This window comes from uncultured Campylobacter sp. (assembly GCF_905372745.1).
In the GTDB taxonomy this organism is placed as follows: Bacteria; Campylobacterota; Campylobacteria; order Campylobacterales; family Campylobacteraceae; genus Campylobacter_A.
Genome location: NZ_CAJPQR010000005.1, coordinates 1 through 54,671, shown reverse-complemented (window position 1 = coordinate 54,671; position 54,671 = coordinate 1). Strand labels below are relative to the sequence as shown.

The window sequence follows — 54,671 nt, the reverse complement described above, 5'->3', positions numbered from 1 at the left end:
AAGTACTTGGCCTTTAGCAGCGGCTTTGTAACCGACGCCGTTTATCTCAAGCTGGCGAACAAAACCTTTTGTGATGCCGATGACGATATTGTTTGCAAGCGCTCTATAAGTGCCCCAGTAGGCTCTATCTTGTCTCTCGTCGCTCTTTGGAGAAAATACTATGTGAGCATCCTCGACTTTAACGTCTACGTGCCCCTTTGTGTCAAGCTCTTTTAAATGAGCGCCTTTTTTAAATTTAAGGACGTTGCCTTCTACGCTGACTTCTACTCCGCTTGGAATAGCTATCGGCTGTTTTCCTATACGTGACATTTTTTTCCTTTTTTACTTGTCTAGGGTATGTCTACTTTTACGAATGGATACCGCAATACCATAAAAATAGAAATGAATCGAAGCGATAAAAACCGCTTCAAACACTTTAATTTTCTCGTCAAATTTGACTTGTTTTTTGGAGTTACTTTCCAAAATTTAACGTCAAATTTGACATCGTCGTTTTTAAATTTAGCTTTGGCAAATTCGGGCAAATTTGCAAGCCGAGCTAAATTCGGGAAGCTTTTTAAATTTGAGCTTCCGTTTTTAAATTTTATAAATTTGACGGCGAAAGTTGTTCGTAAATCTTATAAACTACGAAAAGATGCCTAGTCAAATTTCATTTCAACGCAATCCGAAACGCCGCCTCGTCGCAAACACGACAAGGCTACCGAATTAGACTACATTTTAATGATATCGAATTGACATCTTGCTACAAAAACAAGCCCATCAATTCAAACTTTATTTCAAAGTAATCTAAAACGCTACCCCGTCGTAAATACGACAAGTCTACCAAACTAGATTACATTTTCTAGGATGCAACAACGATGCCCCCGCCGGAAATCCGGGAAGCTTATCGTTTAAGCTTCACTTCTATGATGCGAAAACGATGCACCACATCGTTTTCGTTCATTACCACACAGAGCAGAGGATTTCGCCGCCTACGCCAGCTTTGTGAGCGTCTTCGTTGCTTAAAACGCCCTTGCTAGTGCTAACGATGATCGTTCCGTAGCCGTTTTTAAATCTCTTGATCTCGTCTTTTCCCTTATAAACGCGGCGGCCCGGGCTTGATACGCGCTTAAGCTCATTAATCACGCTTCTGCCGTGCTCGTCGTATTTCAAAACTACGTTTATAAATTTCTTTTTATCTTCTTCTACGACGTTGTAGCTCTCGATATAGCCTTTAGCCGCAAGGATAGATAAAGTAGCCTCGACGACGTTTGAATGAAGAAGCTTTGTAGTTTCAAGTCTTCTCATTGCGGCGTTTCTAATGCGAGTTAGTCCGTCTGAAATTAAGTCGTTTAACATTTCTCTTCCTTACCAGCTTGCTTTTTTTAGACCCGGGATTAGTCCCTCGTTAGCCATTTTTCTTAGGCATACGCGGCAAATTCCAAAATCTTTATAAACCGAATGCGGACGTCCGCAAATTTGGCATCTCGTATAGCCGCGAACCGCAAATTTAGGCTTTCTGGCAGCCTTTGCTATCATTGATTTTTTCGCCATATTACTTTCCTTTCGCAAACGGCAAACCAAATAGCTCAAGCAATTTGAATGCCTCTTTGTCGCTGTTTGTCGTCGTGACTATAACTATATTCATACCGTGAGTGCGTAAAATCTTATCGTACTCGACCTCTGGGAACATTAGCTGCTCGTTAAGGCCGAAGTTGTAGTTTCCGCGTCCGTCAAAACCGTCTTTTGGAAGACCTCTAAAGTCCTTAACTCTCGGTAGCGCGATAGAGATTAGTTTGTCTAAAAACGCAAACATATTCTCTTTTCTAAGCGTTACTTTTACGCCGACGGGAAATCCCTCGCGCACTTTAAAGCCCGCAACCGATTTTTTAGCGTCGGTAACAACGGCTTTTTGTCCGGCGATTAGCGAAATAGTATCGGCGATGTTTTGAAGTTGCTTTTGATCTTTAGCAGATTCGCCAGCGCCTACGCTTATCACGATCTTTTCGATCGCAGGGATTAGCATAGGATTTTTGATGTCGAATTCTTTAGCCAAAGCAGGCTTTACGACCTCGTTATATTTAGCTTTTAATCTATTCATTTTCAGCCCTCAACTTTTGCAACGTTTGAGATATCAATAGGCATCTCTTTATTGATAAAGCCGCCGTTTGGGGTCTTTTCGCTAGGTTTTATAGCTTTTTTAGCTACCTTGCAACCCTCGACGATGACTTGTCCTTTTTTGGCTAGGACGGATAAAATTTTACCTGTTTTACCTTTGTCGTCGCCTGCGATGATCTTAACGGTATCGCCTTTTTTTACTTTAAATTTAACGTTAGCCATTATAACACCTCCGGAGCAAGCGAAACGATTTTCATAAAGTTAGCGTATCTAACCTCACGGCCGACCGGTCCAAAGATACGAGTACCGATAGGCTCGCGTTTGTTATCCAAGATGACGGCTGCGTTTTCGTCGAAGCGGATTAGCGAGCCGTTATCTCTTTGAACCTCTTTTTTAGTTCTAACGACGACTGCTTTTACCACTTGACCTTTTTTGATCTTACCGTTTGGAAGCGCCTTTTTGACCGAGCAGATGATAACGTCGCCAAGCGTCGCGTATCTTCTCTTGCTGCCGCCCAAAACTTTAATGCACATTAGCTCTTTCGCACCGCTATTATCGGCGACCGTAAGCCTCGTAAAAGATTGTATCATTACTCAACCCCCGTCGCTAAAATAGTCTTTAAGCGGAAAGATTTTCTCGCGCTTAGCGGTCTGCATTCGATAGCTACGACCGTATCGCCCGCTTTTGTTTCGTTCTTTTCGTCGTGAATCATATATTTTTTAAAGCGTTTTACGAATTTGTGGTATCTTGGGTGCATAACGCGTCTCTCAACCAAAATCGTAGCCGTCTTATCGCCGGCCTTTTGTAAAACGACACCTTGAATTTCTCTTTTTAATGCCATTTCTCACCCCTTACTTTGAAGCGCTAATTGCAGTGTTGATTTGCGCTATTTCCTTGCGGACGGCGCTAATCTCGTTAGGGTTGCTTAGCTGCATAGTTTTTAGCTTTTGTCTTAACGTAAATAAAAGCACCTTTTTCTCTTTCAATAACGCGTTAAGTTCTGCAACGCTTTTGTCTTTAATATCAGTATATTTCATTTTCACTCTCTCGCGTTACGATTTTAGTCTTAAACGGAAGTTTGTGGATCGCTAGAGTTAGAGCTTCGCGCGCTAGTTCCTCATCTACGCCCGCCATTTCGACTATTATACGACCCGGTTTTATGTTCATAACCCACTCTTCGACTCCGGCTTTACCTTTACCCATACGAGTTTGTAGAGGTTTTTTGGTTAGCGGTTTATCTGGGAAAACTCTGATCCAAGTTTTAGCCTGGCGTTTTACGTGGCGGGTTAGAGCCACACGAGCCGCTTCGATCTGGCGCGAATTTACGCGGCCCGCTTCTACGGCTTTTATTCCGATCTCGCCCATAGCAAGATCAGCGCCGCGAGTAGCTTTACCGCGGTTTCTGCCTTTCATCTGTTTGCGAAATTTAGTTCGTTTTGGCATCAACATGATTATTTACCTCTTCTTGCTCTGCGCGGTTTTTTATCGGCTTTTTCTTCTTCGTTCTTTTCAGATTGAACACCTTTTTGAAGAACCTCGCCTTTAAATATCCACACTTTTATACCTATGTTTCCATAGGTCGTATGCGCTTCGGCAACGCCGTAATCGATCTTAGCTCTTAGAGTGTGAAGCGGAACGCGACCCTCTAAGTACCACTCGGTTCTAGCGATCTCAGCGCCGCCAAGACGTCCTGCAACTGAAATTTTGATACCTTTAGCGCCTGATTTTTGAGCGCCTTGGATAACTTTTTTCATCGCGCGTCTAAACGCAACGCGTTTTTCAAGCTGCATTGCTACGTTTTCCGCAGCTAGCTGAGCCGAAGCTTGAGCTTTTCTTTCTTCTTTGATATTTACGTTTACTTCTTTGTTGATCAGCTTTTGGATATCCTCTTTAAGCTTCTCTACGTCAGAGCCCTTTTTGCCGATAATAATACCGGGGCGAGCTGCTACGACGGTTACGCGAATTTTCTTAGCGGTTCTCTCGATCAAAATTTGAGAAACGCCCGCGTAGTAAAGTTTCTTTTTCAAGAAAGCGCGAATTTTGTAGTCTTCGCCGATATTTTCAGCCAAAGTTCCTTTAGCAGGAAACCATCTTGACTCCCAGTTGCGGTTTATTCCTAGTCTTAGACCTATCGGATTTACTTTCTGACCCATATTACGCTTCCTTCTTTTCAGGTTTAGATACTTCTACTAAGATATGAGAAGTCGGTTTGCGGATTCTGCTTGCGCTTCCTCTCGCTCGCGGTCTAAATCTTTTTAATACTGGGCCCGCATCCACACGGCAGCTTGTTACGACAACCTCTTCAGGCTCGAATCCGCCATTGGCTACCGCAGAGCTGATAGCCGTAGCGATAAATTTGGCGCCGCGGTTTGGCATAAAGCTAAGGCTGGCTAACGCAAATTCTGCGTTCATGCCTTGTACTTCTCTTGCGATTAGTCTGGCTTTAGTCGGAGATAGTCTTACGAATTTAATAATTGTTTTGCTCATCTTATCCCCTTACTTACCGATTTTCTTTTGCACTGAGCCTTTGTGACCCTTAAATGTGCGCGTAGGAGCAAATTCGCCTAGTTTATATCCGATGTGGTTTTCCGTAACGTATACTGGAATGAAGCTCTTGCCGTTATGAACGTTAAACGTTAGGCCTATCATTTCAGGCACTATCGTGCTGCGTCTAGACCATGTTTTTATCGGCTTGTTGTCATTAGCTTTTTTAGCGGCAACGACTTTTTTCATTACATGCTCATCGACAAAAGGTCCTTTTTTGAGTGATCTTGCCATCTCTATTTACCTTTCCTTCTTGAAATTATAAGCTTATCGCTAGCCTTTTTGCGGCGAGTCTTAGCACCTTTGGTCGGTTTACCCCATGGAGTAACAGGATGACGGCCTGAGTTTTTCTTGCCCTCACCACCGCCGTGCGGGTGGTCTACTGGGTTCATCGCTGAACCGCGAGTTTGAGGACGGATACCTCTGTGGCGATTACGTCCGGCTTTACCGATAGTTACGTTCGCCCAATCTTCGTTACCTACTACGCCAATACTAGCCATGCACTCTGCAAGCACTTGTCTCATCTCGCCGCTTGGCAAGCGAAGCATTACGTATTTTTCCTCTTTACCCATTAGCTGAGCATAGCCGCCGGCTGAACGAGCCATCTGGGCGCCCTTGCCCGGTTTTAGCTCCACGTTGTGTACGATAGTACCAACCGGGATGTTTCTTAGTTTCATCGCGTTGCCAGGTTTTATGTCTAGACCTGCCTCGGCCGCTGCTACTACATCACCAACATTTAGTCCGTTTGGTCTGATGATGTAGCGTTTTTCGCCGTCTTTATAAGCGATAAGCGCGATGCGGCAGTTTCTGTTTGGATCGTACTCAATAGCTTCGACCTTGCCTTCGATACCGAATTTGCGACGTTTAAAGTCTATGATTCTATAAAGTTTCTTCGCTCCGCCTTCTTTATGTCTAGAAGTTATTCTTCCGTTATTATTTCTACCGCCGCTTACAGGGATCTTTACAAGCAAGCTTCTCACGCTAGGTTTAGCAGTGATGTCCTCGCTTGATAAGCCCGTCATAAATCTGCGGCTAGGTGTATAAGGTTTATAGGTTTTTATCGCCATCTTACGCCTCCGTGTTTTCTAGGCTTGAGCCTTCAGGCAACTGAACGTAAAATTTCTTTATCTCGCTTCGTTGTCCTTCTCTTCCTTTGAAACGCTTAACTTTTCCGTCGATTCTAAGCGAATTTACGCGAAGCGGCGTTACTCCAAAATACTCTTTCAAAATTTCTTTCAGCCTATTTTTAGTCATCTTAGGCGAAGTTTGTATGACGACCACGCCTTGTTCTTGAAGACCGAGAGTTTTTTCCGTATATAAAATCGTTTTGATATCAGTTATATCTGCCATTTCAGCCCTCTTTTATTATAGATTCAAGTGCGGCCTTCTCGATAACGACGGCACCGTAAGTCGCCACTAAGTAAGCGTTTATCTCGCTCGCATCGATTAGATAGCAGTTTGATAAATTTCTAAACGCCAATAGCGTGTTGTCGTCAAGCAGATCTTTCACGACCAAAGCGTCTCTCAAATTTAACGCGCTGATTATTTTAGCCGCGTCTTTAGTCTTGCCGCTTGCGATCTCTATGCTATCTACCGCGAAAATTTTACCCGCGTTAGCTTTTTCGTTTAGCGCGAACTCAAGCGCCAATCTTTTTTGCTTTTTGTTGATCTTTTGGAAATAGTTTCGCTCGTTGCTCGGACCAAACGCCACTGCGCCGCCTACCCAGACGTTAGTTCTGGTTGAGCCCGCTCTAGCGCCGCCGCGACCTTTTTGTCTCCACGGTTTTTTACCGCCGCCGCTTACGAAAGCTCTGGTTTTGGTGTGAGCCGAATTTGAACGCATACCGGACAAATAAGACTTAACGTAAAGATATAGGTTGTGCGGGTTAATCTCAGCGTAATTAGCCGGTAGATCAAGCTCGCTAGCTTTTTCAAATTTTTCGTTTAATACGCAAACTTTACTCATTTTACTATCCTTATTCTGCCCATTGCGCCGTTATAGCCAGCGACGCTGCCTTTTAAAACCAAAATTCCGTTTTCGGCGTCAAAGCTTACGATCTCGTTTTTAACGGTAACTTTTTCGTTTCCGGTGTGTCCGGCCATTTTCATACCAGGCTGAACGCGTCCCGGCCACTCGCGGTTACCGATAGAGCCGTGTCTTTTGTGGAAGCGAGAACCGTGGCTTTTTGGACCGCCCGCAAACCCGTGTCTTTTTACGACGCCTTGATAGCCTTTACCTTTTGAGCTGAAGCTAACTTTTAAAATTTTAGCCGAGCTAAGCGGACTAATATCAAGATCGCCCGCCTCTTTATTGGCGACTTGTAGAGTTGCGAATTTATTAAATTCCGCCGTTAGGCTATATTTTTTTTGCTGACCCTCTATGGCTTTATTTTTTGCTTTACCTTTAGCATAAGCTACTATAGCGCAGCCGCATTCGCTCACTTCGCAAACTTTAGCGTTTACGACCTTTAGAAGCGTAACGGGAATGCTTGGGTTGTTTACCGTTCTGCTCATGCCTATTTTTTCTACGATATATTCCATCTTTCACCTCGCCTTTATTTGCCCATCGCGCGGACTTCAACGTTAACCTCAGGGGCTAAGTCAAGCTTTGTTAGCGAGTCGACGGTATCGGGCGTAGCCGCTACGATATCTAGCATTCTAGTGTGAATTCTCATTTCAAACTGCTCGCGTGAGTCTTTGTTGATGTGTGGTGATTTTAAGACCGTGTAGCGTTTGATCTTCGTAGGCATCGGCACCGGACCTCTGACGTCGGCGCCCGTTCGTTTGACAGCTTCTACTATGGCTGCAACTGTGCGGTCGAGAACTCTATGGTCATAAGCTTTAAGCTTAAGCCTGATTCTTTCCATTTTTCTTTCCTTTGAATAGAACTTGTCGCAAACATACGACACTTCTTACTTGTGTAAGAGACTCGGATTTTATCCAAATGGCTTTTTAAAGTCAATATTTTGAGCGAATTTAGTAAAATTTAATAGATTTATTTCCTTTTTATAAGGAAGTTTTTGCAAATTTGGCTGAAAATTTGAAGCAAAATATTTAAATTTGATTTGGGATAAATTTGAACGGGTTTATTTGGGCGCAAATTTGGTTCGGATAAAATTTGCCCGCATTTTTATCATTCAAATTTAACGCATTTTCTTTTAAATTTGAGTAATTTTTGATCGTTTTTTGACGTCAAATTTTAATTATCTTCCTCATTATAAGGAAACTTCGCTATAATTTTCCAAATTTTAAAGGCTAAAAATGCAAATTCTAAACGCGCTATACCAAAGCCCGCCAAAAAACATCAAATTTATAAATAGAAAATTTGAGATCACCGCACCCAAAACGCTGATAAAAGGCGGCGTAGGAAGTGGCAAAACCTCGCTGATCGCGGGCTTTTTAGCCGCATTTGAGAGCAAAGAGTTTTTGTACGTAAATTTAGGCGACCTTCGTATAGATGCGGATGATATTTTGTCAAATTTGCCCGAGTTTTTATGCCAAAATCCGCAGATAAAAATCCTAGCGATCGATGATTTCGAGCAGAGATTTCAGGATAAATTTGAGCCGATTTTAGAGCTAAAATTGCAAAATTTTATCGTTGCCTCTCGGTTTAAAGACGCAAATTTAAGCGGCTTTAACGAGCTAAATTTGGATTTTTTAGACTATGAGGAGTTTATCGCCTTTTTTTCAAAAAAGATCGATCCCGAGACGCTTTTTAGCCACTTTTTGCTTCACGGTAGGAGCCCCGAGTCGGCCTTTTGCGATGCCGAAAACGTCGCGGCAAATCTACAAACCGCGCTAAAATCCTCGCTATCAGCCACGCAGCTAGCAGTGTTAAAAGAGTGCGCGAAAGCTCAGGCGCAAAACGTGAGCGTCTTTGAGATTTTTAGCACGTTAAAATCCGCCCGCAAAATCTCGAAAGATAGCGTTTACGGCGCGCTTAGCGAACTGGAAAACATGAGCGCGGTTAGCCTAGTGGAAAAATTTAACGAACCAAACGCCGCAAAGAGGCTTTATTTTAACGACTTTGCGTTGAAAAGCGCGCTAAGCCTAAAAAAGGACTTCGCTAAAAACTTTAACAACACGGTTTTTTGCGAGCTAGCTAAATTTAACGAGCAGATTTTTTACACCAAAGAGCTTGATTTTTTCCTGCCTAAAAGGAAACTTGCTATCATTTGCTCTCCGTTTAGCGATGCGGATTTGGTCTTTTTAAAATTTAAAAAACTGCACGCAAATTTAAAAAATTTAGGTATAAATAGGCTACAAGCAATCAGCGTGGCAAACTCGGGCGAGACGAGTGTAGAGGGCATAAAATGCGAAGTCGCGCCGTTTTCGCGCTGGGCGCTAGGCATATAAAAGGAGCGGTTATGAGAGCGGTTGCGGCGATATTTTTGGTCTACGTTTTGGCACTAGGCTACGAGATCAGGCACGAAAACGAGGGTAAAATTTATAAATTTGCAGGCGAGGCGGACGGGAGCAAATTTGAGCTCTACATCAGCGAACTTGAGGCCGAGTTTGAAAATTTTAGCGACAAGGGCGTCATTTCACCGCCTAAATTTCAAGGGCACGCCTTTTTCGAGGGCGCCAGATACGACTTTAGTAAGGGCAGCATCGAAAAATCGGGCGCCGATATAACGGCCGTAAACGCGGTCACCGAGTGGCTAAATCTAAGCGTGAAAGCAGATAACGGCGAACTAGCGGGCAAACTGGCGATCAGAGGCAAAGCGCGAAAGGCCGTGATAAAGCAGGTCGCGAGCTATGATTTTACGGCGCTTGGGCTGCAAGAGGTAGGGCGAGACGGAGCGCGATTTGAAGCCGTAGTGAGCGACTTTTACTCGCCTAAATTTGCTCAAAATAATAAAAAATCCCTCGCCGAAAAGCTTGAAAATTTTAAGTCGGCATGGCTCAAAGATCCCTCAAAAAACGCCACAAATGCGCTAAATAACCTCGAGTATCAAAACGGCAAAATAAGAAGCGTCTGCGAACTAGGCGCGAGCGGAAAAATCTGCAAAACCGTCTGGCTCAAAAACCTAAAAAAGATAAATTTGAGCGACGTTTTTAAGGATCTAAACGACGCAAATTTGGCTGCGATCTTCGCAAAAGAAAAGATAACGCCGAGCGAAAATTTTACGCTCTCGCCAAGCGGGATTACGTTTTTTGACGGCACGGCCGGCGGTAAAAATAGCGAGGTATCGCTACCGCTCGAGCCCATCAAAGAGCATTTAAAGCAAAATTTCGGGCTGTTTTAGGCAAATTTTCCGCTATAAAAAGGAAAACTTTAAAAAATGGAAGGCAAAATTTGATACAAAGCAAACCGAAATTTGATGGCTTAAATTCTAAAAAACTTGCGAAAAAGTATAAAGATGAAAAACAAATCTGACACCCAACTCTGCGGCATTGATGAAGCAGGTCGCGGCGCACTGGCTGGGCCTTTGGCGGTGGCTGCGTGCGTGCTAAAGCGCGAGATAGCTGGACTAAACGACTCTAAAAAACTGACTGAAAAGCGGCGTGAGCAGCTGTTTCGCGAGATCATCAAAAACTCGGACTTTCTCATCGTATATTTTTCAAACGAGCAGATCGACGAGCTGGGCCTTAGCGAGTGCATCAGACGCGCGCTGCGGCTACTTAAGGCGCATTTTGCAGGCTGCGAGTTGCTCTACGACGGCAACGCAAACTACGGCACCGGCATAAAAACGATGATCAAAGCCGATGGAAAAGTCGCGCAGGTGAGCGCGGCCAGCATCCTGGCCAAGGTCAGCCGCGACGCGCTGATGCGGGCGTGGGACGGCGTTTACGAGGGATATGGCTTTGCCGCGCACAAAGGCTACGGCACGAAAGCCCACCTGAGCGCGATCGCCGAGCGCGGATACTGCGATATCCACCGCAAAAGCTTCGCGATAAAAGCAAGGCAAAATTCGCTTTTTGATTAAAATTGTAGCGCTTAGGCGCAAATTTTCGTAAGATTTTGACGCCGCTTATTCGGGCGCTCGCGCAAATTTATACCGCACTTTGCCTTATGCTGCCGTTTTCAGACGAATAAGCCTGAAATTTAGCAGGTTTTACCGACGCTTAAATTTTCACTCGCTAAAATATGCCCTAAATTTCAGGCAATCCGCAACGCAAAAGCGCGCGGGAAGCTTAAAGGAAAAAAATGAATGCTTTTATTTTCCCGGTTACGGCGCTACTTTGCGCCGCGCTAGGATACGCGCTGCCCGGTGTTTTCGCGCCGCTAAAAACCCTCATAGTTCCGCTTTTAATAACGATAATGCTAGGAATGGGCATGACGCTTACGTTGCGCGATTTTGCGGACATTTTTAACAAAAAGCGCGCGCTGGCTCTGGGTGTCGCGCTGCAATTTATCGTCATGCCGCTGGCGGGACTGGGCGTTTCTAGGTTATTAAATTTAAACGACGAGCTCACCGCAGGTATGATGTTAGTAGGCACGAGCGCGGGCGGGACGGCGAGCAACGTCATCACTTATCTGGCTCGTGGGAACGTCGCGCTGTCGGTGAGTATGACGCTATGCTCGACGCTGCTATCCATCGTATTGATGCCGCTGCTTACGTGGCTGTATATCGGGCAAAAAGTGCCGGTACCGGCGACCGATATGCTGATCGACCTCGTAAAAATCACGCTCGTACCGCTAGCTGTAGGCGTTAGTTTAAATACCTTTGCGCACCGCGTCGTAGCGCGCCTACAAAGCGCCCTACCCGCCGTCTCGATCGGCGCTATCGTGCTAATTATCGCAATCGTCGTAGCGCTTAACCACGCAAATATCGAAAAGGTCGGACTAACGGTCGTTTTCGCCGTTATGGCGCATAACGCGGCAGGGCTGATATGCGGATATCTAGGCGCTAGGGCTCTAGGGTTTGATGAGCGGATCGCGCGCACCATCAGCATCGAAGTCGGCATGCAAAACTCGGGGCTTAGCGTCGCGCTCGCGATTAAATACTTCTCCGGGCTTAGCGCGCTTCCGGGCGCTATTTTTAGTATCTGGCACAACGTATCGGGCGCTCTTCTTGCGGGATTTTGGGCGAGCAGAAGCCAAAAGCTGGGCAAAAGAGCGTAAAATATAGATAGAAATTTCGGGCGTCGCAGGCAAAACGTCGTTTCTAAATTCGACCCGCGCTTGCCATTTGCAAGCTCAGGCATCGCCGCGATTTGGCGGCAAAACGCAAGTACGATTTTTAAATTTAATAAGCTTTTTAACAAGGTGCCGTCGCAGAGCGATTTTTAAACAAACTGCGGCCGCTTTTATGAAATTTACCGCCAAATTTAGCATTTTTGGCCGCATGCGGTTGATTTGTCTAGCTCTAGTCTAACGCAACAAAAACTCGTCAAAACCCGGCAAAGCGTAGCGGCAAACGCATATAAAAACTAGCGCGCCTTACCGAGACGCAAGCTACCGGCGACGGCAAGAGCCGGTTTTGGTCTTTGCCTAAGCCGTATTTCGCCGAATACATCTTACTCGCTCGCATATAAAATAAGCCGCGTCAAATGCGATTTTCAGCCCAAAAACGCTAAATTTACGCCGCCTGCGAGCATTACCATTTAGCGAGCAAGCTTTAAAAATAGCTTGAGCAAATTTTGCCATTTTAACGCAAGATGCTCAAATTTAAGTGTTTTTTAAACATAAAGGCTTGTTTAAATACATCTAAGAGCCGTAAAAAGCGACCAAAACATAGATACGAAGGGAAACGAATGCAACAAAATCTAAACGCAAAATATATTAAATTTTTGAGCGACGATGAGGGAAAGTCAAAAATCCTAGCAAGCGAGCTAAACGTTCCTCAAGCCGAATTTGACGCGGTTTGGAGCTGGTTTTTACTACTTTTGCAAAGGCAAAGCAAGCTAGATGTTTTTGGCGACGACGTCATCAAAGATCTGGCCTCGCGGCTAGAAACTCTCGCCGCAAACCTTAGCCAAAGCGCGCAAAATTTCGTTCTAGCCAAGCTTATTTACTACAACAACATTATCCAAAGCGAGCATTTGGATTCTGTGGTTTGCGGAATCATGAGTAAATTTTTATACGACGAGATAGAGCGGCGTATATCGGAAGCAAGCTTTTGCCTTGCCGCATTTACGGCGCTTACGCGGTACATAAAGCACAATTTTTACGTCTCTCCAAACGGTTATTTGCTAGAAAACGCCCTAAAAATCGAAAAACAAAATAAAATTTTCGCGCGCGCGGACAGGGACGCAAAGCTAGAAATCATACAAAATTTGCTTTGCATTATCGACGACAAGGAGTTTCACCACGATATAGCCGTATTTAAAAAGCTAGCCTGCGAGGTAAAAGACGGCGACGAAAGGGGCGTGCAGCTGCTTAAAAACTTTATCCCCAAAAACCGCCAAGGCTGCTATCTAGTCGCAAATAAAATCCTAAACGCCGCGTGTTTTGAAGGTAAATTTAGCCTAAGCGTCAAGGCTCTAAAATGGCTAGATAGCGCGCGGGGCGCGGCTGCGCCAAGCGGCTGGCAAAATAAATTTAACGAGCTAAAAGGCGAGCTGGGCGAAGAGGCGTTAGCCGCGATCGCAGCCGAGATTTTACGGCTGGACTCGCTTACGTATCATGATTTTGCTATATCTAGCTGGAGCGACGACGTCGTGAAACGCTTCGTAAAATCTGCCGAGTGGATACTCCAAATCGCGGGCAAGCAGCAACTGCGCATCTTCTAAGTGCGGCCAAATTTAGGCGGTTTCGTTAAATTAGCAGGCGGCGGCGCGCTGATTTATTTTAGCCCGTTTAGCCTTTAAACCAAGCTTGCGTGAGCAAAGATTGCTAAATTTGCTTTTGTAAATCGCGAGCATTCTAAAATAACGCGCCCCGAAAATCAAATCAAAAAGCGTAGATGAGGAACGCTAACGGTGCCGCAACCAAAAACAGCGCAAATTTAGCGACGAGGGCGAGCGATTTAGGCGCGAAAATATAAATTTACGAGCAAGATACGGTTTGCTTTCGGATAAATTCGCATAATACCTCAAAGGCCTCATGCAAAAGCGATTTTCTTACATTCTTGTTTTTTAAGTACCAAGCAGTCTAGCCAAGATGCCTTTTGCGAGTTATCTAGGTTAGATTAGGTTTGTTTTGCTATTAGGATTTAAGACTTTGCAGGGCTAGCGAAATTTGCGCCGCAGGCTTTAAATGCGAAAAAAGCGTCAAATTTGACGCTCCGCCCTACTCTATCCCGCCCAAAAGCGGCACAAAGAGGCACTCATCAAGCGCCTTTTGCGTTATCTCGCCGCGAGAGTCTTTTGTAAATTTGACGATAAACTGCTTGCCGTTTTTTTCGATAGGGGCTACTAAAATGCCGCCGTTTTTTAGCTGGTTAAAAAGCGTCTGCGGCACATGCTGCGCCGCTGCTGAAAGCAAAATGCGGTCGTATGGAGCGTAGCTTTTCCAGCCGACGTTTCCGTCGTCGAATCTCACGTGGACGTTGCGTATTTCAAGCGTTTCAAAGCGTTTTTTAGCCTCGGTTGCTAGCTTTTCGATACGCTCGACGCTAAAAACCCTGTGCGCTAAATGCGATAAAATCGCCGCCTGATAACCGCTGCCGCAGCCGATCTCTAGGGCATTATCGATGCCTTCGGCCTCAAGCGCCAGCGTCATCTTAGCTACCGTTAGAGGCGAGCTGATCCATTGATTTCCGCCGATAGGCTGAGCGTCCAGGCTGTACGCGCGGTGTGCGACGGGAGCGAATATCTCGCGCGGAGTGTTACAAAGAGCCTTATAAAGCGATGGCGTTAGAGTAAGTATATCGCCGATCTCGTCGGCCATAGCAAGGCATTTTGATTTTTCAAGAGCGGTCATAAAAGCCCCAAATTTCGTTTGATTTCAAGGATTAGATTTTGATCAAATTTAGCTTCTTTTGCAAATTCGCCGTTTGGCAAAAACACGCCCGAAAACTCAAGTTCAAGCGAGCTTGCGGCTACGACGTAGCAGCTATTGGCAATCGCTAGAGCCTTACAAAGCGTAAGATATGCGTCCTCGCGCGCCTTGCCCCACATAGCGGGTACCAGGATGATATCGCAGCCTTTTAGCTGTGCCCAAAGCTCTGAAAATCTAAGCTCAAAGCAAATTAAAACGCCTATTTTTAGCCCTTTAAAATCAAACGGCTTTACCGCCGACTCGTCTCCTGCGGCAAAAATTTCGTGCTCTAAATTTGGGCGAAAAAGCTTTGATTTATTTTGCGCATAAAAGACGTTTTGGTTGTTTAACAGGATAAATTCGTTGTAAATTTCGTTTTTTTGCGTCTGCGTGATTGAAATTTGCGCGAGTCCTTTGGCTCGGTTTAGGCTCGTTAGATGCGTTAGCCCAAGGAATTTATCGGGAGTTAGGGCTTCTTGGATCGCCTCAAAAAGTATGGCGTCAAAGCTGCCGATCGAGCCGCCCAGCATCGCTCGGTTTGCTCCGCTAAAAAATCCGTCGAAATCATATCCGCTAACGCACAGCTCGCTAGCTAAGATGATAGAGTTTCTGGGCGCGGCGGCGATTTTTTCGAGCAACTCGTCTTGACGCTGGGAGCAAGAGGGCGCCGTTAGGACGATAGGGCATAAATTTGGACTAAAAGTCGTCAAAACTGATGCTTCCTTTGCTGTAATTCGTCACCTTCGCCTCGAAAAAGTTACTCTTTTGGTCGTTAAATTTAGCAAAATCATCGACCCATTTGATCGGGTGGGCGACGTTGTAGCGGCGTTTTAGACCGATCGCAACTAGGCGCTGGTCGATGAGATAGTGGATGTACTGCTCGATGATATCATCAGTAAAGCCCATTATTTGGTTTTGCGTGATGTATTTGCCCCATTTGATCTCAAGCTCGCCGGCGCGCTCAAACATGTCGTAAATTTTAGCCTCGGTCTCAGGCGTGAAAAGATCGGGACGCTCTGCGCGGACGCTGTTTATCATGTTTTGAAATAGCAGCAGATGCGTGATCTCGTCGCGCTGGATAAAGCGAATCATCTGCGCGCTGCCTAGCATCTTGCCCGCACGCGCCAGCGCATAAATCGCCGTAAAACCGCTATAAAAATAAATACCCTCTAAAATTTGATTCGCTACCATGGCAAGTAGCAGCTTTTCGTCCGTTACTTCGCCCGCTAGCTCCTCGTAAACGCTTGATATGTAGTCGTTTTTCTCGCGCAAAACCTCGTCGTGCTTTTCCATCTCGTAGATGAGGTCGGTGTTGTCGCAGATGGCCTCGACCATGACGGCGTAGGACTTGGAGTGGTTGGCCTCCTCGTAAGCTTGGCGCGCTAGGCAGGCGTTGATCTCGGGCGCAGTGATGTATGGGTTGATGTTGTCGGCTAGGTTGTTTGTCTGGAAGCTATCCATCGAGATGAGCTGGCTCCAAACTAGATCGTACATGCGCTTTTCGGCCTGCGTGAGGTTGTAGGCGTAGTCGCGTACGTCGTCCGTGGTGTCGACCTCTTTTGGAAACCACGTGTTAGCTTCCATCAGGTCCCAGAGCTTGAGCGCCCACTGATATTTTGCCTTGGTGAAATTTAAAATACCGTGCGGATTGCCGTTAAATACGCGGCGATCGGTCAAATTTTCGTTTGAACTAGGGTTGTAGATTCGTTTTCGGTTCATGTCTTTTCTTTGTTTTCTAAAATTTGGGGCTGATTTTAGCTAAAAATTTATGTTAGATATCTTAAAAGCAAGCTACTTGATCGCGTTAAATTTGGCTTTACGGTTGCGGCTAAATTTAAAAACCCGCGTTAAATTTGCGGGTTAAATTTAGCGCTTTAGCTCGATTGCGCGCTGGAGCATTTCGTTGCTAGTCGTTATGCTCTTGGCATTAGCGTCGTAGGCCTTTTGCGTGACGATGACCTCCGTTAGCGCCTGTGCTAGATCGACGTTTGACTGTTCTAGCGTGCTGCTAGCCAATTTGGCGCCGTAGATGCTTTTACCGCCCGCGTCTTTGTAGAAAAAGGCAGCGCCGGAATTCGCGCTTTGCGAATAGATATTATCGCCCATTTTTGCGAGGCCTTGTTCGTTTTGGAAGTGATAGAGCGCGACTTTGCCGACGGAGCGAACCTCTCCGTTAGTAAATTTAGCCAGGATATTTCCCGAGTCGTTGGTGTAATAATCCTTTAAAATGCCCTCGTATACGCCGTTTTGGGCGACCGAGATGCTTTTTGCTTGCGCGGTGCTGGTAACGCCCGAGTAAATTTGACCCGCAGCCGCAGGAGCGCCGAAGTCTAGCTCGACTTGCGAGCCGTTATTATCTAGAGCGCCTAATGTAGAGCTAACAAGCCTACCCTCGTGGTCGAAATTTAACTCTCCGTTAGCGTTTGAGATAGTTGCGCCGCTTGCGTCTTTTACGGTTGCCGCCGCTTCCCAAACCGTACCGTTAGCGCCCTGAGGGACGCGTTTTGTTAGCGTTAGCTCTAGAGTATTTTTCGTGCCGTCCGCATTTAAAAGCTCGGTTACGAATTTTTCCCGATTTGCCGCTTCTTTGGTCGTATTTATCTTAGTGGTCAAATTCGGCGCCGTCGTTAGATCAAAATCTCTCTCAAAGCTCCTGCTTATGCTCCAGTTGCCGTTTTCGTCGATCGGAGCGCTAAATTCAGCCGTTTTGCCGTTTGCGTCGGTTGCCGTTACGGTGACGAGATCGCCTTTTCTAGGGCGAGTTATCGCGGCGTCAGGCGTAACTCGTCCGCGTAAATTTATAGTTCTAGAAGCATTATCTATGTTGCTCGTATAGGTTGCGGCGTCTACTGGCAGGGTAGCGGGCTCGGTTTTAAAAGATGAGTCGAGATTGCCTTTAAAAGTCACCTTCGACGTCGGTTTGGTCGGCAGATACAAAAACTCCGGTAGGCGAATCTTGCCCTGAGAGCCGATGTCACCGACGTCAAGGTCTGTGGTGTCTGATCCTAAAGTGTAGGCCTGCGTGACGGCGGCTCGTCCGTTTACTCTACCGAAAGCCTCTATCGCGCCCTGGCTTGGAGCGACCTGCGTTAGCGCATTTTGCGTGCCTAGGACGTAGTTGCCTTGATTTGTTACGAGATATCTTTCTTTGTCTACGCCAAAGCTACCGGCGCGCGTATAGTAGGTGCCAGAGCCGTTCGTTACGCCAAAAAACCCCTTGCCACCGATCGCCATATCCAGGACGTTATCGGTTTTCATAAACGGGCCTTGCTTGTAAAAGCTAAGCGCCGTCGTCATGCCGGTGGCGCCGAGGCCGATTTGGTCTTGGGTCGGGTTGTTGCCCGCAGCAAAGGAGGTTTGGTAAAAAATGCTCTTAAATTCCGGTATCGAAGCGGTAAAGCCGACGTTATTTATGTTGGCGATATTGTTCGCCCACACGTCCATACTAAACCCCTGGGTTCTGACGCCGCTAACGCCGTTATACAGGCTTCTTACCATCGTCCTATCCTTTTTTCGGCTCGGTAAATTCTTTTACTTTGTCGATGCTGACGTATTGTCCGCCGACCTTTACCTGCGCGATACCGTCGATAAATTTGACGCCTTCTACGAGATAGTTGCCTACGCCGCCGTTTTTGACGTTGCCCGCTGCATCGGTGTAGCTGATCTCGACTGTGTATGAGCCGGCTCTAGCATCGTTGCCGGCGCTATCCTTGCCGTCCCACTCGAAGGTATTGGCTCCGGCGCTAGCTTGGCCGAATTCTAGCTTTCTTACGAGTTTGCCGGTGCCGTCTTTGATATTTATCGTACCGCCTTTTGCCGCGCTTTCTAAAAATCCCGCAAATTTGACGCCCGAGCCCTCTTCTTTTACGATGCCGCTATCGCCGATTTTAGCCATCTTGCCGAGCACTCCGACGGCGTACATATTGGTGCTATTTTTTAGCTGATCGGCTAGCTTTTGCATCATTTTGTTCGTATTTTCTTGCATTTCAAGCGAGGCTAGCTGACTGGTTTGAGTTAGCATTTTCTCCGTATCCATCGGACTTGTCGGGTCTTGATACTGAAGCTCGGTTAAAAGAAGTTTCATAAAAGCGTCCTTATCTAGCTGGGCGTTTGGGTTGGTGCCTGCGGCCTTTTGTAGGGCGTCCGCCGATTTTTTAGCGGCTTGGTTGTTTACCGTGAAGTTATTGGTTTCTAGTCCGTTTGCCATCTTTATATCCTTTAAGTTTTTATATCTTAAGCAAATTTGATTCCAAATTTACACGTATCGCGGAACGACGAGCTCTAAACGAGGTGCCGCCGCTTCGCCTTGCTCTGCGCCGCCAGCATTAAATTTAGAGCCTTTGTAGCTCTTTTGCCCTTGCTCTTTTTTTTGCTGATTTTGATCGCTAAAGTTCATCTCAAGCTCGGTAAAACCCATGTTTACGAGGCTGTTTTTAAACTCGGCCTGATTTTGTAAAAAGAGGTTCATCGTCTGCGTGTTTGAGTTAAAATTTATGTGCAGATTGTTGCCGCGATTTACCATCGTGATCTCGACTTCGCCCAAATTTAGCGGATTTAGCGTGATGTTAAAGCGCATAAACGGCGATTTATATGCTGCGACTTGTTCTTTTAAATTTGAGCTAAAGTTATCAAACGTTTCGCGCACGGCTTGGAAATTTCTAGTTTGCGCCTTGGCGTTTGAGATTACGTCTTTTACCATCGCGTTTAGTTCGCTATTTTCGCTACCTTCGCTTTGAGTCTCGGTTAAAATTTGCTCTTCGGCGTTTTCACGCTCCGGAAATAGCAAATTTTGCAAATTTATCTTTTTAGAGTCTTGACTGAGACCCGATTTTTCGCTTTTTGCAGCGGTTAAATTTAGCTCGCTTTCGGCTTTGAAGTTTGGCTTTTCGTCTTTTAAATTCGCCTCTTTCTCGTCCTCGTTTTTTACCGCTTCTTTTATGATTTTGGAGTTTTGGGCCAAATTTTGCGTATCTTGCGCTTTTGCGCCGATATCTTTTGGCCTGGCTTTATTTTGCTCTTCTTGCACGGCGGCTAGTAGCTTATTTAGCGTATCTTTGGGCTCGGGCTCGTTTGCGTTTATGGCCTCTTCGACCTTGTTTTTTAGCTCGCTAAATGCAAAATTTTTCTTAGGAGTTACGGGTTCAAAGAAATCTTTTTTCGCCAAACTCGGAAATTTCTCGCCCAGCCCGTCGGCCTGCTCTTGCGTTACTTCGATATTTTCTAGACCTAAATTTAGCTTATTTGCGATCTCTATTAGCTCGTTTAGATTTTTGGCTCCCCTTAGCTCGTTTAGCGTCGTTTCGCTTGATAGCGCTTTGGCTAGGCGGTTTTCGAAATTTGGAAATTTGCTGATTTTCTCGCCGCCGCTAAGCATCTCTAAAATTTGCAAAAGCTGCATAAAAGTCGCGTTTTCAAACAAATTTTCCGCCGCTTCCTCGCCTAAAATTTCTTTTACGTCCGTGCTTTGGATAGGCGCTTTGATTTGCCCGTTTTGAACCGTTTGGGCGGATAAATTTACGGCTTTTGCCATCTCTTTTAGATCTTTTTCGCTTAAATTTTCGCCCTTTTTAGCGGCCGCGTCTAGCACCATAGAGAGAAATGCGCCGTCTTCTTTACCGCCTTTTTGCGCATTTTTGCTCTGTTTTTTCACGCCGCCTTTGATGCTCGCGTCAAATGATAAAATATCGTTTTGAGTAGTCTGCATAAAAACCCTTTAAATTTAGCTTTTATGAGCTATGCAAGAAACGTTCCACAACGGCTTTATTATTTTTATAAGGAAAATTTGGCTAAAATCAGCCCCATTTTAATAACGGAGAAAAATTTGGAAAAGATACGAAACATCGCCGTCATCGCTCACGTCGATCACGGCAAAACTACGATGGTTGACGAGCTTTTGAAACAATCGGGTACTTTTAACGAGCACCAAACCGTCGGTGAACGCGTGATGGATAGCAACGATATCGAGCGCGAGCGCGGCATCACGATCCTATCGAAAAACACCGCGATCCGCTACAAAGACACCAAAATCAACATCATCGACACCCCGGGTCACGCCGATTTTGGCGGCGAGGTAGAGCGCGTGCTAAAGATGGTAGACGGCGTTTTGCTGCTCGTAGACGCGCAAGAAGGCGTAATGCCGCAGACTAAATTCGTCGTGAAAAAGGCTCTTTCGCTCGGCCTTCGCCCGATCGTCGTCGTAAATAAAATCGACAAACCCGCAGCCGATCCGGATCGCGTTATAAACGAGATTTTTGACCTTTTCGTAGCGCTTGAGGCAAACGATGAGCAGCTGGAGTTCCCCGTCGTTTACGCGGCGGCTAGAAACGGCTACGCGAAGCTAAATTTGGCCGACGAAAACGTAAATATGCAGCCGCTTTTCGAGACGATTTTGTCTCACGTCCCGGCTCCTAGCGGCGATATAAACAACCCTTTGCAGCTTCAGGTTTTCACGCTTGATTACGACAACTACGTCGGTAAAATCGGCATCGCGCGTATCTTTAACGGCAAAATTTCTAAAAACCAAAACGTTATGCTCGCTAAAGCCGACGGCACGAAAACGACTGGTAGGATCTCAAAACTCATCGGCTTTTTGGGTCTTGAGCGCCGCGACATCGATGAGGCGCAAGTAGGCGATATCGTGGCGATAGCGGGCTTTGAGGCGCTGGATGTAGGCGATAGCGTCGTGGATCCAAACTCTCCTATGCCGCTTGATCCGCTAAAGATCGAGGAACCTACGCTTAGCGTCGTATTTAGCGTAAACGACAGTCCGCTAGCGGGCACCGAGGGCAAGCACGTAACATCAAACAAACTAGATGAACGTCTAGCCAGCGAGATGAAAACCAATATCGCGATGCGCTACGAAAACATCGGCGAGGGTAAATTTAAGGTTAGCGGCCGCGGCGAGCTACAAATCACTATTTTAGCCGAAAATATGCGCCGCGAGGGCTTTGAGTTTTGCCTCGGACGTCCGGAAGTCATCATCAAAGAGATCGAGGGCGTGCGCTGCGAGCCGTTTGAGCTACTAGTATGCGACGTGCCGGACGAGTTTAGCGGCACCGTGATCGAAAAACTCGGACGCAGAAAAGCCGAGATGGTCTCGATGAACCCGACCGGCGACGGACAGACGAGGATCGAGTTTGAGATCCCTGCGCGCGGCCTTATCGGTTTTAGAAGTCAGTTTTTGACCGATACGAAGGGCGAGGGCATCATGAACCACAGCTTCCTTGAGTTCCGTCCGCTCATCGGTAGCGTCGAGCACCGCAGTAACGGCGCTCTAGTCTCGATGGAAAACGGCGTAACGCTGGCGTATAGCCTCTGGAATCTACAAGATCGCGGCGTCCTTTTTGTCGATCCGCAAACCAAAACCTACGTGGGTATGATCATCGGCGAGCACAGCCGTCCAAACGATCTGGACGTAAACCCGATCAAAGGCAAAAACCTAACCAACGTACGCGCTAGTGGCTCTGACGACGCTATCAAGCTCGTGCCGCCTAGAAAACTCAGCCTTGAGCGCGCTCTGGAGTGGATCGAGGAGGATGAGCTAGTCGAAGTCACGCCGACGAACATACGCGTACGTAAACGCTATCTAGATCCAACTATGCGCCGCAGAATGGCAAAAACCAAAGAATAGTTTTATAAATTTAGCCTGCAAGTTGCGCTTTTGCGCGGTTTGCGGGATGCTCAATTTGCCGTGCTTGCAAAAAGGATTTTGGCTTAAGTTTGCCGGGGAATTATTAAGCGATTTTTATGCGCTCGCCGTTTTTGATTTTCATAAATTTAACGACTCAAAAGCCAGAAAAATTCGGCCGAAAGGCAAGGCCGTACACACTTTTTATAAGCCGGCAAATATAGCCGAATTTACCAAAATTTACGGCGATAGTTGAAATGCGAATTTATTTAAACTATCTACAAAATTTAAACGCGCAAAGATACTAAAAGATCGGTTTAGCAATTTCCCGTAAGCCGCAGCGACTGATTACGGCACGAAAGCGCCGCTAACTTAAAAGTGAGGACAAAACCAGTAGCTCGATCTAAGCTATGATTACGCCGTTTGCTTTACCGCAGACGGCACCGGTAATCTCTGAGCCTGCGGGCAGCAAGACGCTCAAGATTAAGCGGCTCAAATCCCGTGCGAAGATGTCCGAAATTTCGGTCTCTTTGACTTGAGCCAAACTATAAAAATCGTAAAAATCTATGCTCGCCGAAATAGGAAATATTATGTTCACGCACTTTTTTAAACGGGATTTATCTTCGCCGCCAAAAGATAACTGGGTCGAGACGCTACCGGAGTACGTCAAAGACGGCGTTCTTTGCGCCAAGGAAAATCAATGCTCCTTACGAATACGCGATTGGTCGGCTTTTGATTTCATGATACCAAAACGCATGAAGGGCAAAACCGCGCGTACCAGCGACGAAGTAATCTTGGATTTACGAGATTTATCGCTTTATCCTGATTTGCGCGGGTTATCCATCACGACTAATTTTAATTTAATTCAGGTGCGCGACCTTGACGCTCTTTACCGACTCAAAAATTTAGAAACGCTATCTATAAAACACGGAAAAAATGCATAAATTCGAGATAGACGTCTCCAAGATAACGGCGCTAAAAGAGCTGGTTTTAGACGGCTATAAGCCCGGCGTTTATAATATCGGCAAAGCCAAGCAGCTAGAAGTCCTCGTCCTATACGGCTACAAAAATAGCGATTTGAGCGAATTTGCTGATTTGTTAAATTTGCGCGATTTGAGGCTATTTTACAGCGAAATAAAATCATTGGACGGCATAGAAAATATGACCAAACTAGAGCATTTAGAGATTACTTGGGCCAAAAATTTACAAGATATTTCGGCGCTGGATAGACTGGAGCAAAAACACGAGATAGGCGGCGTTTTGCTACCGAAAAAATTTAAACGCAAAAAATAAAAGCCGATGATAAATACAAATAGCGTAAAAAAGCGATGGCGCTAAGAGATGAATTTGCGAACGTGAAAACTCGGCGCGAAATTTTAGTTACGAGAATTTATGATTTTTCTGCTAAAATCGCGTCTTTACGACTTTTAGACCCGCGGCAAAAATCTCAAATCCGCCGCTAAATTTGCGTAAAACAACTAAATTTTTAATCAAGGTATAAAATGGAACTCTCGCATATCATCGTTCTAGCCCTAGTTCAGGGCATTAGCGAGTTTTTGCCCGTATCTAGCTCGGCGCATCTCGTGCTGGTGCCAAAGCTGCTAGGATGGGCGGATCAGGGGCTAGCCTTTGACGTAGCCGTTCACGTAGGCACGCTGGTTGCGATTTTGATTTATTTTAAAGACCGCATAGCCGCGCTTTTGAGAGATTTTTTCGCCTCGATCGTTCAAAAAAAGACGGTCGGCCAAAGCACGCTCGTGTGGGCGACGGGTTTTGGCACGATCCCCGTGGGGCTGTTTGGCCTAGCCTTTGGCGACTTCATCGAGCAGTACGCTAGAAACGGCGCTTTGATCGCTATTATGACCATAGTTTTTGGATTAATTTTGGGCTTTGCCGACAAAAAAAGCGGCGCAAAGGACGAAGCCGCCATCACGATAAAAATCGCCCTAATCATCGGCCTAGCGCAGGCAATCGCGCTCATACCCGGCGTTTCGCGCTCGGGCGTGACGATGACTGCGGCGTTGATGCTCGGTTTTTCTCGAACGGCGAGCGCAAATTTTTCGTTTTTGCTCTCGATCCCGGTTATCGTGCTGGCAGGCGGTTTGGAGGCTATTAAAGTCTTTAAGATGCCCGATTCGCTACCTTGGAGCGACCTTGCTATCGGCGCGGCGATTAGCGGCGTTAGCGCGTATCTTTGCGTGCGGCTGTTTATGGCGATGTTGCAGCGCATTTCGATGATGCCGTTTGTGATTTATCGCTTGGTTTTGGGTGTATTTTTGCTCCTAGCGTTTTTATAAATCGGCAAATTCGGGCTCAAATTTAAAATTTGCCGTCCGAATTGCTTTGTAAATTTAAAGCGAAAATTTGACTAAGGTCAGTCAAAATTTAGCTTTTCCAAAACCTCTTTTATCCTTGCGCTTCTACTCTCTACGCTATCTTCTTCGCTAAACATCCTATGTTTGCTATATTCAAAAGGCGGCAGGTCTTTAACGAAACCATAAATTTCCTCAAAGCTTAAAATCTTGCCGTGCAGGTCGTAGCCGACGTTTAGCGCCTTGCCTTTTATATTTGCGATATTTGCGTGGATATGGCCGTAGAGCTGGATCGCGCCGTGGTGGCCTGCGTTCCACTCGGATAGCGGATAGTGAAAGAGCACGAGTCGAAATTTATCCTGCCTGTGCTGCAGGGTGATCTCTTTGTATTCGCAAATTTCCTCAAACAGCGCGTTGCCGTCTTGCTTTTTCATGGCTAGCAGCTCGTCTTTATGCTTTTTTATCGCTTCGTCGTGATTTCCTAGCACTAGGACGTGCTTGCCGTTTAGATGGATATATTGGTTTGTATACATCACTTGGTTGTCATAATATGTGTTTTATTATGTTACAGTCTTTAATACTGAACTAGGTGGCTACTTTTATGAAACTACACGAGGCAGCTTTCTGTTCTATTTATTGTGTAATTAACTATAAAATTATAAATAAGGATAAGATTTAATTATAGAAATTCTAGGCCGCGTAGTCGGTAGCTACTCCATAAATTCAAAGAGGTTTTAGGGGAAGGTTTGCCCTGGGGAAGCGGGTATCGTATCGATCCTGCCTTAAAGAAAAGATCAATTTTGGCGCAATGTGGCATATTTTTTGCTAAAATACGTATAAAAATAGTTATTTTTTTGATATAATTCACGATTTTTTTAACAGTTCTTTTAAAATTTTATACTTTTAAATCATAATTAGACGCAAAATGTCTTAAAAATTTAGGCTCAATTAAACTTAAGCGGATTCTCTCTTATCAATTTCAACAGTTTCTGATATAGACTTTTCTGTGTAGCTTTAGTATTATATCTAAATTCACATTCTTTAAGGTGAAGCAAGAAATTCTCTTTCTTAATGCCTTTAAATTTAGATAATCTATGTTTAGCGTACCCCGTCTGTTTACAGTAGCAAGACGAAGTCGCAGCTAAAAGTTTTCTATACCGTTTATATGATTTTTACCGTTAGCAAATTCATTCTTTGAATGCTTTATTCTATAATGAGCTTTAGCTCCGTAATCTACTAATCCATCATAAGCTTTCCAACAATCAGAGTAAATTACACTCTCGTCTAATTCGCTAAATTTGGGTAGTATAGGTATTAGCTCATTAGCAGAACAGTTTTTAACTATTTGGGTATAGACCTTACCGTCACGCTTTAGCATTCCGAATACCGGCTGCTTTCCGCTTGCTCCTCTACCTCTTTTACCTCTTACTCGTTTAGATCCGAAGTAGCTTTCATCTATTTCTATTTCACCTGAAAACTTAGATATCTTCTCACACTCTTTAGACATAAGAATTCTTATTTCTCTAAAGATTTTACATAGGGTTGCTTCTGAAATTTTAGTTAAATTCGATATCTTTGATGCTTCTATATCCTCCGTGAAGTACTTTAGAATTTCTCTAAATTTAGCTTCAGAAATTCTTGAACGGACTATATACCTGTTTTTCATAGCTCTCATCGTAACTTACTACTCCTTTGTGTGAGCTTAGGTTAAAGAGAGCCAAAATTTAATATAATTTCATTGATTTTTTATCGAAAGGAGCAAAAAATGAAAGCGATGGATGTGGCAGCGCACGTAATCAACAGATGTATTGATTTAGATATGTCGGTTAGCAATTTAAAGCTTCAAAAAATGCTTTACTTTTTAGATATAAATTTCTTAATCAATTTTGATAAAAAACTAATCGATGAAGATTTTGAAGCTTGGCAATATGGGCCGGTTCTAAAAGAAGTTTACGATAAATACTCTTTTTTTGCGGCTAGCTCGATAAGAATTAGGCAAAAGACGGAAAACGATTTGCCTGAAGAGTATAAAAATTCGATTATAAACAATATCGATCATTTGGCAAAAATCGACGCGTGGGCGTTAGTAGAGTATAGCCATATAGATAACACACCGTGGAGCAAAGTATATCGCAACGGGGAAGGCAATCATCAAAAAATTCCAAATGAAGAACTGCTAAGAGAATATACGCAAAACATAAAAAATGAGCAAGAAGAATAGCAACAAGACGTCCCGCGTCGTTAAAGCGCCGGATGTCTTTATAAAACAGGTGAATAATACCACTCCGCCCAAGATTCAAGAAAAAGACGACGACCCGATAGAAGTTTTTTTAAAAACTATGCGATATAAATATAAGCAATAACGCATTAAAAGAGGAGCTATTAGAGATTTATAATGATCCAAAGTTTCGGCATAGCTACTCCGACGTAACGATGTACTTATTTAATATAACCGGGGTCGATTATTCACAATTGGATACCATGGTAAACCGCATAAAAGCAATTCTTGAGGAAATAGACGATAGGGGCATAAGAGGGCGTATTTTTAAGCTGTATGATCACTTAAATTTAGAATTAGTTAGGCTAAAATACCTACTCCCTAAGATACAAAGTACCAACGCAAAAATACAAGAAGCGGATAATAAGGTTAATGATCTTACGAGACAAACAAACGACATAAAGAAAAATGCTGAGGATATGCAAAAGAATTATATTACCATCCTAGGCATATTTGCCTCTATCGTCCTCGCGTTTGTAAGCAGTCTTGCTTTTTCTACTTCCGTTTTACAAAACATAGACAAAGCGAGCATTTACAGATTAGTTGCAGTAGTCTCTCTTATAGCTATTTTTATCGTCAATATACTAAATTTTTTATTCTCTTTTATTATGCGGATACATTACAGCAAGGATGACAAATACTCTAAATTTAACCCCGTAAATTGTTTCAATATCGTAATGTTGATTATTATATTTCTCACTGCCCTCGCTTGGTATTTTGGCCACCCATATGAGCATAACAATACGCCTACTATTAATATCAGCGCTTCCGATCTCGCTAATTGCAGAACAAAATAAAGTCGTCTCTATCCACGACGGCGACATGATCACGGTATTGCAAGGCAAACAACAAATCAAAGTAAGGCTTTTCGGCATTGACGCGCCTGAGCTAAAACAACCCTACGGCAAAAAATCAAAGCAATTTTTGGTAAATTTAGTCACAGGTAAATCATGCGATTTATTACAAAGTAAAGCATAATACGGTGATGGTTAACAAAATCAATCTAATGACAGTTTGTTTTTAAGGTACATCATTAGTATTATCATTTTTATTTATGCATACTGTAGAAATTTATTAGCTGTCTTAAAAGCCGTCTCCTTATATGAAACACAAATCTTGCGCTATATTCATTATTTGAGGATTGCGTAATTTCTGGCTGACTAGTAGCGATCGATTTTAACTATATTTTAGGCAGTCAGCAAAATAGTCAGCAAAAAATTGCCGATGTTAATTTCTTTTAGCTGCTTTTATTACCGTAGGTTTATATAGAAATGCTTTAAATTATCGTTAAAACCATAGTTTTCTTGCTGTAAGTTGCGGGGTCTCTGTGTTGCTTGAAACGGTGGCAGATGGGAAGGGATTCGAACCCTCGAAAGCTTACACTTTACACGCGTTCCAGGCGTGCTCCTTCAACCGCTCGGACACCCATCTATGAAGCCTCGATTATAGCTAAAATTTAATAAGCGCAAACTTATATTTAAATTTTACGTGCGGGGTTTAGATGAAATTTCGCTTAAAAACTTTAACGTCTCGCTTTTTAAATTTTCAAAATTTCCGGTATTTTCTATCGTAAAATTTGCCACAGCGCGCTTTTGCTCGATATCTATTTGTAGTTCTACGCGGCGTTTTGCAGCGTCGTAGCTAAGCTCGTTTCGCTTCATCACGCGCGAGATCAGCGTGTCTTTTGGCGCATAAACGACGAGGACGCGAGAAAACTCTTTGTAGGCGTCCCGCCTTTCAAAAAATAGTGGAATATCTACGAAATACGTCCTGCCCGCGCTTTCTAGCTTTGCCGCGCGAGATAAAATTTCAAGCCTAATCTTTGGATGCAAAATTCGCTCTAAAATTTTTAGCTTATCCGCGTCGTTAAAAACTAGCGCGCCGAGCTTTTTTCTATCTATTTTGCCGTCTGCTAAAACCTCGTCTCCAAACTCCGCCGCGACATCGCTCACGTACAAATTTAGCTGTTCGTGGGCGATAGAGTCCGCGTCGATGATCTCAAATCCTCGCCCGGCAAGCAGCTCACAAACCGCGCTCTTACCGCTGCCGATACTGCCTGTGATGACGATTGCGTGTTTAAATTGCAGCATTTTATCTCCGATTTTTTACTCCGATTTTAGCAATTTTTGGCTAAAATTAATCAAATTTCAATAAAGGCCAAAAATGATAAGCTACAAAGACGCAGGCGTCGATATAGACGCGGGAAATGACTTCGTAAACGCGATAAAACCGTTCGTCAAAGCAACGCAAACTCCGCACGTTTTGGGCGGTATCGGCTCGTTTAGCGGCGCGGTGAGGTTGCCTGCAGGCTACAAAAAACCCGCTATCCTAGGCGCCACCGACGGCGTGGGCACAAAACTGCGACTCGCGATCGACGCGCGCAAATTTGACGGCGTCGGCCAAGATCTTGTTGCGATGTGCGTAAATGATCTCATCTGTAACTTCGCCGAGCCGCTATTTTTCCTCGACTACTACGCGACGGCGAAACTCGAGATCGCGGATGCCAAAGAGGTCGTAAAAAGTATCGCCGAGGGCTGCAAACTCGCCCGTTGCGCGCTGATCGGCGGCGAAACGGCGGAGATGCCCTCGATGTATGAAAAGGGCGACTTTGACCTTGCGGGTTTTGCCGTGGGTATCGCCGAAGAGGACGAGATCGACCGCAGCAAATTTGTGCGTGAAGGCGATGTGCTCATCGCGCTTCCTAGCAGCGGTCTGCACTCAAACGGCTTCTCGCTCGCGCGCAAAGTAGTCGCCGAGCTAGGGCTAAAATTTGACGACAAAGTAGGCGGTCGCGCGCTCATAGACGTGCTTTTGGAGCCGACTAGGATTTACGTCGGCGACTTTTTAAAATTAAAAGACAAGATCCACGCGCTCGCGCACATCACGGGCGGCGGCATCGTGGAAAATCTACCGCGCGTATTTCCGGAGGGGCTGGGCGCAAAGATTGAGCATACCGCGATCCGCACGCCTGAAATCTTTAAAATCATCGCGCAAAAGGTGGAGCCCGCCGAGATGATGAGGACGTTTAATATGGGTGTTGGCATGATCGTCGTAGCGCCGAAACAAAACGCAGGCTTTGTGCTAGCAAATACCGATGGCTACGTCATCGGTGAGGTCGTAAAAGGGCAGGGCGCGCAGCTCGTATAAGCGGCAAAACCTGCTCGCTGCAATAAGCGCGCGGATTTAGCCGATTGTTTTATTTACGGCAACGGCGGCTAAATTTAAAGATGCCGATTTTCCGTTATTTTAGGCGGCTAGAGTTTGCCGTTATATTAAATTTAGGCAAACTCGCAACCATCCAAACGCGCGAAATCAAGCGATAAAATAAGACACAAAGTAAATTTAAACCTATGAATTTATCGCGACTAGGGCTAAATTTAACTCTCGTTTGCTAAAGTTTTGCCGATTAGCCCGCAAGGTAGCCTTAGTCAAATAAACTTCAAAATCGCTTGTTAAATTTGCGCGCTACGGTAAAATACCGAGCCAAAAAAGGCACAAAAAGAAAAAACAAGTAAATTTTAAGACTAAAAAAGCGTTAATCGCGTTTTAGCTTTATCTTAAAAGACTGCTTCAAAACGGCCCGAAAATCAAACTGCGGCGTAAAAAGAAGCTAAATTTAAAACAAAACCAAGCGATAAGCCGAAATTTAAGGAGAAAAAATGAAAAAATATCTATTCGCTCTTTGCGCTTTAGGCGCATTAGCCTGCGCGCAGGAGGCCAAAAACGGCGCAAGTATAGGTATCGGCGCAGCCGTCCAAAAAGACGTCTTTTATACCAAAGACCGCCTAAGCGCCGTGCCTTTGCCTCAGATTGAGGCTTATTACGAGGGTTTTTACGTTAGAGGCCTAGAAGCAGGCTACGAGCATAATTTTAGCGAAAACCTCTTTGCAGGCGCGTATGCGAGGTTTTTTGACGGCTGGCGCGTGAAGTCGAGCAAACTAAAACCTCAGTACCGCAGCGTCCGCGACAGAGAGCATCAAACGGCGCTAGGGGGCAAATTCGGGGCGAATTTAGGCGGCTTTCAGACCTTTGTTTATGCCCAGGGCGGCGGACGGGGCGGTAGCTACGGGGCCGAGGCGTCGTATTCCTTACCCGTCGCGCAGAGATTTTCGCTCATTCCGGCCGTTACTTACGACGTATTTTCGCGAAAGCTTAGCGATTATTACTTCGGCACGGACGTGAGCGAGCTAGGCGGCGCGGTGACCTCGGTCTATAATCCTGGCAGCTCCTACGCGCTAGGCGCCAGAGCCACTGCGACTTACGAATTTAACAACGGTTTTGGCTTAAGCGCGACGGCTGGCGCTAGGAGATTTTCGGACGAAGTAGCTCGTTCGCCTATCGTTCGCAGCAGATACGAGAGCGTGATTTATACGGGCGTTTCGTATAAATTTTAGCCGTAAATTTTAGATTTTAGGTGTCAAATTTAAGCGAGGAAATGAGCGAATTTGTAAATTTTAAAAGCAAAATCGTAGAGCAAAAGGCAAAAGCCAGGCTAAAAAAGAGCGGCCTGCTGCGCCGAATCGGTAACCGCGACTACGTGAGCGAGGAGGCGGCTTCGGGCGTAACCAAAATGCAGTTTTGCAGCGATAAATTTACGGACGGCGACCTTGCTGATTTGGGGCATTTTGCAAATCTAAAATCTCTGGAAATCAGCTCGCAAAACGTGCGTGATCTTTCAAATTTGCCAGCTCTTAGCTCGCTTGAGGCGCTAGATCTAGACGTCCCGTGCGGTGACGCCGCACCGCTAGCTAAATTTAAAAAGCTAAAAAAATTGCGGCTTTTTAGCGTTTTAATCACGGATTTATGCCGCTTGCAAGCCTTAGCGAGCTTAGGACGCTCGAGTTTTATGACTGCGGGGTTAAGGATGTTTCGTTTTTGAGCGAGCTAAAAAAACTAAAATCGCTAAAGCTTTCAAACAACGATATTTCAGATGTTTCGCCGCTTGCGCGCCTCGTAAATTTAACCGAGCTTTGGCTGGATAGAAACTACGTCCAAGATCTCCGTCCGCTTGCGGCGCTAGCGAAGCTAAAAGAGCTAAATATCGAAGTAAATGCCGTCCAAGACCTAGCGCCCATCGGCGAGCTTAGCGAGCTAGAGTGCCTGCGCGCGGACGATAACCGTATCGCGGACGTCTCGCCTTTGGCAAATCTAGCAAAGCTATGCGTGCTATACCTTAGCCAAAACGCTCTTACGGACGTATCGGCGCTTAAATTTTGCAGTGCGCTAGAAAACATTCATCTTGACCTTAATCAAATTTTAGACGTTACACCACTTTTAGCTTTGCCAAGGCTTAAATTTCTAACCGCCGATACGAGCGTAAATCACGCGGGCTTTGAAGCAAAATTTGACAAAAGCGAGGGGCTAATTTGCTTGGGCGACGTAGACGACGAGGCGAGTTACGCACGGTATTTTGCATTTAGCGCAAAAGAGGCCGAGTAAATTTAGCAAACGCAAATACGCGGCTCGTAAATTTTACCGACTCTAACCAAAACGCAAAATCCGAATAATCAAATAAATACTTAAATAAAAATATTAAAGCTAAAATTTAAAAACTAGCGGCTAAAATTGGCTTAAATTTAACCCAAAGGAGTAGCTATGAGTATAAATTTAGATAGACTTAAGGCGCTTTTTAGCGAGATAAACGCCGTAAATGACGCAAGTTTTGGCGCCGGGATGAGCCGCCTAGCCTACACGCGCGAGGATAAGGCCGCTAGGGAGCTATTTATCGCACGCTGTAAAGAAGCGGGACTAAAAGTACGCATAGACGCGATCGGAAATATCTTTGCTAGGCGCGAAGGCACCCAGCCCGAGCTGCCGGCAGTAGCGTTTGGCTCGCACCTAGACACGGTGATAAACGGCGGCGAATTTGACGGGATTTTGGGCGTTTTAGGCGGACTAGAGCTGATTAGAGCACTAAACGACGAAGGCGTGCAGACGCGCAGACCGCTCGAGCTCATCGTCTTTGAGTGCGAGGAGTCGAGTAGATTTAACATCGCGACGCTTGGTAGTAAGGTCATGTGCGGCAAGCTGGGTTATGAAAAGCTAAAAGACGTGCGCGACTTTCAGGGGCGCGCTATAGGCGAGATCTTTGCCGAGTTTGGCATCGATCTAGCGAGTATCGAAAAGGCTAAAAATTTGACGCCGAACTACGAGAGCTTTTTTGAGCTACACATCGAGCAGGGGCCGCTACTATATAACGAAAATATCCAAATCGGCGTCGTGAGCGCCATCGCCGCGCCGCACAGATTTAGCGTGCGCGTGCAGGGCCAGGCTCAGCACTCCGGCACGACCGCGATGAAGTACCGCCGCGACGCGCTTTGCGCAGCGGCACAGATAGTGCTAGCCGTCGAGAGCGTCGCGCGCGAAAACGCGGCAAACGGCGTGGTGGCGACCGCGGGCAACTGCACGGTAAAACCGGGCGTCATGAACGTAGTATCGGGCGAAACTACGCTGCTAATCGACCTGCGCGGCATCGACCTGCGAACGCGCGAAGCGGCATACGAGCAGATCCTGGGCGAAATCTCGCGCATCGAATCACAGCGCGGCGTCAAATGCGAGATCAAGCAGCTAGCCTTCGACGAGCCGTGTGCGCTAGATGGCCGCCTCATCAAGCTCATCACTCAAAAAGCCGCGGCCCTTGGGCTTAGCTTTGAAATCATGCCAAGCGGCGCTGGGCACGACGCTATGCATATGAGCGCACTTTGTCCGACAACTATGATTTTCATCCCGTCTAAAGATGGAATTAGTCACAATCCGGCGGAATTTTCCAGCTGGAGCGATATCGCCAACGGGGTAAATTTGCTAAAAAGCGTGGTTTTAGAAACGGCGGGGAGAGCTTGAGCTTAAGGCTAAATTTGGCAGGCGGCGAAAATCAGACAAAGACGGCTTAAATTCGCATTTAGCGCAAAACGTTCGTCTTAAATTTCGGTTTAAATTTCGCTCGCTTTTTCGGCGAATCGGCGGCTAAATTTGGATTTTAGTTTTACGAATTTTGCGGATGATTTAGCCCTAAAACGGGCTAAAATTAAAACATAGTATCTCGTTTTCGCTTTTTGGGTATGTCTTGGATGATATCTTGGCGCTAGGGGGTCTTGCCGTTCTTGACGCGAAATATATCCATAGCCGCCCGTCTGCGATCATTTGCGTTTAGCTTGACGCGATTGTGGTGAAGATCGCCGCCTCATACCTAATATGTTAGATCTGCGCGCTTGTTTGCATTTGCACGGGTTGCGCCGCATAGACCTGCGACAAGCTCGCCGCTACAGCCAAAGAAAGCAAAATTTTTTCATTTTGACGCTTTAAATTTGTTTTAGTTTAAAATTTGCGGTAAATTTTAAAAGCGAAGCATTGTGGTTAAAAATAGACGTAAAATCAATAATTGCGGCCAAGTGCTTTATTTTGGGTTAAACGTAAATTAAATTTAGCCGACCGACTCGGCCGACTAAATTTCATCGTAAAACTACAGCTCTGCGTTAGCCGCGGTTATGTCGTAGTTGTTTTGAAAGCCGCTATTGGTATTTACGATGCCTAGCAGCTTGATGTCGCCCTGGTCTAGCTTGCCGTTGCCGTCGTCCTCGATCTTATAGACGTAGTTATAGGAGTACGAGTTGCCCTCTTGCTTGAGGTTTTTAGCGATGAGCAGGGCTTTTGCACCTTTTTCAAACGACTCTTCAAATACCTTTTTAAGCGCGTTTAGCTCGCTATTTGCGCCGCCGCCTTGATTTGACGGCGTAAAGCTTAGCTCGGCTTTATAGATCTTGCCGTCTTGCAGCGTCGCTTTTTGCCCGTTTGCGTTTAGGTCAAACTCGCCCGCGCTTAGCTGCTTGCCCTCAAATACCTTTGAAAAATCAAGCTTATCGTCTGCGCCGAATTTCTCCAGCTGCCAGTTTTTCTCGTCTTTATCCAGAGTAAAGATATATTTGCCTCCGTCCGCGCTCGCTGTTTTGCCGTCCTTTAGCGCCTCGCTTATTTTTAACGTTTGGCTAGGGGCAAATTTGCCTTTTAGCTCGCCTAGCTGCGAGGCGGTTAAATTTATAGGCTTATCGTCGCTGCTGCTAATGCTTGCTATTTTGTCTTTGTTTGAGATTAAATTTGCCAAATTTTGCTTTATGTTTTCCGCCGTATCTAGCAAATTTAGCCCGCCGGCGCCTTTTGCCGCTTCGGTCGCAAACTGCGCCGCGCTAAGGCTTTTTGATGCGGCCGCTAGCACGATGTTATCCGCGCTAAGATTAAAGTCTCGGTGCACGCTAACGGAGCCTATATATTTTACCTCATCCTTAGTTATTACGTTATCGCCGTTATTTTCGACCTTATATATCTCAAAACCGCTGTAAGTTTTAGCTAGGATTATAGATTCTTCGTTGCCTGCGGCTTTGGTTAAAAACGCCTTGCCTTCGCCGAAAATCTTATCAAACCCGGACGCAAAGCCTGCCGACATACCGCTAACGTAGTAAATTTTGCCGTCTTGTAGCTGCGTTTGCGCGTCTGCGGCGACGTTTAGATCGCCGATAGACGTTACGTTAGAAGCTAACCTGGAGAAATCAAGCTTGTCGCCGTTAGATAAGGCATTTATAACGACTCTAGACGCGTCTTGCTTAAAGGTAAAGGTTTCTTTGGCGTCGCTTGCGTAGACCGAGCCTGTTACGTTTGTTATTTTTAGATTATCGTCTGCGGCAAATTTAAAAGTTTCAAACGTATCTTTATCAAGCTCTAAAACGCCGTCTCCTTGCACGTCGATCTGTTTTTTGGCATTGCCGGCGCCAAAAGACAGCCCCGCAAAGGCCTTTAGCAGCTTTGAACCGTCCGCGTTTAGCTCTTGCGCGCTTTGCTTTAGCGTGATTTGCGTGCCGTATTTAGTATGCAAATTTAGATCGCCAAGCTTAGCCAGCTCTTCTACGTCGCTTGCGCTAAGTTCGATGTTTTTATCGCTTAAATTTAGCGTTTCTATCTTTGAAACATCCGCCGTCTTTAAAAATTTCATGATTTTTTTAAAGTCGTCTGCGATATCGAATTTTCCTTTTCCGGCGAGTTTGGCGACAAATTTAGCGTATTCGTCTACGCTTACTTCTAACGATCTATTGATTTCAAAGCTATCTACCTTGTCGCTTAGCAAAGCATCCTTATCGTTTGAGCTAACGCCCGTTAGTTTTATGTTATCGTTAGCGTCAAATTTATCCGCACCGATTTTATTAAAATTCGCGGCCGAGATTTTTAGCTCCGCGCCGTCTGAGGTTTTTATGGATTTTATCTTTTCGCCGAAATAATTAAGCCTGTTTTCTACTGCGTTTTGTAAATTATTCGCGCTATCTTCGATCTCTAGGGCGTCGTTTGCGATTTTATAGCTTGAGAGCTTGTCGCTAGATAAAAAGCCTTTGCCGAAAATTTCGTAAAAATCAGCCGCGCTTAGCTTTTGCGTTTTAGCTATCGCGCCGTCTTTTAGCTTGTCGCTAAACGCGCCTAAAGCTTTTAGAGACTCTTTGCTAAACGCGTCTTTATCAGTTAGCATTACGGCCGAATTTGCGATTTTATCCGCAGCATCTTTGTTGAGCGACGTTAGCTCAGCCGCACTTAGAACAGCCGATTTTACCGCGCCGTTAGCAAATTTAGCGGCATTTTGAGCTAACGTTTGTAGCTGGGCGTTTGTTAGCGCGCTATCTTTGCTAAGCTCTACTGCGCCGTCTGCGATCCTATCTTTTAGCGCGCCGCTTAATATCTCCTTAGCCTTTTCAAAGCTTGCGACTAAAGATTTTATATCGCCGTTTTGCTTGAGCTCGAATTTAACTCCGCCAGTAGTTATGTTTGAGTACGCGTTAGGTAGAATTTTATCTCCTAGCTTGCCGTATAAAAACGACTCTTTGGTTATGTTTTTGGCTCCGTCTAAATTTAGCGAGCCTAGATACTGTGCGCCGTTTTCAAACGTAAAATCATCGCTTGATATCTTTGCGACGTTGCCTTTGTCGAAAAACTCGTAAGTCGTATCGCCGCTTTTTAGCGCGTCGCCTTTTTGCGAATTTGAGCTTAAGCTTTGTTCGTCGTAGGCTTTTACCGCGTCCTGGGATTGCGATTTTTTCGCAGACCTAAAGGTATAAACGTCGCCGTTAGCGAATTTAACGGCCTTTATGTTTAGCGCATCCGCGTCTAAAGGCTTGGTAGCTTGCGCGTCTTGGTAAAATTTGCCCTCTTTTTTATAGACGTTTTCCGTGCCGTCTAGCTTAAGAGCAGGCGCGTCGTCAAAGAGCTTGGTAAAAGCCCTGCGCGTCGGTTGCCTTGATGGCGCCGTCGGCTAAAACGTTTTGCTTTAGCGTAAAGACTCCGTCTTTTGCCGTCGGATCGATGCTAACGCCTTTAAATACGATCTTTAAATCATCCGAGTTGCTAAAGCCCGCGTTTTTACCGTTAGCGTAAAGGATAGTGTCATCGCCGTCTTTGATAAACTGCTTTGCGCCCGCTTGCAGTCCGTCCTCGTTTTGAGCCTGCGTAAGCGAGTCTGCGCCTCCTGCAAATTTGACCTTGTCGCCGGGTTTTGCGCCCTCTATGACGACGGTGCCGGTATGCGAGTTAAAATGCGGAACGGCCTCTTTATTTGTAACGTAATAAGTCGTTTGTCCGTCTTTTACGAGCTTATAAACCATACCGCCCGCGCCTTTATCTACTTTTTGCGCGCTGACGCCGTCTGTCGTACCCTCTACCAGGCCAAACGGCCGCTCGAAAAAGCCGTTGTCGTTAAATTTAACGCCCGATCTAGGCTGGAGGCTGTGGCTGTAAGGGACGCCGTTTTCTTGATCTTTGGCGCTAAATTCGTGCCCGTCTTTGGTAAATGCGCCAAGTATCGCCGTGCCTTTTTCCGCCTCCAAGCTATCGCCCGTCGGGAAGTTTTTTACCGTATAAACGTCGGCTTTTAGCGTCTTGCCCTCGGCGGTTTTAACCGCGCCGTTTTGGACCGATAAATTTATCTTTTGATCGGCGCTTAAATTTACGCCGTCGTTATCCGCGCTTCTTATGCTTACGAAGTATTTTTTACCGCCGTGTTCTATCTTTGCCGAGTAGCCGATGACCTCGGTCGATGAGGCGGATGCTAGCATCTGTTTTAGCGCGCCCTCTACGCCGTCGTTTGGAGTAGGCTGAGGTTGCGGCTTGGGGTCTGGAGTCGGGGTCGGTTTAGGACCCGGCTGAGGTTGAGGTTTTGGATCGGGCGCAGGGTCAGGCTTAGGATCCGGCGTAGGGGCGGGTTTTGGAGCGAGTTCTTTTGAGATTTCATCCTCCGTTTTGCCGGTTATGCCGGAGATGATTTTTACCTTAGAGTTGGCATCTAGCGCAGCGTCTAACTTTGCCTCGTCTACGGTCAAATTTAAGCTTTTAGCGCCCGCTAGCACGGCGCTTTTGATGTCGGTCGCGTTTGAGTGGGGCGTAATGGTTTTATTTATCTGGATAAAAGCTTTTAATTGCTCCTTTATATCGCCGCCGTTTGGAACGTCTTTAATGAGGTCGGCTACGACGTTTGAGGCGATTATCTTGTTTATCAAGAGATTATGCGCATTTTTCGTAGCTTCGTCGGCGGCATTTGAGTGAACGGGGTCGCAAGCGGCCTTTAGCATATCGGCCGCGACCTTTCCTCTATCTTCGCCGTCGTTTAGCTTTTTCGTCCAGCCGGCTTTGCCCTCTTTGTCTAGATTAGCTCCGCCTTTGCCAAATACGTTAGCGTATATATGCTCGACGAAATTTGCGTTTTCGTTTACGCTATCGCCGAAAAACTCTTTTGCCGCTACGGTGTCTAGCATCGTGTTTGCGATGGTAGAAACGCTTAAATTTTGCGTATTTGCAGCACCCAGCCAAGCCTTACTGCCCGCGCCTTCGCTCGATCTGCCGAAGAGTCCGACGTAAAGCGCCGAAATTTGCGTCTGAGTTATATTCATAACGATCTCCTAGATTTAGATTAAAAATATAGGAAATTGTAACAAATCTAACTGAAATCAATTCTTAAAATTACAGCAAAAATATATAAAATAGAAATTACATTAAAATTTTAAGTTTTCTAAAATAAATTCGGCTCTCTTACATAGTTTTTCTGTTCGTATTCCTTGCCCGTATCGTGGTCTTTTAGGAGTTTAACCACGACCGGACTTAGCGCGATGATGGCGATTAAATTCGGCAGTACCATAAGGCCGTTAAACATATCCGCTAGCTCCCAGACGAAATTTATCTTAAGCAAACTGCCTAAAAATATAAACCCGACGACTAAAATTTGCAAGACGCGCACGAATTTGGCGCCAAAAAGATAGCGAACGTTTATCTCGGCAAAATAATACCACCCAAGTATCGTCGTAAACGCAAAGAAAAACAAGCAAACCGCCACAAAGCTATATCCGCCCGTATGCCCCAAAACATGCGAGGAAAAGGCCTCCTGAACGAGCGCGATACCGGTTAGCACGGCTTTGCCGTTTTCAAAACGTATCACGTCCGCGCTTAGTACGACAAAAACGGTGATGTTTAGCACGATAAAGGTATCGACAAACACGCTCATAATGCCGAGTACCGCCTGATCTACCGGGTGTTTGACGTTAGCTGCGGCATGCGCGTGAGGGGTAGAGCCCATGCCGGCTTCGTTTGAAAACAGCCCGCGCGCGATACCGTATCTCATTGCCGTAGCTATCGTAGCCCCTGTCGCGCCGCCCCAGGCTGCGGACGGATTAAATGCGGCCTCGAATATAAGCGCTATGACGCCGGGAATTTTATCAAGATTAAAGCAAATGATCACAAGTCCGACCGCGACGTAGAGGATCGCCATTAGCGGCACGATCTTTTCTGCTACGCGCGCGATGGCCTTGACGCCGCCGATAAAAATCATGGCGCAAATCGCCGCTAAAAACAGCCCGCTAGCCCAGTTTGGGATACCAAACGCTCCCTTAAAGCCATCTGAGATGGAGTTAGCTTGAACCATATTTCCCATAAATCCCAGCGCCAAAATGATCGCTAGCGCAAAAAACGCCGCCAGGGCTTTGGCGTAACGGCTCTTTAGTCCGCGGCTGATATAAAACGCAGGCCCGCCGATCACGTGGCCGCTATCGTCCTTTGCGCGGTAAATTTGCGCTAGGCATATCTCGGCAAAATTCGTCGCCATGCCCAAAAATGCCGCGCACCACATCCAAAATATCGCGCCCGGACCGCCCATTATAAGCGCGGTCGTGGCACCCACGAGGTTGCCCGTGCCCACCTGCGCCGCGACGGCCGTAGCGACTGCTTGAAACGAGCTCATACCCGATTTTCCCGCTGCCTCGCCGTGTAGCGAAAAGTTGCCGAACAGTCCGTAAAGCCCCGCTTTAAATTTAAAAATCTGTACGAAGCGAAGCCTAATCGTAAAGTAAAGCCCCGTGCCGCAAAGCAGCGCGATGAGAAAATACGGCCCCCAAAGGAATGAATTTACGGAGCTTACGATATCGGTGAGCATGGATTTTGCCTTTAAATATTTAAAATTTTTCAAGTATATTTAAAAAAAAATAAAATTAGAATAAATAAGAAAAATTTTTTAGCTTGGCTTAAAATTTTGTGCCGACTTTCGGCTTACTAGCGACAAGCGCGTTCTTGCTAGCTAGGTTTTACGGTAGATTTTTTGCGCTCTAAGGCGTTTTTGATTGACAATTTCTAAATTTATCCCGCAATGAGGGCTTAGCAGGGCTAAAATTTTTAAATTTTTTACGCATTTTTAGGCGGCTTTTATGAGCGATTCGCTGTTTTTCCTGCACGGACGTAGCGCGGCGAAACGTATTTGACTCTTGGTTTTACTAAAACTTTATCAAACGCGCTTAAAAGGCTTTGGCGCTAAATCGCTTAGCCGTCTTTGCTAAATTTGCCCGCCTTTTGCTTGATTAGGTTAAATTTACCGCTTTGTGCCGATTTTTATAAAATTAGGCAAGCCAGCAATGCCTCGCGGACTATCTGAGGGCTTGCTTTCAGGTTTAAATTCAATGGCAAATTTCACTTCTACCGCACGAATTTGACGCTACCTTATAGGCTTAAACCGCGTAAATTCCTTGACGGTCGCGTCAAGAGCCGCACGCGAATAAAACAAACCATCATCTTAAAAGCCTTGCTTCCAAAGCCCCCGCCATTTTCGTCGCTTTACGGCCATAGATATGTTTGGTCCAGCATATCGGCAAAACTACACAGCGGTGCGGCGTTACGGGCAGGGCGCACCCTCTATCTTTAAATTTGCGATGTACGCTAAATTTTGCTCTTTTATCTACACTTCTTTTTAAAATTTGCCCTTATGCTTGCCGCAAATTAAATTTGGCGAAGTAAAGCCTAAATTTAGCCTTTTGATTTGATTTTTGCTAGCCACTCGTCCAGCGTCTTTTCAAAGCCGATGCCGTTACTTTCGTAAAATTTAAGCGGCTTTTCGAGATATTTTTGCTCTACCCAGCCGCCAAAGCTATGCGGATACAGATAGTCCTTGGCCTCGGGTGCGGTGTTGATGAGATATGGCGGGATGGCTAGCGGCGGCTCGTTTTTTACATAGGCTAACGCCGCATTTATGGCCTTGTAGCTGGAGTTTGACTTTGGCGAGTGAGCCAGATACATCGCGCACTGAGCGAGGATTATACGAGCTTCTGGAAAGCCGATCTTGCTAACGGCGGCAAGCGCGTTAGCGGCTAAATTTAGTGCGTTAGGGTTTGCGTTACCGATGTCCTCGCTAGCAAATATCGCCATCCTTCGCGCGATAAAATCAGCGCTCTCGCCCGCATCTATAAGCCGCGCTAGATAGTATATGACGGCGTTTTCATCGCTACCGCGCAGGCTTTTTATAAAGGCACTTGCCAGCCCGTAATGCACGTCGTCCTCGCTAACGCCTTCGCTAACAGCGTTAGCTCGCAGCGTTTTTAAATTCTCTAACGTTATTTTCTCGCCCAGACTCACGGCAAACTCTAGCAAATTTAGCAGCCCGCGCGCATCTCCGCCGCTGCTTTTTACGAGATAGGCTTTGGCTTCTTCTGAGATGTCAAATTTAACCTCGCCCCTCACACGCTCAAGCAGCTTTTCAAAATCCTCGCTCGCAAGCGGCTTAAACTCAAAGAGCATCGAACGACTGCGGATACCCGAGCTTAGCGTGAAATAGGGATTTTCGGTGCTAGCTCCGATAATGGCGGCGCGGTAGTTTTCCATGGGTATCAGCAGGGCTTCTTGCTGCGTTTTGCTTAGGCGGTGGATCTCGTCGATGAAAAATAGCGGCTTAGAAAGCGCGTTTTCGTGGTTTTTTAGGATTTTGCGAAACTCCTCGATTTTGAGATTTCCGCCGTCAAATTCGTAAAAATCATACTCCATCGACCGCGCGACGACGCGAGCAAAACTCGTCTTGCCGCAGCCTGCGGGTCCGTAAAATATGCTGTGCGGGATTTTTTTGTTTTCGATAAATTTTTTAAAAACGCCCACCAGCTCGCGCTGTCCGCAGATCTCGTCTAAGCTCGTCGGACGAAATTTCAAGGCGAAATTTTGCAAATTTGCTCCTTTTAAATTTTAAGACATTATAGTCAAATTTAAATTAAGAAGCGGATTTGCGGGAGCGGGCGGGTTAAATTTAGCTCCGCGTCCGGGCTGCTTTGTCGCGCTACGGCTAAATTTACCTTTTTTAAACTAGACAAACGCCGCGCCTACGCCGATTTTAGCGCCGACAAAGAGCGCGAAGCCGAAAAAAACTTTAAATTTATTTTTAAATATTTGTTTTAAAAAAGAGGCTATAATGCCCGTCTATTTCAAACAAGGAGACATAATGAAAAAGTCATTATTAGTAGTTGCCGCTCTTGGCATAATGGGCGTTAGCGCGTCTGCGGCGGAGCTTTCGCCTGCATGCGAGGAGTACTTTAAACTAGTTGACGAGTTCGTCGAAAAAACCAAAGACAATCCGCAAATGGCGGCTATGAAATCGACTTACGAAGATCAAAAAAATCAATTCGCCGCGCTACCTAAAGATGCCCAAGAAGCGGCTTGCAAACCTGCTATCGATCAAATGAAGCAAGTTATCGCAACTCTACCTAAATGATTTTTCCCCTCCTTTTGGAGGGAAACCCCTTTAAAAACATACAATTTTTTATCTAATTTTCACCGCGCCAAATTCGCTAAATTTGCCCTTTTAGGTTTCGTAGCGGATGAGGCAAATTTAACCGATATTTTTACTCGTTTTTCAAAGCCGGCTTACCGAGCGGCATTTAAATTTGCTCCGTTTTAAGCCAAAAACGTAAATTTAAGGCTGAAATTTAGCCGATTTGGCACGGGTTAGTCGCGAATAATCTTTGCTTTTGCCGTTATGCTCGCGATTTTTAGCTCGTAGATATTCATCGCCTTTAGCCCGTGAGCCGCGGCAACGTCAAAGGTTCGCATATACTTTGGCGTGTATTTTTCGCTAAGCAGGCGTAGCGCGCGCAGTCTCGCCGCCTCGTCCGTCACGATATAAGCTTTAGTCTCTGCGATAGCGGATTTGTATTCTGTCGTAAAAACCTTCGCGCCAAGCGCTTTGCCGTCGTCTTTTATCGCGTCTAGCTGCTCGTCCGTCAAAATCGGCACCCGCGCATAGCTCACGCAAACCAGCGTCACGTTTCTGCCGTCATTTAGCAGCTTTGCCTTAGAGCCTGCGGGCGCGCCGTGCAAAAACACGCTCCCTTCCTCGCGCACGACCGAAATAGGCACGCTAAAAATTTCGCCCTCGTCCGTAATGCAAGAAATCGTGCCGTATTCGCATGCATCGATGATCTCAAGGCCTTCTTGCGCGGTTAGTTCTCTATCTTTTCGTCTCATTTTTCGCCTTTAAATTTTTAGAAATTATAAAATTTAAACCCTAAAAAAGAGTATAATCAGGCAAAATTTAAAGGACGGCGATGAGAAAAATATTAATATTTTGCGCACTTAGTGCGCTAGCTTTGGGCGCTCAAAACGCGTGCGAAGAGTACGTGAAGCAAAGTAAAATTTATCTAAACGAGCTTTATGAAATGAAAGCCAAACAGCTAGAAAACGATCCGCAAGCCTTTAGGCTGTTTGAGCTTAAATTTAGCGAGCTGCAAAAGGCGCAAGCGGGGCAAGAGGCTTTAATCAAGCAAAACAGCGACGAAAAATTTTGCGAGCGCGAATCTGTTCGGATAAAAAGCGCGCTAGAAGAGATAAAAGCGCAAAAGTAGGGCGAGTTTAGGCCTTCTGAGCTTTAAACGGCAATATAAATTTACTCGTTTGCCTAAATGTCCGGCCTAGTCGGATAAAGCGGCAGCTAGCAAAAACGCAAAATTCGGTATGCCGTAGCCGGCTGATTAGATAAAATTTATCTGCCGCTAAAATAGCCACGGCTAACAAAGCCCGAGCTAAATTTGCGTCTGGTATGACTATGATTAAATTTACTTTGTCGGCTTGCTTAGCTAGAGTTAAATTTTGCCGTCTTAAATTCTGGCTCAGGCGTTTAAAACCGCATTTTGCGTCGCGGCGTTTTTGATATTTTTACTGCAAATGCGGCTAAGCTAAATTATGCCGACGCGCCTTTGCGGTAAATTTAGGGTTGCCTCTCACGGCGCCCGCGGCCTATTTTGGCGGGAATTACCCGCGCGACCTTTGGGCAAAGGGCTTGCGCGTCTATTTGACACCCTCTAACCGCGATTTTTCTTTTTCCAGATATTTGCCGACGTATCTTTGCGTCTGTTTGTCCACGTCTTTTTGAGCGATTTTTTCATCTGCAAAAACTCGCTGCTAAAGCCCGGAATTTTTAGCTTATATATAGCCTCTACCAGTCCAAACTGAGTAAATCCGTCGGCTCGCCAGATATCTTTATCCGCGGCGACGTCTGCGATGTCGCTTTTTCTTTTCATGATTTTTAGGATAAAGATAAAATCCATGCGGTTGCTTCTATATTTTTCCTGAAAAATGAACCCCTTAAAAAACAGCGCGAGCTTTTGGGATTTTCTTAGCTTCTCTTCTTTATCCAGTAGCGCGCCTAGCGCCCCGCACAGCGCGCTGTTGCAAACTTCAAACCAATGCATCTCGTAGTTTTTATACGCATCGTTTATGACGCGAAGATTTTTCAAAGAAAAATCAAACGCCTCCGTTACGACCGCGATCAGTCTATCCTCATAGTCATCGGATTCGCAGACGAAATTTCGCACCAGGCTTTCGTATTCATGCATTTTATTAAATTTTTGCCTTAGCGCCATTGCTCTTCTTTTTTGTTTATCGCTTTAATACAAAGCCAAATCGCCGTCGCGCGTTACGAAAGAAGACTTTCTCATCAGCGCCTCAAAGCTAGGCTCTATCTGCGCGGTGCTGCTATCATCTAAATAATATCTCCAGATAGACATATCCCTTAAATCAAAAAATAACTCCACCCCGTCGCTAAGTCCGCCGAAGGTAAAAGTTTTATCAGGGTCTATAACCGAGGATGAAATTTCGCTCGCTACGAACTGATACAGCTTGTGCGTTTTATCTATATCTTCAAAGAGCCTTGAAATGCCGTAAAAATTTAGATCCTTCGTTTTTTGGACTCCAAATTCATTTACGCGGTAATCGTAGATAATATAGCTCTCAAAGCTGCCTAATATCTCTTTGTAAGCCTTTGGAAACGCCACGCCGTTTTCGGTTTCAAATAGAGCCAATAAGTCAAATTTATTCATAACTTTATCCTTAGGTTTTATTTTTAAATCTACTTTTACTCTATTTTTGTATTTGATTTTAAACAATCCTCTAATAATCCGAATTTGCTACCGTCTAAAAGAATTCCGTTCAGATCTTCGATCATTAGTATAATAATATTTAAATCAGCATCAAACAGATAAATATCTCGTATTTGTCCACAGTCTAGTCTTTCGTAGCGGCTTGCTCTGCAAATTTAATCAATTTCACGTCGCTTGCCCTTAATATTGGCGTGCCTAGGCCGCGCTTAGCTTGGCGCCCTTTAATAATCCAAAAACATCGACGCTTCTGCATCGCCGTGTTTGATTATTTCAAAGCTCGGGAAAGACATTTGCAATCCTCTGCCGTGCTCTTCATCTTTGGAAACGTCAAAATTTAAACCGAAGATAAACTCTTTTTGCGTTTCGTCCGTTAGGATATTTAGGCCGACGAGCCGCAAATCGACGTCGCCGTTAAATTCGTCTTTTATCTTTTTTACGGCGAGCGGATACCATGTTGCCGATAGGTTTATGAGCCTGGCTACTTTGACCTTTAGCTCTTGCGTCAAAGGGCGCGCCCCTTCCTCTAGCGCCAGCGATAAATCCGCCAAAATCGGCTTGTCGCTTTGAGGTATGTAAAACTCAAACATGCAAAGCTCGTTTAAAGCGATATCTTCGAGTTTCAAATTTATCTCCTAAAATTAATATTTATTTAACAAAGCAATGTCTGGACTAAATTTAAAAACATCGGTCAAATCGCCGAATTTGGCTCCCTATATAAGCAAGCTTTATAAATTTACGCAGTCTGCGCCGCTCGAATTTAACTAGGCAAGGCGATTTTCGCCGTTAAATTCGGCGAATTTAAGTTCAAACCAAAATTTGGCGATTTTGACGCCAAATTTGATTAAAATCAGGGCAAAATTTAAACCGAATCTCGCCCCGAAAGTCGAATTTACTTCGCCGTTTCCTGCGCGAATTCCGCGATCTTTTCAGGCGTAAAGCCGAAGTATTCGAACAATGCGCTCGCCTTGCCGCTCTCGCCAAAGCTCTTCATCGAGTAGATCTCGTCAGCAAATTTATACCACTCCAGCGCGCTTGCGGCTTCGACGGCGATGATTTTGGTTTGCGGATCTAAAATTTTATCCACATACTCGCACGGCTGCTCGCAAAGCAGGTCAAAGCACGGCGCGGAGACGACGTTTGCGCCGATACCCTTAGCGGATAAAATTTCAGCCGCTTTGACGCAGAGCTCCACCTCGCTGCCGCTAGCTATTAGCGTGATTTTGGCGTTTTGCCCGCGTTTTAACAGATACGCGCCGTTTTCTACGCTGCCAAATTCGCCTTTTTCAAGCGGAGCTAGGCCTTGACGGCTAAGCACGAAGGCGCTTGGAGCGCGTAAATTTAACGCCGCTTTCCAGCAAAGCGCGTTTTCGTTGCCATCAGCCGGACGGAAAGTGTAAAAATTCGGCATCGCGCGCAATGTGCTAAGCTGCTCGATAGGCTGATGCGTCGGGCCGTCTTCGCCCACGCCGATGCTGTCGTGCGTAAAGATAAAAAAGTGCCTGATACTCATCAGCGAGGCGATACGCGCAGACGGCTTTAGATAGTCGCTAAAGATAAAAAACGTCGCGCTAAACGGCAAGAAAAGCCCGTATCTAGCGACCGCGTTGTTTATCGCAGCCATGGCGTGCTCGCGGATGCCGTAGTGGATGTTGCGGCCGTTAGGGAAGTCGCCCATGCCCTTTAGCTCGGTTTTGTTTGACGGAGCCAGATCCGCGCTACCGCCGATAAAGCCGGGCATCGCGCGCGCAATCTCGTTCATGATGATGCCGTTGCTGTCGCGAGTAGCTAGCTTTTTGCCGCTAAAATCAGGGAAATTTATCTTGCTAAAGTCAGGATTTAGCAGCGAATTTAACATATTTTTGCTCTCGGCGCTTAAATTTTGCACTTTTTGATTCCACTGAGCTTCGGCTAGGTCGCCCTTTTCTATCGCGGCACGGAAGCGAATCAGCACGTCCTCGTCAACGGCAAATTTACGCTCAGGATCAAAGCCTGCTGCGATTTTAGCGGCCTTTATGATCTCCTCGCCAAGCGGCGCGCCGTGGCTGTGGTGGCTGCCCTCTAGCTCGCCCGCGCCCTTTGCTATACGGGTGTTTGCGATGATGAGATACGGGCGCTCCTTTTCGGCGGCTTGCTCGAGCGCAAACTCGATCTGATCGTAGTCGTGGCCGTCGATACGCGCGACGTCCCAGCCCTGAGCCTCAAACCTCGCCTTCACGTCCTCGCTCCAAGCGATACTCGTGTCGCCCTCGATCGTGATGTTGTTTGAGTCGTAGATCAGTACGAGGTTATCTAGGTGTAGGTTGCCCGCGACCGCACAGGCCTCGTAGCTGATACCCTCCTGCAAGTCTCCGTCGCCGCAGAGGCAGTAAATTTTATGATCGATGACGGCGTTTTCCGGTTCGTTTAGTAGATTGGCCGCGTATTTTGCCGCCATAGCAAAGCCCACCGCATTTGCCACGCCTTGGCCTAGAGGTCCGGTCGCGACCTCGACGCCTTTGGTGTGGATCTCTGGGTGACCCGGAGTTTTGGAGCCTAGCTGACGGAAGTTTTTTAGATCATCAAGACTAAGATCATAGCCGCTAAGATGCAAAAAGCTATACACGAGCGAGCTTGCGTGACCGCCGCTAAACACGAGCCTATCGCGGTTTAGCCAGTTTGGATTTTTAGGATTGTGATTTAGAAATTTAGCCAGCACGACCATGACGTCTGCTAGCCCCATCGGCGCGCCCGGATGCCCGCTGTTTGCCTGCTGCACCATATCCGCGCATAAAAACCTTATCGTATCCGCCATCTTTTTTAGCATTTTTCTCTCCTTTTTGGCTCTGCTTGCCGTTTAGCTCGCCTTTGCCGCGCTTTTGCGGACGCGCTAGACCGGCAAGATTTTTGCTTGCAATTATACACAAATAAAATTTAATCGCCTTTTAGACGCGCATAGTAAGAAAATTTAAGTCGTTTTTTGAAATCAAGGACGCCCAAAACGCGCGGGTAACATTTATTTTTGGCACATAACGCGCTGCCAAGCGAAAGCAATGCCGCAAGCAAGACGCGCTTACGTTTTGCGTTTTACCGAGCCGACTAAATTTGAGCTTCCCCAGCCGTATTTTTGCAAGCGTTTTGGATTTGTTTTTACTTCCCGGTTTAAATTTACGCAAGCATTCACGCGCCTTTTGGGTTTTACGAAATTTGCAAAGCCGACGCTGCTTTAAAATTTAAGCCTGCAAAATGCGGCTAAATTTTCCTCCTGCCGCGCAAACCATAAAATTTTTAGGCGCTAATTTAATTTTTCAGACGACGTTCCGTCCTGTGCCCTCGCTGTCGCCGTCCGCGCTACTTTAAAATAGCGATAAACGCGCTTAAATTTACGCTTCGCTCGGCGCACCGTCTTCGCGCGTGCCGTTACGGTTAAGCTTTTCGCGTTCAAGCGACGTAGCAGCTTGACGCTGTTTCGCTCCGTCTCGCCTGTTTTTCAGCCGATAAAACCCGAATTTATTTTCCGCCAAACCCCGCGCAGACGATGTTTTTTAGCGTTTGGGCTTGCCTGGTTAGCTCTTCGCCCCTAGCTTGCGCGCCGTGCGAGCCTTTTTCGTCCGAGGCGAGCAAATTTTGCGGCGAAGAGTTTTCTTGCGAGCTAAAAATTTTGACGACTTCAAGCGAGATTTCGCCTTGCGTTCGAACGGTCAAAATTTCACGCGAGTCCTCGCCGTCGCGGCTTTCTACGCTCGCCATGCTTATCTTTCTGCCAGCGTAAAATGCCTCGCAGACGCCGCCCTCTGCCCCATAATCCGTTACTTTGACGGAGCCTTCTTTAAATTCGTAAATTTTGATCCGCCTCGACCTTCGCAGCTTCTCGTCGCCGCTCCACTCGCGCCCCCTGGCATCTAGTCCCGCGACCGTAAACGCGCCGTCCTCGGCCTTATACATGTCGCCCAGCATTACGGGCAGCTTTTTGCCCTCTTGTTTGGTTAGCGTAAAGCCGATCTTTTCGCCGTTTTTAAAAGACGTGCGAAACCGCTCGGAAAAAGACGCTGTGAAAAACGCGACCTCTTTTAGCGCGCCGTCCGTATCCTCGTATCTCGTCCAGTTTTTCTCGGGCACGTCGATTAAAGCGACGTCCTTGTCCGCGCTAGGCTTTAGCTCTGCGCAACCGCAAAACGCCCAGACAGCGACCGCGCCTAGCAGCAAATTTTTCATATTTTTCCTTAAATTTACGCGCAAATCCGATCAAAAGCGCGCTAAATTTACGCCCTAGTCTGCGCCGTAAATTTTAAAAACTCGGCGAAATTTTCCTTTTTATCTTTTAGCTCAAAAGGTATCTTATGCTCTTTTTCGCCGATTATTACGGCATCCTCTTTTACTTCGATCTGCGCGCCCCTGATCTCGCCCCACGAGCTAAAAACCGGCTCTTCCATCAGCTCGCGGCTAATAAGTCCGCGCTCGTCCAGTATCACGCCGTAAGGCTTACCCAAAAGCGAGCGGTCAAGGCTGTGAAGCATCGGCGAGACGGGCTTAAAGACGCTAAGCGATTTTGATAGCAGCTTCGTCTCGTCAAGCGGCGTTTTTAGCGCTTCGCCCAGCTCAAGCTCCAAAATTTTATCCGCGATCGTGCGCTCCTCGGCCTTAACGCCCTCCTCGAAAACCGCCCGCAAGATCGCTTTTAGCGCAGTTTTCATCGCCGCTTTCATCTCGTCCTCGATTTCAAATTTGCATTTTTCTAGCTCTTGCCACGCGAGATTTTCCAGCTCGTCAGGCGAATGCTCGCCGAGCCTAAATGCCGCGGCTACTTCGTCCGCGTTTGCGGCCGAGGCGTCAAATTTAACCAAAAGATGCCGCTGCGTGAGTAAAAATCCTATGCTTCTTCGCACGATGCGCGTATGTACGCCGATAAATGCAATCGGCGCGGCACCATAAAATTTAACCGTCCCGCCGTAATCCGTGTCTTCTTGTCGCCCTAGGCTTTTATCTAAAATTTGCCTCGTAGCTAGCGCGAAAACCTCGTTCGCATCGTCCCAAACGGGGTGTTTTGCGCATCCTAAAACCAAAACCTTTTGCGCGCTCTCGTCTAGCGACGCTAAAATTTGCTCTAAATTTTGCATATTTCTCCTAAATTTTAGTTTTTTAGATATCTTCGCGTTAGGGCGCAAATCATAGCCCCAAGGCGCAGCAAAAGCCTAAATTTAGTAAAGACTAAATTTAATGCCCAAACGCCGACTAAATTTATTTTAGCCTTTTGTATCTCCATTCGCGCTCTTGGGCTAGTTTAGCCTTGCCGCCCGCAAAAACGTATCTTTTATAAGCGGTCATCGCATGCTTGCTTTGCATATCAAATGACATCAGCGAGCCGCCGTATACTACATCCTCGGCGAGTATATCGCTGTCAAAAGTCGCCTCGATGCGCTCTTTTTGCGCCCATCTTTTGCCGTTTGCATCGCTAACTAGCTCATAGACGTCTACGCTCACGTTATCGCCGCGCGCATCGTAGCCGTAGACTAGCTTTTTGTCGCCGTCTTTAGCCCCGTATCGCTGCGTAAGCAGACGCTCGCCAGACTTATCGTAGACGTTGCGACTAGAAAACTCCTGCTTCCACTCTTTTTTCTCGTTATCCCACGAAAACGCCGCCGTCTCAAAGTCCGCGCCGCTAACTACGATCACGTCTTTGTAGCTGTTTTTCCACCCTTTTTTCTCGTTATCCCAGACAGAAGTTATCGTCACGTCCTTGCCGTTTGCGGCCTCGTGCCTAGACACCTGCGAGTTTTGCCATGCGCCGTCTACGTAGACGCTGCTTACGCGCTCGTATTTACCGCGAACGTCGCCTGCAATGATCTCTTTTTGAGACGGTACCCACGCGCCGTTTTCAAACAGCGACCTTTCATAGCCTATAGGCTGCTCGTTTGCATCGTAGAGATAGAGCATTTTTTCTTTAGGCTGCCATTTTGCACCATCCCAAACGCTATAAACGGTTAGCTCGTTTTGACCGCTTCCGTTATAAGTAGCACGAGCAAGAGACGATTTTTGCCATTTGCCCGCTTTTAGTTCGTATCCGGTCTCTTCATATACGCCGTTTGTGCGTTTTGAGACGGTTTTGCTAGCGTTTTTAACGCCTCGAACGTAGCCCGTCGTCTCCTGCGTAGATACTCCGTTTTTAAGGCTTGCTTTATATTCGTTTATCTTGCGCCATTTTTCAGCCTTGAAGTCATAATCATAGGCGTAAAATTTAGCCAGCTCGCCGTCTTTGCCGAAGTAGCTTACTTCTTTGTATCTATTTTTGCCGCCGTCTTTTAGCTCGGACTCGGTAACGACCCGCGTTTTATGCTCTTTGGCGTCGTAAATTTGGCGCGTAACGTAGCTAAGAGCCGGCTCCTCGTATATCTTTTGCGAGGTGCTTTCAAGCGCGTATTCGTAGTCTTTGGCTAGAGCGCACGCGCAAAGCACGGCTAGCAACAAGGCCGTTTTTTTCATAGATTCTCCTTAAAATAAATTTAAGCGATTATATAATTTTAAACATAAAAAAACAAAGATGCGACAAAAAGGCTAAATTTAATCGCCGCTCGCGCTAGAACGAGTTAAATTTCAAACGAGCCGGCGTAGCGCATTTAAAATTTTATCTGCTATAATACTCCAAAAAAATTTAAAAGGCGAAAAATGATTCCATTTACCGACGAAGAGCTTTTAAAGCCCGTAAAAGCGAGCTTGCAAAAGGTTATGCCGATGCTTGAAAACGACGGCGGAGGCATGGAGTTGCTAGGTATCAAAAACGGCAAAATTTACGTCCGCCTCACCGGCCACTGCCACGGCTGCGCAGCTAGCACTACTACGCTAAAATACGGCATCGAGCGCCAGTTACGCACGGATATCCACCCCGAACTTAGCGTCGTAAATATCCCTATCGGCGAGGAAGTTAAATTTGACTGATTACAAAAAAGCGGGGCTAAGAGCGTTTAACAAGGGCGAATTTGACGCCGCCGCGAGCTATTTTTCGCTCGCCTACGACAAAAAGCCGGACGAAAAACTACTCTTTCTCATCACGCTTTGCTCGCTTGCTAAAACCCGCCGCGACGAGGCGATGACGCTTTTTGAGATATTTAAGCTAAAAGACAAATTAGGTATGAGTCCTGCGGATTTGGACGAAATTTTGGGCGCGCTTGAGGCAAAAATCGACGAAGACGAGGATCACGAGGAGCAAAACGCCATTAGCTATGCCGACTTCATGGATGCGGTTAGGCGCGGTGGGTTTAAAAGCGTCTTTGAGGACATTATGTTTTCCACGCGCGTGATGATCGACAACCGCGACGATTTCCTCGAGTTTTTGCAAAATCTTATCAAAAACGACTTCATCGAAATGGGACTAAACTACATCGAAACCGCGGCCGTGATGTTTGCCGGCGACGAACGGCTAAGCGCGCTGGCTCGCGAAATCAACAAAAGGGCGCAGAATGAAAATTTACGTTAAAGAAGGCTTTGTTACCGATAACTCTAGCGTTTGCGAAGCGGGTTGTTATTTCGTTAAAACGGCGACAAACGCCAAATTTGAAGCCGCCGCCAAAGCAAAGGGTGCAAAAATCATAAATTTGAGCGAATGCAAACGACTGCTAGGCATCGACGAGAACATCAAAATCATCGGCATCACGGGTACCAACGGCAAAACCACGACCGCAGCGCTTATCTGCGCTACGCTGCTAAATTTAGGCTACGGATGCGGTCTATGCGGTACTCGCGGCGCCTTTATAAACGGCGAACGCATAGACGACAAGGCGCTAACGACGAGCGAAATTTTACGCACGCTTAGCTACCTAAAAGCCGCTAGCGAGCGCGGCTGCGAGTACTTCGTGATGGAGGTTAGCTCGCACGCCATCGCGCAAAAACGCATCGAGAGCCTATCCTTTGCGATGAAAATTTTTACGAATTTGACCCAAGACCACCTCGACTACCACGGTACGCTTGAAGAGTACGCGCGCGTAAAGAGCGAGTTTTTCGCAGACGACGCGCCAAAGCTCATAAACATAGACGACCGCGGCGGGATCAAATTTAACCCCGCAAACGCCTTAACCTATGCGCTGCACGCGGGCGCGGACTTTGCGCCGAGTGAGTATTCGCTAGAAGGCGGCATACGCGCGGCGCTAAAGACTCCGCGCGGACAAATGGCGCTGAGCTCAAATTTGCACGGCGAATTTAACCTCTACAACCTCATAGCAGCCGCCTCTTGCGTCGCGACGCTGACGGATAGACCGCTAGAGCAGATCGCGCGCGCCGCGGCGGAATTTGACGGCGTCGAGGGGCGCATGGAGGTCGTTAGTCGCGAGCCGCTCGTGATCGTGGATTTCGCACACACTCCAGACGGCATCGAAAAGGTGCTAAATGCATTGCGCCATCGCAAAATCGTCGCGGTTTTCGGTGCCGGAGGAGATAGAGATCGCACCAAACGCCCTAAAATGGGCGCAATAGCGCAAAAATACGCGCACAGACTCGTCGTCACCAGCGATAATCCCCGAAGCGAAGAGCCAGAAAGCATCATCGCTGAGATCTGCGACGGCCTAGAGATGAACGAGCGCGTAAAGTGCATCGCAAACCGCAAAGAGGCGATAAAATACGCGCTTGAAAGCCTCGCGCAGGATGAAATTTTGGTGATTTTGGGCAAGGGCGACGAAACCTATCAGGAGATCAAGGGCGTAAAATATCCGTTTAGCGACAAAGAGGTCGTGCGCGAACTTTTGGACGGACGCGCCTAAATTTACGGACAAAACGGCGACGAAGCAAGGGTGAATTCGAGTAAAATTTACCTTTGTTTGCGCCTAAATTTTTATTTTTACCACCAAACGGCGTCAAATTTATCGCAGCTTTTATCGCTCACGCAAATGCCTCTAAAATCAAATTTAATCACAAATTTAACTCCGAATTTTATCGCGGCAAGCAAGCAAAAACGAATCGCCGCGGCTATATAAAGTTGCTTTTTGCGGCTAAATTTATAGTATAATTTTCTCAAAAAACACAAAGGACGACCGATGAAAATCGAAATTTTATCAAGCAAAATCCACCGCGCGCGCGTGACGGACGCCAATCTAAACTACGTAGGCTCGGTCACGATCGGGCCCGAGCTCATCGAGGCTGCGGGGCTTTGCGAGTACCAAAAAGTCGAGATCCTAAACGTCAATAACGGCGAGCGCTTTGCTACATACGTGATTCGCAGCGAGAAAAAGGGCGAGATCTGCCTAAACGGCGCGGCCGCGCGCAAAGTCTGCGTCGGCGACGTCGTCATCATCGT

The 54,671-nt window shown here is 46.2% G+C and carries 61 protein-coding genes, 1 tRNA gene and 1 pseudogene (1 of these 63 running past the window's edge); 24 read left to right on the top strand and 39 right to left on the bottom strand.

What is annotated here, in order from left to right; genetic code table 11:
- The 17 genes from rplF to rpsJ all read right to left on the bottom strand — a co-directional run.
- Positions 1 to 309, bottom strand: the 5' portion of a protein-coding gene (rplF, locus tag QZ157_RS02470) for a 50S ribosomal protein L6 (RefSeq protein ID WP_002943347.1). Its footprint begins 228 nt before the window's first position; the window shows 309 of its 537 coding nt (coding positions 1–309); the start codon lies at positions 307 to 309; its stop codon lies off the left edge, out of view.
- A gap of 630 nt (positions 310 to 939) precedes the next feature.
- Positions 940 to 1,335 carry a 30S ribosomal protein S8 gene (rpsH, locus tag QZ157_RS02465; protein WP_002943159.1) on the bottom strand — a complete coding sequence of 132 codons (396 nt, stop codon included), beginning with the start codon at positions 1,333 to 1,335 and terminating at the stop codon, positions 940 to 942.
- Between the two features lie 9 nt (positions 1,336 to 1,344).
- Positions 1,345 to 1,530 carry a type Z 30S ribosomal protein S14 gene (locus tag QZ157_RS02460; protein ID WP_002941532.1) on the bottom strand — a complete coding sequence of 62 codons (186 nt, stop codon included), beginning with the start codon at positions 1,528 to 1,530 and terminating at the stop codon, positions 1,345 to 1,347.
- A 1-nt stretch (position 1,531) separates the two neighbouring features.
- Complete coding sequence (gene rplE / locus QZ157_RS02455) at positions 1,532 to 2,077, bottom strand: 50S ribosomal protein L5 (protein ID WP_002947103.1); 546 nt, start codon at positions 2,075 to 2,077, stop codon at positions 1,532 to 1,534.
- A gap of 2 nt (positions 2,078 to 2,079) precedes the next feature.
- Positions 2,080 to 2,316: a 50S ribosomal protein L24 gene (gene rplX, locus QZ157_RS02450; protein WP_002943173.1), complete on the bottom strand. Its 237-nt coding sequence runs from the start codon at positions 2,314 to 2,316 to the stop codon at positions 2,080 to 2,082.
- Positions 2,316 to 2,684 (bottom strand): 50S ribosomal protein L14, encoded by a 369-nt coding sequence (gene rplN, locus QZ157_RS02445; protein ID WP_002947105.1) that lies wholly within the window; start codon positions 2,682 to 2,684, stop codon positions 2,316 to 2,318. The genes rplX and rplN overlap by 1 nt, the downstream gene beginning before the upstream one ends.
- Entirely contained in the window at positions 2,684 to 2,935 is a 252-nt protein-coding gene (gene rpsQ, locus QZ157_RS02440) for a 30S ribosomal protein S17 (RefSeq protein ID WP_009494830.1), read from the bottom strand. The genes rplN and rpsQ overlap by 1 nt, the downstream gene beginning before the upstream one ends.
- 10 nt (positions 2,936 to 2,945) lie before the next feature.
- On the bottom strand, positions 2,946 to 3,131 hold the full coding sequence (gene rpmC, locus QZ157_RS02435; protein WP_002953667.1) for a 50S ribosomal protein L29: 186 nt from the start codon (positions 3,129 to 3,131) through the stop codon (positions 2,946 to 2,948).
- On the bottom strand, positions 3,118 to 3,543 hold the full coding sequence (gene rplP, locus QZ157_RS02430; protein ID WP_002947109.1) for a 50S ribosomal protein L16: 426 nt from the start codon (positions 3,541 to 3,543) through the stop codon (positions 3,118 to 3,120). Before rplP ends, rpmC begins: the two co-directional genes overlap by 14 nt.
- A 2-nt stretch (positions 3,544 to 3,545) precedes the next feature.
- Positions 3,546 to 4,247 carry a 30S ribosomal protein S3 gene (rpsC, locus tag QZ157_RS02425; protein ID WP_295141326.1) on the bottom strand — a complete coding sequence of 234 codons (702 nt, stop codon included), beginning with the start codon at positions 4,245 to 4,247 and terminating at the stop codon, positions 3,546 to 3,548.
- A 1-nt stretch (position 4,248) separates the two neighbouring features.
- Positions 4,249 to 4,581, bottom strand: coding sequence for a 50S ribosomal protein L22 (rplV, locus tag QZ157_RS02420; protein ID WP_295141323.1), 333 nt, complete (start codon positions 4,579 to 4,581; stop codon positions 4,249 to 4,251).
- A gap of 9 nt (positions 4,582 to 4,590) precedes the next feature.
- On the bottom strand, positions 4,591 to 4,872 hold the full coding sequence (gene rpsS / locus QZ157_RS02415) for a 30S ribosomal protein S19 (RefSeq protein ID WP_002947116.1): 282 nt from the start codon (positions 4,870 to 4,872) through the stop codon (positions 4,591 to 4,593).
- 2 nt (positions 4,873 to 4,874) lie between these two features.
- Complete coding sequence (gene rplB / locus QZ157_RS02410; protein ID WP_185898319.1) at positions 4,875 to 5,705, bottom strand: 50S ribosomal protein L2; 831 nt, start codon at positions 5,703 to 5,705, stop codon at positions 4,875 to 4,877.
- Position 5,706: 1 nt separating this feature from the next.
- On the bottom strand, positions 5,707 to 5,988 hold the full coding sequence (locus QZ157_RS02405; RefSeq protein WP_002947118.1) for a 50S ribosomal protein L23: 282 nt from the start codon (positions 5,986 to 5,988) through the stop codon (positions 5,707 to 5,709).
- A 1-nt stretch (position 5,989) separates the two neighbouring features.
- Positions 5,990 to 6,604 (bottom strand): 50S ribosomal protein L4, encoded by a 615-nt coding sequence (gene rplD, locus QZ157_RS02400; RefSeq protein ID WP_295141315.1) that lies wholly within the window; start codon positions 6,602 to 6,604, stop codon positions 5,990 to 5,992.
- Positions 6,601 to 7,179, bottom strand: a complete 579-nt coding sequence (rplC, locus tag QZ157_RS02395; protein WP_002947120.1) for a 50S ribosomal protein L3 — start codon at positions 7,177 to 7,179, stop codon at positions 6,601 to 6,603. The genes rplD and rplC overlap by 4 nt, the downstream gene beginning before the upstream one ends.
- Positions 7,180 to 7,193: 14 nt before the next feature.
- Complete coding sequence (gene rpsJ / locus QZ157_RS02390) at positions 7,194 to 7,505, bottom strand: 30S ribosomal protein S10 (protein ID WP_295141309.1); 312 nt, start codon at positions 7,503 to 7,505, stop codon at positions 7,194 to 7,196.
- Positions 7,506 to 7,899: 394 nt separating this feature from the next.
- On the opposite strand from rpsJ, the gene QZ157_RS02385 reads away from it, so the two are divergent.
- From QZ157_RS02385 to QZ157_RS02365, 5 genes are all read left to right on the top strand, one after another.
- Positions 7,900 to 8,994: an ATP-binding protein gene (locus tag QZ157_RS02385; RefSeq protein WP_295141306.1), complete on the top strand. Its 1,095-nt coding sequence runs from the start codon at positions 7,900 to 7,902 to the stop codon at positions 8,992 to 8,994.
- Positions 8,995 to 9,005: 11 nt separating this feature from the next.
- On the top strand, positions 9,006 to 9,887 hold the full coding sequence (locus tag QZ157_RS02380) for a hypothetical protein (protein WP_295141304.1): 882 nt from the start codon (positions 9,006 to 9,008) through the stop codon (positions 9,885 to 9,887).
- Positions 9,888 to 10,001: 114 nt separating this feature from the next.
- On the top strand, positions 10,002 to 10,568 hold the full coding sequence (locus QZ157_RS02375; RefSeq protein ID WP_295141301.1) for a ribonuclease HII: 567 nt from the start codon (positions 10,002 to 10,004) through the stop codon (positions 10,566 to 10,568).
- 221 nt (positions 10,569 to 10,789) lie between these two features.
- Positions 10,790 to 11,707, top strand: coding sequence for a bile acid:sodium symporter family protein (locus QZ157_RS02370; RefSeq protein WP_295141298.1), 918 nt, complete (start codon positions 10,790 to 10,792; stop codon positions 11,705 to 11,707).
- Positions 11,708 to 12,339: 632 nt separating this feature from the next.
- A complete protein-coding gene (locus QZ157_RS02365) occupies positions 12,340 to 13,317 on the top strand; it encodes a hypothetical protein (RefSeq protein ID WP_295141296.1) in 978 nt (325 codons plus the stop codon).
- Between the two features lie 499 nt (positions 13,318 to 13,816).
- Here QZ157_RS02365 and QZ157_RS02360 read toward each other — a convergent pair whose 3' ends face one another.
- From QZ157_RS02360 to QZ157_RS02335, 6 genes are all read right to left on the bottom strand, one after another.
- Positions 13,817 to 14,449 (bottom strand): protein-L-isoaspartate(D-aspartate) O-methyltransferase, encoded by a 633-nt coding sequence (locus tag QZ157_RS02360; RefSeq protein WP_295141292.1) that lies wholly within the window; start codon positions 14,447 to 14,449, stop codon positions 13,817 to 13,819.
- Positions 14,446 to 15,216 (bottom strand): carbon-nitrogen hydrolase family protein, encoded by a 771-nt coding sequence (locus tag QZ157_RS02355; protein ID WP_295141289.1) that lies wholly within the window; start codon positions 15,214 to 15,216, stop codon positions 14,446 to 14,448. The genes QZ157_RS02360 and QZ157_RS02355 overlap by 4 nt, the downstream gene beginning before the upstream one ends.
- Entirely contained in the window at positions 15,203 to 16,225 is a 1,023-nt protein-coding gene (locus QZ157_RS02350; protein WP_295141287.1) for a ribonucleotide-diphosphate reductase subunit beta, read from the bottom strand. Before QZ157_RS02350 ends, QZ157_RS02355 begins: the two co-directional genes overlap by 14 nt.
- 147 nt (positions 16,226 to 16,372) lie before the next feature.
- Positions 16,373 to 18,004 carry a flagellar hook-basal body complex protein gene (locus QZ157_RS02345; protein WP_295141285.1) on the bottom strand — a complete coding sequence of 544 codons (1,632 nt, stop codon included), beginning with the start codon at positions 18,002 to 18,004 and terminating at the stop codon, positions 16,373 to 16,375.
- Positions 18,005 to 18,008: 4 nt separating this feature from the next.
- Complete coding sequence (locus tag QZ157_RS02340; RefSeq protein ID WP_295141282.1) at positions 18,009 to 18,713, bottom strand: flagellar basal body rod modification protein; 705 nt, start codon at positions 18,711 to 18,713, stop codon at positions 18,009 to 18,011.
- Between the two features lie 48 nt (positions 18,714 to 18,761).
- Positions 18,762 to 20,210, bottom strand: coding sequence for a flagellar hook-length control protein FliK (locus QZ157_RS02335; protein ID WP_295141280.1), 1,449 nt, complete (start codon positions 20,208 to 20,210; stop codon positions 18,762 to 18,764).
- Positions 20,211 to 20,327: 117 nt separating this feature from the next.
- Here QZ157_RS02335 and typA point away from each other — a divergent pair, with 117 nt between their 5' ends.
- From typA to QZ157_RS02315, 4 genes are all read left to right on the top strand, one after another.
- Positions 20,328 to 22,136, top strand: coding sequence for a translational GTPase TypA (gene typA, locus QZ157_RS02330; protein ID WP_295141440.1), 1,809 nt, complete (start codon positions 20,328 to 20,330; stop codon positions 22,134 to 22,136).
- Between the two features lie 587 nt (positions 22,137 to 22,723).
- The gene (locus tag QZ157_RS02325) at positions 22,724 to 23,077 is read left to right on the top strand and encodes a hypothetical protein (protein ID WP_295141277.1); all 354 of its coding nucleotides are present in this window, start codon (positions 22,724 to 22,726) and stop codon (positions 23,075 to 23,077) included.
- Positions 23,070 to 23,426: a hypothetical protein gene (locus QZ157_RS02320; RefSeq protein ID WP_295141274.1), complete on the top strand. Its 357-nt coding sequence runs from the start codon at positions 23,070 to 23,072 to the stop codon at positions 23,424 to 23,426. The genes QZ157_RS02325 and QZ157_RS02320 overlap by 8 nt, the downstream gene beginning before the upstream one ends.
- A gap of 209 nt (positions 23,427 to 23,635) precedes the next feature.
- Positions 23,636 to 24,430: an undecaprenyl-diphosphate phosphatase gene (locus QZ157_RS02315; protein ID WP_295141273.1), complete on the top strand. Its 795-nt coding sequence runs from the start codon at positions 23,636 to 23,638 to the stop codon at positions 24,428 to 24,430.
- 77 nt (positions 24,431 to 24,507) lie between these two features.
- Here QZ157_RS02315 and QZ157_RS02310 read toward each other — a convergent pair whose 3' ends face one another.
- Positions 24,508 to 24,981, bottom strand: a complete 474-nt coding sequence (locus QZ157_RS02310) for a hypothetical protein (protein WP_295141270.1) — start codon at positions 24,979 to 24,981, stop codon at positions 24,508 to 24,510.
- A 408-nt stretch (positions 24,982 to 25,389) separates the two neighbouring features.
- Positions 25,390 to 26,120, bottom strand: a pseudogene (locus QZ157_RS02305) (IS1595 family transposase).
- Positions 26,121 to 26,210: 90 nt separating this feature from the next.
- Here QZ157_RS02305 and QZ157_RS02300 point away from each other — a divergent pair.
- Positions 26,211 to 26,666 (top strand): type II toxin-antitoxin system antitoxin SocA domain-containing protein, encoded by a 456-nt coding sequence (locus tag QZ157_RS02300; protein WP_295141267.1) that lies wholly within the window; start codon positions 26,211 to 26,213, stop codon positions 26,664 to 26,666.
- A 786-nt stretch (positions 26,667 to 27,452) separates the two neighbouring features.
- Positions 27,453 to 27,701 (top strand): thermonuclease family protein, encoded by a 249-nt coding sequence (locus tag QZ157_RS10605; RefSeq protein WP_315107697.1) that lies wholly within the window; start codon positions 27,453 to 27,455, stop codon positions 27,699 to 27,701.
- A 365-nt stretch (positions 27,702 to 28,066) separates the two neighbouring features.
- Here the strand turns inward: QZ157_RS10605 and QZ157_RS02290 are convergent.
- Both QZ157_RS02290 and coaE read right to left on the bottom strand, forming a co-directional pair.
- Positions 28,067 to 28,154, bottom strand: a tRNA-Ser gene (locus QZ157_RS02290).
- Between the two features lie 53 nt (positions 28,155 to 28,207).
- Positions 28,208 to 28,813: a dephospho-CoA kinase gene (coaE, locus tag QZ157_RS02285; RefSeq protein WP_295141264.1), complete on the bottom strand. Its 606-nt coding sequence runs from the start codon at positions 28,811 to 28,813 to the stop codon at positions 28,208 to 28,210.
- Positions 28,814 to 28,886: 73 nt separating this feature from the next.
- Between coaE and purM the strand changes: the two genes are divergently transcribed.
- From purM to QZ157_RS02260, 5 genes are all read left to right on the top strand, one after another.
- Positions 28,887 to 29,870 carry a phosphoribosylformylglycinamidine cyclo-ligase gene (gene purM, locus QZ157_RS02280; protein ID WP_295141262.1) on the top strand — a complete coding sequence of 328 codons (984 nt, stop codon included), beginning with the start codon at positions 28,887 to 28,889 and terminating at the stop codon, positions 29,868 to 29,870.
- Positions 29,871 to 30,382: 512 nt separating this feature from the next.
- Entirely contained in the window at positions 30,383 to 31,117 is a 735-nt protein-coding gene (locus tag QZ157_RS02275; protein WP_295141259.1) for a MipA/OmpV family protein, read from the top strand.
- Positions 31,118 to 31,158: 41 nt separating this feature from the next.
- Complete coding sequence (locus tag QZ157_RS02270) at positions 31,159 to 31,602, top strand: hypothetical protein (RefSeq protein ID WP_295141256.1); 444 nt, start codon at positions 31,159 to 31,161, stop codon at positions 31,600 to 31,602.
- On the top strand, positions 31,527 to 32,162 hold the full coding sequence (locus QZ157_RS02265) for a leucine-rich repeat domain-containing protein (protein ID WP_295141253.1): 636 nt from the start codon (positions 31,527 to 31,529) through the stop codon (positions 32,160 to 32,162). Before QZ157_RS02270 ends, QZ157_RS02265 begins: the two co-directional genes overlap by 76 nt.
- A gap of 156 nt (positions 32,163 to 32,318) precedes the next feature.
- Complete coding sequence (locus tag QZ157_RS02260) at positions 32,319 to 33,563, top strand: Zn-dependent hydrolase (RefSeq protein WP_295141250.1); 1,245 nt, start codon at positions 32,319 to 32,321, stop codon at positions 33,561 to 33,563.
- A 619-nt stretch (positions 33,564 to 34,182) separates the two neighbouring features.
- Here QZ157_RS02260 and QZ157_RS02255 read toward each other — a convergent pair.
- The gene (locus QZ157_RS02255) at positions 34,183 to 36,228 is read right to left on the bottom strand and encodes a hypothetical protein (protein WP_295141246.1); all 2,046 of its coding nucleotides are present in this window, start codon (positions 36,226 to 36,228) and stop codon (positions 34,183 to 34,185) included.
- A gap of 151 nt (positions 36,229 to 36,379) precedes the next feature.
- On the opposite strand from QZ157_RS02255, the gene QZ157_RS02250 reads away from it, so the two are divergent.
- Entirely contained in the window at positions 36,380 to 36,694 is a 315-nt protein-coding gene (locus tag QZ157_RS02250) for a hypothetical protein (RefSeq protein ID WP_295141244.1), read from the top strand.
- Positions 36,695 to 36,952: 258 nt separating this feature from the next.
- Here the strand turns inward: QZ157_RS02250 and QZ157_RS02245 are convergent, their stop codons facing one another.
- From QZ157_RS02245 to QZ157_RS02235, 3 genes are all read right to left on the bottom strand, one after another.
- Positions 36,953 to 38,635 carry a hypothetical protein gene (locus QZ157_RS02245; RefSeq protein ID WP_295141240.1) on the bottom strand — a complete coding sequence of 561 codons (1,683 nt, stop codon included), beginning with the start codon at positions 38,633 to 38,635 and terminating at the stop codon, positions 36,953 to 36,955.
- Between the two features lie 119 nt (positions 38,636 to 38,754).
- Positions 38,755 to 40,167, bottom strand: coding sequence for a sodium:alanine symporter family protein (locus tag QZ157_RS02240; RefSeq protein WP_295141239.1), 1,413 nt, complete (start codon positions 40,165 to 40,167; stop codon positions 38,755 to 38,757).
- Positions 40,168 to 41,027: 860 nt separating this feature from the next.
- Positions 41,028 to 42,212, bottom strand: coding sequence for a replication-associated recombination protein A (locus tag QZ157_RS02235; RefSeq protein ID WP_295141236.1), 1,185 nt, complete (start codon positions 42,210 to 42,212; stop codon positions 41,028 to 41,030).
- Between the two features lie 271 nt (positions 42,213 to 42,483).
- On the opposite strand from QZ157_RS02235, the gene QZ157_RS02230 reads away from it, so the two are divergent.
- Complete coding sequence (locus QZ157_RS02230) at positions 42,484 to 42,753, top strand: DUF5339 domain-containing protein (RefSeq protein ID WP_295141234.1); 270 nt, start codon at positions 42,484 to 42,486, stop codon at positions 42,751 to 42,753.
- 233 nt (positions 42,754 to 42,986) lie between these two features.
- Here QZ157_RS02230 and QZ157_RS02225 read toward each other — a convergent pair whose 3' ends face one another.
- Positions 42,987 to 43,505 (bottom strand): pyridoxamine 5'-phosphate oxidase family protein, encoded by a 519-nt coding sequence (locus QZ157_RS02225; protein WP_295141232.1) that lies wholly within the window; start codon positions 43,503 to 43,505, stop codon positions 42,987 to 42,989.
- A gap of 80 nt (positions 43,506 to 43,585) precedes the next feature.
- Here QZ157_RS02225 and QZ157_RS02220 point away from each other — a divergent pair, with 80 nt between their 5' ends.
- Entirely contained in the window at positions 43,586 to 43,882 is a 297-nt protein-coding gene (locus tag QZ157_RS02220; RefSeq protein WP_295141230.1) for a hypothetical protein, read from the top strand.
- 456 nt (positions 43,883 to 44,338) lie between these two features.
- On the opposite strand, the gene QZ157_RS02215 is transcribed toward QZ157_RS02220, so the two are convergent.
- The 7 genes from QZ157_RS02215 to QZ157_RS02185 form a co-directional block, all read right to left on the bottom strand.
- Positions 44,339 to 44,872: a hypothetical protein gene (locus tag QZ157_RS02215; protein ID WP_295141228.1), complete on the bottom strand. Its 534-nt coding sequence runs from the start codon at positions 44,870 to 44,872 to the stop codon at positions 44,339 to 44,341.
- A 51-nt stretch (positions 44,873 to 44,923) separates the two neighbouring features.
- On the bottom strand, positions 44,924 to 45,355 hold the full coding sequence (locus QZ157_RS02210) for an SMI1/KNR4 family protein (protein ID WP_295141226.1): 432 nt from the start codon (positions 45,353 to 45,355) through the stop codon (positions 44,924 to 44,926).
- Between the two features lie 281 nt (positions 45,356 to 45,636).
- Positions 45,637 to 46,038, bottom strand: coding sequence for a hypothetical protein (locus tag QZ157_RS02205; protein ID WP_295141223.1), 402 nt, complete (start codon positions 46,036 to 46,038; stop codon positions 45,637 to 45,639).
- A 266-nt stretch (positions 46,039 to 46,304) separates the two neighbouring features.
- Positions 46,305 to 48,218 (bottom strand): transketolase, encoded by a 1,914-nt coding sequence (tkt, locus tag QZ157_RS02200; RefSeq protein WP_295141221.1) that lies wholly within the window; start codon positions 48,216 to 48,218, stop codon positions 46,305 to 46,307.
- A gap of 683 nt (positions 48,219 to 48,901) precedes the next feature.
- Complete coding sequence (locus QZ157_RS02195) at positions 48,902 to 49,606, bottom strand: hypothetical protein (RefSeq protein ID WP_295141220.1); 705 nt, start codon at positions 49,604 to 49,606, stop codon at positions 48,902 to 48,904.
- A 47-nt stretch (positions 49,607 to 49,653) separates the two neighbouring features.
- The gene (locus QZ157_RS02190) at positions 49,654 to 50,508 is read right to left on the bottom strand and encodes a hypothetical protein (RefSeq protein ID WP_295141218.1); all 855 of its coding nucleotides are present in this window, start codon (positions 50,506 to 50,508) and stop codon (positions 49,654 to 49,656) included.
- A gap of 121 nt (positions 50,509 to 50,629) precedes the next feature.
- Positions 50,630 to 51,871, bottom strand: a complete 1,242-nt coding sequence (locus QZ157_RS02185) for a hypothetical protein (protein ID WP_295141215.1) — start codon at positions 51,869 to 51,871, stop codon at positions 50,630 to 50,632.
- 183 nt (positions 51,872 to 52,054) lie between these two features.
- Between QZ157_RS02185 and QZ157_RS02180 the strand changes: the two genes are divergently transcribed.
- From QZ157_RS02180 to panD, 5 genes are all read left to right on the top strand, one after another.
- Positions 52,055 to 52,324, top strand: a complete 270-nt coding sequence (locus QZ157_RS02180) for a NifU family protein (protein WP_295141213.1) — start codon at positions 52,055 to 52,057, stop codon at positions 52,322 to 52,324.
- Positions 52,317 to 52,862: a histidine kinase gene (locus tag QZ157_RS02175; RefSeq protein WP_295141211.1), complete on the top strand. Its 546-nt coding sequence runs from the start codon at positions 52,317 to 52,319 to the stop codon at positions 52,860 to 52,862. Before QZ157_RS02180 ends, QZ157_RS02175 begins: the two co-directional genes overlap by 8 nt.
- Complete coding sequence (locus QZ157_RS02170; RefSeq protein WP_295141208.1) at positions 52,846 to 54,138, top strand: UDP-N-acetylmuramoyl-L-alanyl-D-glutamate--2,6-diaminopimelate ligase; 1,293 nt, start codon at positions 52,846 to 52,848, stop codon at positions 54,136 to 54,138. Before QZ157_RS02175 ends, QZ157_RS02170 begins: the two co-directional genes overlap by 17 nt.
- Before the next feature lie 30 nt (positions 54,139 to 54,168).
- Positions 54,169 to 54,351, top strand: coding sequence for a hypothetical protein (locus tag QZ157_RS02165; RefSeq protein ID WP_295141205.1), 183 nt, complete (start codon positions 54,169 to 54,171; stop codon positions 54,349 to 54,351).
- 60 nt (positions 54,352 to 54,411) lie between these two features.
- A partial coding sequence (panD, locus tag QZ157_RS02160; RefSeq protein WP_295141202.1) for an aspartate 1-decarboxylase occupies positions 54,412 to 54,671 on the top strand: 260 nt, incomplete at its 3' end.

What these genes read in the sequence shown, in the direction of transcription:
- QZ157_RS02230 (WP_295141234.1), top strand. Translation starts at nt 42,484, where the DNA reads ATGAAAAAGTCATTATTAGTAGTTGCCGCTCTTGGCATAATGGGCGTT.
- purM (WP_295141262.1), top strand. Translation starts at nt 28,887, where the DNA reads ATGATAAGCTACAAAGACGCAGGCGTCGATATAGACGCGGGAAATGAC.
- QZ157_RS02375 (WP_295141301.1), top strand. Translation starts at nt 10,002, where the DNA reads ATGAAAAACAAATCTGACACCCAACTCTGCGGCATTGATGAAGCAGGT.
- QZ157_RS02370 (WP_295141298.1), top strand. Translation starts at nt 10,790, where the DNA reads ATGAATGCTTTTATTTTCCCGGTTACGGCGCTACTTTGCGCCGCGCTA.
- rpsH (WP_002943159.1), bottom strand. Translation starts at nt 1,335, where the DNA reads ATGTTAAACGACTTAATTTCAGACGGACTAACTCGCATTAGAAACGCC.
- tkt (WP_295141221.1), bottom strand. Translation starts at nt 48,218, where the DNA reads ATGCTAAAAAAGATGGCGGATACGATAAGGTTTTTATGCGCGGATATG.
- rplP (WP_002947109.1), bottom strand. Translation starts at nt 3,543, where the DNA reads ATGTTGATGCCAAAACGAACTAAATTTCGCAAACAGATGAAAGGCAGA.
- QZ157_RS02215 (WP_295141228.1), bottom strand. Translation starts at nt 44,872, where the DNA reads ATGCATGAATACGAAAGCCTGGTGCGAAATTTCGTCTGCGAATCCGAT.
- rplB (WP_185898319.1), bottom strand. Translation starts at nt 5,705, where the DNA reads ATGGCGATAAAAACCTATAAACCTTATACACCTAGCCGCAGATTTATG.
- QZ157_RS02315 (WP_295141273.1), top strand. Translation starts at nt 23,636, where the DNA reads ATGGAACTCTCGCATATCATCGTTCTAGCCCTAGTTCAGGGCATTAGC.
- coaE (WP_295141264.1), bottom strand. Translation starts at nt 28,813, where the DNA reads ATGCTGCAATTTAAACACGCAATCGTCATCACAGGCAGTATCGGCAGC.
- QZ157_RS02270 (WP_295141256.1), top strand. Translation starts at nt 31,159, where the DNA reads ATGAGCGAATTTGTAAATTTTAAAAGCAAAATCGTAGAGCAAAAGGCA.
- rplE (WP_002947103.1), bottom strand. Translation starts at nt 2,077, where the DNA reads ATGAATAGATTAAAAGCTAAATATAACGAGGTCGTAAAGCCTGCTTTG.
- QZ157_RS02220 (WP_295141230.1), top strand. Translation starts at nt 43,586, where the DNA reads ATGAGAAAAATATTAATATTTTGCGCACTTAGTGCGCTAGCTTTGGGC.
- rplV (WP_295141323.1), bottom strand. Translation starts at nt 4,581, where the DNA reads ATGAGCAAAACAATTATTAAATTCGTAAGACTATCTCCGACTAAAGCC.
- rpmC (WP_002953667.1), bottom strand. Translation starts at nt 3,131, where the DNA reads ATGAAATATACTGATATTAAAGACAAAAGCGTTGCAGAACTTAACGCG.
- QZ157_RS02195 (WP_295141220.1), bottom strand. Translation starts at nt 49,606, where the DNA reads ATGAAAAATTTGCTGCTAGGCGCGGTCGCTGTCTGGGCGTTTTGCGGT.
- QZ157_RS02260 (WP_295141250.1), top strand. Translation starts at nt 32,319, where the DNA reads ATGAGTATAAATTTAGATAGACTTAAGGCGCTTTTTAGCGAGATAAAC.
- QZ157_RS02335 (WP_295141280.1), bottom strand. Translation starts at nt 20,210, where the DNA reads ATGCAGACTACTCAAAACGATATTTTATCATTTGACGCGAGCATCAAA.
- QZ157_RS02170 (WP_295141208.1), top strand. Translation starts at nt 52,846, where the DNA reads ATGAAAATTTACGTTAAAGAAGGCTTTGTTACCGATAACTCTAGCGTT.
- QZ157_RS02265 (WP_295141253.1), top strand. Translation starts at nt 31,527, where the DNA reads ATGCCGCTTGCAAGCCTTAGCGAGCTTAGGACGCTCGAGTTTTATGAC.
- QZ157_RS02180 (WP_295141213.1), top strand. Translation starts at nt 52,055, where the DNA reads ATGATTCCATTTACCGACGAAGAGCTTTTAAAGCCCGTAAAAGCGAGC.
- QZ157_RS02340 (WP_295141282.1), bottom strand. Translation starts at nt 18,713, where the DNA reads ATGGCAAACGGACTAGAAACCAATAACTTCACGGTAAACAACCAAGCC.
- QZ157_RS02245 (WP_295141240.1), bottom strand. Translation starts at nt 38,635, where the DNA reads ATGAATATAACTCAGACGCAAATTTCGGCGCTTTACGTCGGACTCTTC.
- QZ157_RS02255 (WP_295141246.1), bottom strand. Translation starts at nt 36,228, where the DNA reads ATGCTAACTGATAAAGACGCGTTTAGCAAAGAGTCTCTAAAAGCTTTA.
- rplN (WP_002947105.1), bottom strand. Translation starts at nt 2,684, where the DNA reads ATGATACAATCTTTTACGAGGCTTACGGTCGCCGATAATAGCGGTGCG.
- QZ157_RS02185 (WP_295141215.1), bottom strand. Translation starts at nt 51,871, where the DNA reads ATGAAAAAAACGGCCTTGTTGCTAGCCGTGCTTTGCGCGTGCGCTCTA.
- rpsQ (WP_009494830.1), bottom strand. Translation starts at nt 2,935, where the DNA reads ATGGCATTAAAAAGAGAAATTCAAGGTGTCGTTTTACAAAAGGCCGGC.
- QZ157_RS02385 (WP_295141306.1), top strand. Translation starts at nt 7,900, where the DNA reads ATGCAAATTCTAAACGCGCTATACCAAAGCCCGCCAAAAAACATCAAA.
- rpsJ (WP_295141309.1), bottom strand. Translation starts at nt 7,505, where the DNA reads ATGGAAAGAATCAGGCTTAAGCTTAAAGCTTATGACCATAGAGTTCTC.
- QZ157_RS02365 (WP_295141296.1), top strand. Translation starts at nt 12,340, where the DNA reads ATGCAACAAAATCTAAACGCAAAATATATTAAATTTTTGAGCGACGAT.
- rpsS (WP_002947116.1), bottom strand. Translation starts at nt 4,872, where the DNA reads ATGGCAAGATCACTCAAAAAAGGACCTTTTGTCGATGAGCATGTAATG.
- QZ157_RS02300 (WP_295141267.1), top strand. Translation starts at nt 26,211, where the DNA reads ATGAAAGCGATGGATGTGGCAGCGCACGTAATCAACAGATGTATTGAT.
- QZ157_RS02360 (WP_295141292.1), bottom strand. Translation starts at nt 14,449, where the DNA reads ATGACCGCTCTTGAAAAATCAAAATGCCTTGCTATGGCCGACGAGATC.
- rplD (WP_295141315.1), bottom strand. Translation starts at nt 6,604, where the DNA reads ATGAGTAAAGTTTGCGTATTAAACGAAAAATTTGAAAAAGCTAGCGAG.
- QZ157_RS02325 (WP_295141277.1), top strand. Translation starts at nt 22,724, where the DNA reads ATGTTCACGCACTTTTTTAAACGGGATTTATCTTCGCCGCCAAAAGAT.
- QZ157_RS02405 (WP_002947118.1), bottom strand. Translation starts at nt 5,988, where the DNA reads ATGGCAGATATAACTGATATCAAAACGATTTTATATACGGAAAAAACT.
- QZ157_RS02320 (WP_295141274.1), top strand. Translation starts at nt 23,070, where the DNA reads ATGCATAAATTCGAGATAGACGTCTCCAAGATAACGGCGCTAAAAGAG.
- QZ157_RS02345 (WP_295141285.1), bottom strand. Translation starts at nt 18,004, where the DNA reads ATGGTAAGAAGCCTGTATAACGGCGTTAGCGGCGTCAGAACCCAGGGG.
- QZ157_RS02350 (WP_295141287.1), bottom strand. Translation starts at nt 16,225, where the DNA reads ATGAACCGAAAACGAATCTACAACCCTAGTTCAAACGAAAATTTGACC.
- QZ157_RS02240 (WP_295141239.1), bottom strand. Translation starts at nt 40,167, where the DNA reads ATGCTCACCGATATCGTAAGCTCCGTAAATTCATTCCTTTGGGGGCCG.
- QZ157_RS02380 (WP_295141304.1), top strand. Translation starts at nt 9,006, where the DNA reads ATGAGAGCGGTTGCGGCGATATTTTTGGTCTACGTTTTGGCACTAGGC.
- rpsC (WP_295141326.1), bottom strand. Translation starts at nt 4,247, where the DNA reads ATGGGTCAGAAAGTAAATCCGATAGGTCTAAGACTAGGAATAAACCGC.
- QZ157_RS02190 (WP_295141218.1), bottom strand. Translation starts at nt 50,508, where the DNA reads ATGCAAAATTTAGAGCAAATTTTAGCGTCGCTAGACGAGAGCGCGCAA.
- rplX (WP_002943173.1), bottom strand. Translation starts at nt 2,316, where the DNA reads ATGGCTAACGTTAAATTTAAAGTAAAAAAAGGCGATACCGTTAAGATC.
- QZ157_RS10605 (WP_315107697.1), top strand. Translation starts at nt 27,453, where the DNA reads ATGAGCATAACAATACGCCTACTATTAATATCAGCGCTTCCGATCTCG.
- QZ157_RS02210 (WP_295141226.1), bottom strand. Translation starts at nt 45,355, where the DNA reads ATGAATAAATTTGACTTATTGGCTCTATTTGAAACCGAAAACGGCGTG.
- QZ157_RS02225 (WP_295141232.1), bottom strand. Translation starts at nt 43,505, where the DNA reads ATGAGACGAAAAGATAGAGAACTAACCGCGCAAGAAGGCCTTGAGATC.
- QZ157_RS02460 (WP_002941532.1), bottom strand. Translation starts at nt 1,530, where the DNA reads ATGGCGAAAAAATCAATGATAGCAAAGGCTGCCAGAAAGCCTAAATTT.
- rplC (WP_002947120.1), bottom strand. Translation starts at nt 7,179, where the DNA reads ATGGAATATATCGTAGAAAAAATAGGCATGAGCAGAACGGTAAACAAC.
- QZ157_RS02275 (WP_295141259.1), top strand. Translation starts at nt 30,383, where the DNA reads ATGAAAAAATATCTATTCGCTCTTTGCGCTTTAGGCGCATTAGCCTGC.